The organism is Galactobacillus timonensis (assembly GCF_900240265.1).
GTDB classification, from domain to species: Bacteria; Bacillota_I; Bacilli_A; order Erysipelotrichales; family Erysipelotrichaceae; genus Bulleidia; species Bulleidia timonensis.
Map to the genome: position 1 here is coordinate 1 of NZ_LT964739.1, position 55,945 is coordinate 55,945.

The 55,945-nt window shown below is 51.3% G+C and carries 62 protein-coding genes and 9 tRNA genes; 12 read left to right on the forward strand and 59 right to left on the reverse strand.

Annotated features, from left to right (window positions below; all coding sequences use genetic code 11):
• The 10 genes from C1714_RS00005 to C1714_RS00040 form a co-directional block, all read right to left on the reverse strand.
• Positions 1-422, reverse strand: a 422-nt coding sequence (locus C1714_RS00005; protein ID WP_167849863.1) for an AAA family ATPase, incomplete at its 3' end; no start/stop codon positions are given.
• Positions 419-571, reverse strand: a complete 153-nt coding sequence (locus tag C1714_RS13900) for a hypothetical protein (protein WP_167849864.1) — start codon at positions 569-571, stop codon at positions 419-421. The genes C1714_RS13900 and C1714_RS00005, both read right to left, overlap by 4 nt.
• Positions 555-842 carry a hypothetical protein gene (locus tag C1714_RS00010; RefSeq protein ID WP_135567848.1) on the reverse strand — a complete coding sequence of 96 codons (288 nt, stop codon included), beginning with the start codon at positions 840-842 and terminating at the stop codon, positions 555-557. The genes C1714_RS13900 and C1714_RS00010 overlap by 17 nt, the downstream gene beginning before the upstream one ends.
• A complete protein-coding gene (locus C1714_RS00015; protein ID WP_102341271.1) occupies positions 823-1,032 on the reverse strand; it encodes a hypothetical protein in 210 nt (69 codons plus the stop codon). The genes C1714_RS00010 and C1714_RS00015 overlap by 20 nt, the downstream gene beginning before the upstream one ends.
• Positions 1,029-1,319, reverse strand: a complete 291-nt coding sequence (locus C1714_RS00020; RefSeq protein ID WP_102341272.1) for a hypothetical protein — start codon at positions 1,317-1,319, stop codon at positions 1,029-1,031. Before C1714_RS00020 ends, C1714_RS00015 begins: the two co-directional genes overlap by 4 nt.
• Positions 1,316-1,546 carry a hypothetical protein gene (locus tag C1714_RS00025; protein WP_102341273.1) on the reverse strand — a complete coding sequence of 77 codons (231 nt, stop codon included), beginning with the start codon at positions 1,544-1,546 and terminating at the stop codon, positions 1,316-1,318. Before C1714_RS00025 ends, C1714_RS00020 begins: the two co-directional genes overlap by 4 nt.
• Positions 1,547-1,558: 12 nt before the next feature.
• Positions 1,559-1,714 carry a hypothetical protein gene (locus C1714_RS13905; protein WP_167849865.1) on the reverse strand — a complete coding sequence of 52 codons (156 nt, stop codon included), beginning with the start codon at positions 1,712-1,714 and terminating at the stop codon, positions 1,559-1,561.
• Entirely contained in the window at positions 1,711-1,953 is a 243-nt protein-coding gene (locus C1714_RS00030) for a hypothetical protein (RefSeq protein ID WP_102341274.1), read from the reverse strand. The genes C1714_RS13905 and C1714_RS00030 overlap by 4 nt, the downstream gene beginning before the upstream one ends.
• Entirely contained in the window at positions 1,950-2,717 is a 768-nt protein-coding gene (locus tag C1714_RS00035; protein ID WP_102341275.1) for a phage antirepressor, read from the reverse strand. Before C1714_RS00035 ends, C1714_RS00030 begins: the two co-directional genes overlap by 4 nt.
• Positions 2,718-2,838: 121 nt before the next feature.
• On the reverse strand, positions 2,839-3,051 hold the full coding sequence (locus C1714_RS00040; RefSeq protein ID WP_102341276.1) for a helix-turn-helix domain-containing protein: 213 nt from the start codon (positions 3,049-3,051) through the stop codon (positions 2,839-2,841).
• Positions 3,052-3,192: 141 nt separating this feature from the next.
• Between C1714_RS00040 and C1714_RS00045 the strand changes: the two genes are divergently transcribed.
• The 3 genes from C1714_RS00045 to C1714_RS00055 all read left to right on the forward strand — a co-directional run bounded on the left by C1714_RS00045 (position 3,193) and on the right by C1714_RS00055 (position 4,859).
• On the forward strand, positions 3,193-3,408 hold the full coding sequence (locus tag C1714_RS00045; protein ID WP_102341277.1) for a helix-turn-helix domain-containing protein: 216 nt from the start codon (positions 3,193-3,195) through the stop codon (positions 3,406-3,408).
• 63 nt (positions 3,409-3,471) lie between these two features.
• Complete coding sequence (locus tag C1714_RS00050; protein WP_102341278.1) at positions 3,472-3,744, forward strand: hypothetical protein; 273 nt, start codon at positions 3,472-3,474, stop codon at positions 3,742-3,744.
• 74 nt (positions 3,745-3,818) lie between these two features.
• A complete protein-coding gene (locus C1714_RS00055) occupies positions 3,819-4,859 on the forward strand; it encodes a site-specific integrase (RefSeq protein ID WP_102341279.1) in 1,041 nt (346 codons plus the stop codon).
• 63 nt (positions 4,860-4,922) lie between these two features.
• Here the strand turns inward: C1714_RS00055 and C1714_RS00060 are convergent.
• From C1714_RS00060 to C1714_RS00120, 13 genes are all read right to left on the reverse strand, one after another.
• A tRNA-Gly gene (locus C1714_RS00060) sits at positions 4,923-4,996 on the reverse strand.
• Between the two features lies 1 nt (position 4,997).
• Positions 4,998-5,074: transfer RNA gene (locus C1714_RS00065), tRNA-Asp, on the reverse strand.
• 4 nt (positions 5,075-5,078) lie between these two features.
• Positions 5,079-5,169, reverse strand: a tRNA-Ser gene (locus C1714_RS00070).
• A 161-nt stretch (positions 5,170-5,330) separates the two neighbouring features.
• Complete coding sequence (gene deoD, locus C1714_RS00075) at positions 5,331-6,035, reverse strand: purine-nucleoside phosphorylase (RefSeq protein ID WP_102341280.1); 705 nt, start codon at positions 6,033-6,035, stop codon at positions 5,331-5,333.
• A gap of 62 nt (positions 6,036-6,097) precedes the next feature.
• Entirely contained in the window at positions 6,098-7,672 is a 1,575-nt protein-coding gene (locus tag C1714_RS00080; protein WP_102341281.1) for a Mur ligase family protein, read from the reverse strand.
• A 1-nt stretch (position 7,673) separates the two neighbouring features.
• Positions 7,674-8,432 carry an alpha/beta fold hydrolase gene (locus C1714_RS00085; RefSeq protein WP_102341282.1) on the reverse strand — a complete coding sequence of 253 codons (759 nt, stop codon included), beginning with the start codon at positions 8,430-8,432 and terminating at the stop codon, positions 7,674-7,676.
• A gap of 30 nt (positions 8,433-8,462) precedes the next feature.
• Positions 8,463-9,857, reverse strand: coding sequence for a sensor histidine kinase (locus C1714_RS00090; protein ID WP_102341283.1), 1,395 nt, complete (start codon positions 9,855-9,857; stop codon positions 8,463-8,465).
• Position 9,858: 1 nt separating this feature from the next.
• Positions 9,859-10,521, reverse strand: coding sequence for a response regulator transcription factor (locus tag C1714_RS00095; protein WP_102341284.1), 663 nt, complete (start codon positions 10,519-10,521; stop codon positions 9,859-9,861).
• Positions 10,522-10,586: 65 nt separating this feature from the next.
• A complete protein-coding gene (gene glmM, locus C1714_RS00100) occupies positions 10,587-11,936 on the reverse strand; it encodes a phosphoglucosamine mutase (protein WP_102341285.1) in 1,350 nt (449 codons plus the stop codon).
• Positions 11,929-13,350 (reverse strand): CdaR family protein, encoded by a 1,422-nt coding sequence (locus tag C1714_RS00105; protein WP_102341286.1) that lies wholly within the window; start codon positions 13,348-13,350, stop codon positions 11,929-11,931. Before C1714_RS00105 ends, glmM begins: the two co-directional genes overlap by 8 nt.
• Positions 13,347-14,999 (reverse strand): diadenylate cyclase CdaA, encoded by a 1,653-nt coding sequence (gene cdaA, locus C1714_RS00110; protein WP_245304964.1) that lies wholly within the window; start codon positions 14,997-14,999, stop codon positions 13,347-13,349. The genes C1714_RS00105 and cdaA overlap by 4 nt, the downstream gene beginning before the upstream one ends.
• 116 nt (positions 15,000-15,115) lie before the next feature.
• Positions 15,116-15,189, reverse strand: a tRNA-Thr gene (locus tag C1714_RS00115).
• Positions 15,190-15,226: 37 nt separating this feature from the next.
• Positions 15,227-15,793: a Maf family protein gene (locus C1714_RS00120; protein ID WP_102341287.1), complete on the reverse strand. Its 567-nt coding sequence runs from the start codon at positions 15,791-15,793 to the stop codon at positions 15,227-15,229.
• Positions 15,794-15,878: 85 nt separating this feature from the next.
• On the opposite strand from C1714_RS00120, the gene C1714_RS00125 reads away from it, so the two are divergent.
• Entirely contained in the window at positions 15,879-16,790 is a 912-nt protein-coding gene (locus C1714_RS00125; protein WP_102341288.1) for a nucleotidyltransferase family protein, read from the forward strand.
• Between the two features lie 157 nt (positions 16,791-16,947).
• On the forward strand, positions 16,948-17,853 hold the full coding sequence (locus C1714_RS00130) for a sensor domain-containing diguanylate cyclase (RefSeq protein WP_167849866.1): 906 nt from the start codon (positions 16,948-16,950) through the stop codon (positions 17,851-17,853).
• Between the two features lie 39 nt (positions 17,854-17,892).
• Here C1714_RS00130 and C1714_RS00135 read toward each other — a convergent pair whose 3' ends face one another.
• The 5 genes from C1714_RS00135 to C1714_RS00155 form a co-directional block, all read right to left on the reverse strand.
• A complete protein-coding gene (locus C1714_RS00135; RefSeq protein WP_102341290.1) occupies positions 17,893-18,138 on the reverse strand; it encodes a hypothetical protein in 246 nt (81 codons plus the stop codon).
• Between the two features lie 185 nt (positions 18,139-18,323).
• A complete protein-coding gene (locus C1714_RS00140; protein WP_102341291.1) occupies positions 18,324-19,592 on the reverse strand; it encodes an alpha-amylase family glycosyl hydrolase in 1,269 nt (422 codons plus the stop codon).
• The gene (locus tag C1714_RS00145; protein WP_102341292.1) at positions 19,589-20,380 is read right to left on the reverse strand and encodes a type III pantothenate kinase; all 792 of its coding nucleotides are present in this window, start codon (positions 20,378-20,380) and stop codon (positions 19,589-19,591) included. The genes C1714_RS00140 and C1714_RS00145 overlap by 4 nt, the downstream gene beginning before the upstream one ends.
• 3 nt (positions 20,381-20,383) lie before the next feature.
• The gene (gene coaBC / locus C1714_RS00150; RefSeq protein ID WP_102341293.1) at positions 20,384-21,577 is read right to left on the reverse strand and encodes a bifunctional phosphopantothenoylcysteine decarboxylase/phosphopantothenate--cysteine ligase CoaBC; all 1,194 of its coding nucleotides are present in this window, start codon (positions 21,575-21,577) and stop codon (positions 20,384-20,386) included.
• Positions 21,570-22,193: an ECF transporter S component gene (locus C1714_RS00155; protein ID WP_102341294.1), complete on the reverse strand. Its 624-nt coding sequence runs from the start codon at positions 22,191-22,193 to the stop codon at positions 21,570-21,572. The genes coaBC and C1714_RS00155 overlap by 8 nt, the downstream gene beginning before the upstream one ends.
• Before the next feature lie 138 nt (positions 22,194-22,331).
• Here C1714_RS00155 and yfcE point away from each other — a divergent pair, with 138 nt between their 5' ends.
• Positions 22,332-22,883 (forward strand): phosphodiesterase, encoded by a 552-nt coding sequence (gene yfcE / locus C1714_RS00160; protein WP_102341295.1) that lies wholly within the window; start codon positions 22,332-22,334, stop codon positions 22,881-22,883.
• A gap of 79 nt (positions 22,884-22,962) precedes the next feature.
• Here the strand turns inward: yfcE and C1714_RS13910 are convergent, their stop codons facing one another.
• From C1714_RS13910 to C1714_RS00205, 8 genes are all read right to left on the reverse strand, one after another.
• The gene (locus tag C1714_RS13910; RefSeq protein ID WP_167849867.1) at positions 22,963-23,745 is read right to left on the reverse strand and encodes a hypothetical protein; all 783 of its coding nucleotides are present in this window, start codon (positions 23,743-23,745) and stop codon (positions 22,963-22,965) included.
• A 131-nt stretch (positions 23,746-23,876) separates the two neighbouring features.
• A complete protein-coding gene (locus C1714_RS00175) occupies positions 23,877-24,830 on the reverse strand; it encodes an L-lactate dehydrogenase (RefSeq protein WP_102341298.1) in 954 nt (317 codons plus the stop codon).
• 183 nt (positions 24,831-25,013) lie between these two features.
• Positions 25,014-26,231, reverse strand: coding sequence for an ABC transporter ATP-binding protein (locus C1714_RS00180; protein ID WP_102341299.1), 1,218 nt, complete (start codon positions 26,229-26,231; stop codon positions 25,014-25,016).
• Positions 26,232-26,246: 15 nt separating this feature from the next.
• Positions 26,247-27,749 carry a 4-alpha-glucanotransferase gene (gene malQ / locus C1714_RS00185; RefSeq protein WP_102341300.1) on the reverse strand — a complete coding sequence of 501 codons (1,503 nt, stop codon included), beginning with the start codon at positions 27,747-27,749 and terminating at the stop codon, positions 26,247-26,249.
• A gap of 13 nt (positions 27,750-27,762) precedes the next feature.
• The gene (locus tag C1714_RS00190; protein WP_102341301.1) at positions 27,763-28,779 is read right to left on the reverse strand and encodes a LacI family DNA-binding transcriptional regulator; all 1,017 of its coding nucleotides are present in this window, start codon (positions 28,777-28,779) and stop codon (positions 27,763-27,765) included.
• Between the two features lie 21 nt (positions 28,780-28,800).
• Positions 28,801-29,634: a carbohydrate ABC transporter permease gene (locus C1714_RS00195; RefSeq protein WP_102341302.1), complete on the reverse strand. Its 834-nt coding sequence runs from the start codon at positions 29,632-29,634 to the stop codon at positions 28,801-28,803.
• A gap of 1 nt (position 29,635) precedes the next feature.
• A complete protein-coding gene (locus C1714_RS00200) occupies positions 29,636-30,478 on the reverse strand; it encodes a carbohydrate ABC transporter permease (RefSeq protein ID WP_102341303.1) in 843 nt (280 codons plus the stop codon).
• A gap of 84 nt (positions 30,479-30,562) precedes the next feature.
• Positions 30,563-31,885 (reverse strand): ABC transporter substrate-binding protein, encoded by a 1,323-nt coding sequence (locus C1714_RS00205; protein WP_102341304.1) that lies wholly within the window; start codon positions 31,883-31,885, stop codon positions 30,563-30,565.
• A gap of 292 nt (positions 31,886-32,177) precedes the next feature.
• On the opposite strand from C1714_RS00205, the gene C1714_RS00210 reads away from it, so the two are divergent.
• From C1714_RS00210 to C1714_RS00220, 3 genes are all read left to right on the forward strand, one after another.
• Positions 32,178-33,209 (forward strand): IS1/IS1595 family N-terminal zinc-binding domain-containing protein, encoded by a 1,032-nt coding sequence (locus C1714_RS00210; RefSeq protein WP_102341305.1) that lies wholly within the window; start codon positions 32,178-32,180, stop codon positions 33,207-33,209.
• Positions 33,210-33,583: 374 nt separating this feature from the next.
• Positions 33,584-34,126, forward strand: a complete 543-nt coding sequence (locus C1714_RS00215; protein ID WP_102341306.1) for a hypothetical protein — start codon at positions 33,584-33,586, stop codon at positions 34,124-34,126.
• 218 nt (positions 34,127-34,344) lie between these two features.
• Positions 34,345-35,736, forward strand: a complete 1,392-nt coding sequence (locus C1714_RS00220; RefSeq protein WP_102341307.1) for an ISL3 family transposase — start codon at positions 34,345-34,347, stop codon at positions 35,734-35,736.
• Positions 35,737-35,902: 166 nt separating this feature from the next.
• Here the strand turns inward: C1714_RS00220 and glf are convergent, their stop codons facing one another.
• From glf to alr, 11 genes are all read right to left on the reverse strand, one after another.
• Complete coding sequence (glf, locus tag C1714_RS00225; protein ID WP_102341308.1) at positions 35,903-37,018, reverse strand: UDP-galactopyranose mutase; 1,116 nt, start codon at positions 37,016-37,018, stop codon at positions 35,903-35,905.
• A gap of 36 nt (positions 37,019-37,054) precedes the next feature.
• The gene (locus C1714_RS00230) at positions 37,055-37,825 is read right to left on the reverse strand and encodes an SDR family NAD(P)-dependent oxidoreductase (protein WP_102341309.1); all 771 of its coding nucleotides are present in this window, start codon (positions 37,823-37,825) and stop codon (positions 37,055-37,057) included.
• A 99-nt stretch (positions 37,826-37,924) separates the two neighbouring features.
• The gene (locus tag C1714_RS00235; RefSeq protein WP_102341310.1) at positions 37,925-38,599 is read right to left on the reverse strand and encodes a DUF4956 domain-containing protein; all 675 of its coding nucleotides are present in this window, start codon (positions 38,597-38,599) and stop codon (positions 37,925-37,927) included.
• Positions 38,581-39,336: a polyphosphate polymerase domain-containing protein gene (locus C1714_RS00240; protein WP_167849868.1), complete on the reverse strand. Its 756-nt coding sequence runs from the start codon at positions 39,334-39,336 to the stop codon at positions 38,581-38,583. Before C1714_RS00240 ends, C1714_RS00235 begins: the two co-directional genes overlap by 19 nt.
• A 129-nt stretch (positions 39,337-39,465) precedes the next feature.
• Entirely contained in the window at positions 39,466-40,422 is a 957-nt protein-coding gene (locus tag C1714_RS00245; protein WP_167849869.1) for a ketopantoate reductase family protein, read from the reverse strand.
• Between the two features lie 119 nt (positions 40,423-40,541).
• Complete coding sequence (locus tag C1714_RS00250; protein WP_102341313.1) at positions 40,542-40,892, reverse strand: heavy-metal-associated domain-containing protein; 351 nt, start codon at positions 40,890-40,892, stop codon at positions 40,542-40,544.
• On the reverse strand, positions 40,892-43,051 hold the full coding sequence (feoB, locus tag C1714_RS00255) for a ferrous iron transport protein B (RefSeq protein WP_102341314.1): 2,160 nt from the start codon (positions 43,049-43,051) through the stop codon (positions 40,892-40,894). Before feoB ends, C1714_RS00250 begins: the two co-directional genes overlap by 1 nt.
• On the reverse strand, positions 43,048-43,290 hold the full coding sequence (locus tag C1714_RS00260) for a FeoA family protein (protein WP_102341315.1): 243 nt from the start codon (positions 43,288-43,290) through the stop codon (positions 43,048-43,050). Before C1714_RS00260 ends, feoB begins: the two co-directional genes overlap by 4 nt.
• A gap of 48 nt (positions 43,291-43,338) precedes the next feature.
• Positions 43,339-43,554: a FeoA family protein gene (locus C1714_RS00265; RefSeq protein ID WP_102341316.1), complete on the reverse strand. Its 216-nt coding sequence runs from the start codon at positions 43,552-43,554 to the stop codon at positions 43,339-43,341.
• A gap of 4 nt (positions 43,555-43,558) precedes the next feature.
• Positions 43,559-43,810, reverse strand: a complete 252-nt coding sequence (locus C1714_RS00270) for a metal-dependent transcriptional regulator (protein WP_135567851.1) — start codon at positions 43,808-43,810, stop codon at positions 43,559-43,561.
• Between the two features lie 207 nt (positions 43,811-44,017).
• The gene (gene alr, locus C1714_RS00275) at positions 44,018-45,130 is read right to left on the reverse strand and encodes an alanine racemase (protein ID WP_102341318.1); all 1,113 of its coding nucleotides are present in this window, start codon (positions 45,128-45,130) and stop codon (positions 44,018-44,020) included.
• Positions 45,131-46,171: 1,041 nt separating this feature from the next.
• Between alr and C1714_RS00285 the strand changes: the two genes are divergently transcribed.
• The 3 genes from C1714_RS00285 to C1714_RS00295 are packed head-to-tail and all read left to right on the forward strand — an operon-like array spanning position 46,172 to position 48,391.
• Positions 46,172-46,645, forward strand: a complete 474-nt coding sequence (locus tag C1714_RS00285; RefSeq protein WP_135567852.1) for a DUF6431 domain-containing protein — start codon at positions 46,172-46,174, stop codon at positions 46,643-46,645.
• Positions 46,646-46,679: 34 nt separating this feature from the next.
• Positions 46,680-48,095, forward strand: a complete 1,416-nt coding sequence (locus tag C1714_RS00290; RefSeq protein ID WP_167849870.1) for an ISL3 family transposase — start codon at positions 46,680-46,682, stop codon at positions 48,093-48,095.
• The gene (locus C1714_RS00295) at positions 48,092-48,391 is read left to right on the forward strand and encodes a hypothetical protein (protein WP_102341322.1); all 300 of its coding nucleotides are present in this window, start codon (positions 48,092-48,094) and stop codon (positions 48,389-48,391) included. Before C1714_RS00290 ends, C1714_RS00295 begins: the two co-directional genes overlap by 4 nt.
• Before the next feature lie 235 nt (positions 48,392-48,626).
• Here the strand turns inward: C1714_RS00295 and C1714_RS00300 are convergent.
• From C1714_RS00300 to C1714_RS00355, 12 genes are all read right to left on the reverse strand, one after another.
• Positions 48,627-48,700: transfer RNA gene (locus C1714_RS00300), tRNA-Gly, on the reverse strand.
• Between the two features lie 2 nt (positions 48,701-48,702).
• Positions 48,703-48,778: transfer RNA gene (locus C1714_RS00305), tRNA-Lys, on the reverse strand.
• A 76-nt stretch (positions 48,779-48,854) separates the two neighbouring features.
• Positions 48,855-48,939: transfer RNA gene (locus tag C1714_RS00310), tRNA-Tyr, on the reverse strand.
• Positions 48,940-48,950: 11 nt separating this feature from the next.
• Positions 48,951-49,026: transfer RNA gene (locus C1714_RS00315), tRNA-Thr, on the reverse strand.
• Between the two features lies 1 nt (position 49,027).
• Positions 49,028-49,103 (reverse strand) — tRNA-Val (locus C1714_RS00320).
• Positions 49,104-49,196: 93 nt separating this feature from the next.
• A complete protein-coding gene (locus C1714_RS00325) occupies positions 49,197-50,021 on the reverse strand; it encodes a metallophosphoesterase (RefSeq protein WP_102341323.1) in 825 nt (274 codons plus the stop codon).
• A gap of 36 nt (positions 50,022-50,057) precedes the next feature.
• Positions 50,058-51,077, reverse strand: coding sequence for an ROK family glucokinase (locus C1714_RS00330; RefSeq protein ID WP_245304965.1), 1,020 nt, complete (start codon positions 51,075-51,077; stop codon positions 50,058-50,060).
• 30 nt (positions 51,078-51,107) lie between these two features.
• Complete coding sequence (gene hydF / locus C1714_RS00335) at positions 51,108-52,337, reverse strand: [FeFe] hydrogenase H-cluster maturation GTPase HydF (RefSeq protein WP_102341325.1); 1,230 nt, start codon at positions 52,335-52,337, stop codon at positions 51,108-51,110.
• Between the two features lies 1 nt (position 52,338).
• The gene (locus tag C1714_RS00340) at positions 52,339-53,160 is read right to left on the reverse strand and encodes an ABC transporter ATP-binding protein (protein WP_102341326.1); all 822 of its coding nucleotides are present in this window, start codon (positions 53,158-53,160) and stop codon (positions 52,339-52,341) included.
• On the reverse strand, positions 53,157-54,209 hold the full coding sequence (locus tag C1714_RS00345) for a FecCD family ABC transporter permease (RefSeq protein WP_102341327.1): 1,053 nt from the start codon (positions 54,207-54,209) through the stop codon (positions 53,157-53,159). Before C1714_RS00345 ends, C1714_RS00340 begins: the two co-directional genes overlap by 4 nt.
• 19 nt (positions 54,210-54,228) lie before the next feature.
• A complete protein-coding gene (locus C1714_RS00350; protein WP_102341328.1) occupies positions 54,229-55,557 on the reverse strand; it encodes an MATE family efflux transporter in 1,329 nt (442 codons plus the stop codon).
• 121 nt (positions 55,558-55,678) lie between these two features.
• The coding region (locus C1714_RS00355; RefSeq protein ID WP_425349033.1) for a hypothetical protein at positions 55,679-55,945 on the reverse strand (267 nt) is incomplete at its 5' end.

The following is a 55,945-nucleotide window of genomic DNA, read 5'->3' on the forward strand; positions in this document are numbered from 1 at the left end:
ACTCCGATGATCTGCAGCAGAGTGTTTGCCTTTTCCTTCGCACTCGAATTGATAAACTTCGGGAGATCCAGCGCAAATGAGGAAATGAATGTGTCTAACAATTTCTGACCTGCTTTTCTTCCAGTAGTATCAGTCACTTTCAATGCGCTGTTTTTGCCAGAACGTTCTACCAGGATCCCGTTTGAAAGCTGGATCTGAATATGAGGATCCACCATTGATCCTTCACGCTTAGGCTGAGATGGCTTGTACTTATCTCCGCCAAGTGCCCACGTAATAGCATCAAGAATCGATGTTTTCCCCTGATTGTTTTTGCCGCCGATCACGGTCAATCCGGTCTCCGTCGGCTCGATCTTTACAGCCTTGACGCGCTTCACATTTTCAAGCTCGAGGCTTGTAATCTTAACTGTGTTTTCCTGATTCATTTTGTTTCCTCCCACTCTCTTAATTCTTTGAATTCTTCATATTCGTCACAATCCCGATAATCAGGTACGGGATCATCGTCTTCATCCGGGTAGAAAGCCGGTTCATATTTGGCGTACCATTCTTCCGCCAGTTCATCGATGTTGATCATTTCTTGCCATCCATTTCTCTTTCTCAACGATCGGATCTCTGGGCGTGCGGGCGATGTAGTAGTATCCGCGTTTTCCAACAGAATGACCGAATGACAACTGTTCTCGCGGGTAATGCTTCTTTTCGATCAAGACCGGCTCATCGATGATCGTGGCAAGCACGCCCTCGATCTTATCGATTCCAAACTCTCTGATCAGCTCCGGAGGAAGCAGGCTGTTGCCATACTGCCGCAGGTTCTGCACCGCCCAGCCGTTAATTTTGCTCAGATCCATGTACATCGGCTTTCTCCAGCCCTTTGAGTATCGCCAAGGCTTTCTCAAGGCCGGCGATGCGCTGATTAATGTGGTCACAAACGGATTTATCAATGGAACTGGGGACAATCATCTTTGCCCACTCGAGACACCCCATTGCAAGGCTGATCTCAATCCTTGCGTCCATGATTTTCATTTCCATTTCCGTCATTTTTCCGTCTCCTTGCGCATGATCATGTGTTGCCTTGTGAGTTCATTGCGACATTCCGCAGCCAATGTGTAGGCTTCGCTTGTGTCACGGCTGCATAACTGGATGCCTTTGTAGCAGTCCTCAATCCGTCTGCTGTTGCGCTCAGCTTTTGCTTTGGCATCGCAGGCCATTTTGTCGATGGCGTCCATTGCTGTCGTGAGCGTCTGGATCTGTCGGATTGTTACGTAAAGCAGGATTCCGAGGATGAAATCAATAACAGCCAGAGAGATGATTACCCCGTGGTTCATGATCTTCTCCGGTTCAGATCAGGGAATTCCCGGATCTCTTTGTCGAAGGTTTCCTGCCATTCCGGATCAAAGGCTTGGCGGTATGCGTCATGGATAAGATGCTCACCAATGCCGGTCGTAAGCAGCTCAATAAGGATCGCTGACAGCTCATCTCTGATTTCTTCACCTTTTCCGGTGATCTGACATTTTGCAGGTCGACTTTTATCTGTGAAATTGCAATAGATCATTCGCTTTTCTCCTCAAATCCCGCTGCAAATCATGATCGTCACCAGCGCAATGGTGATCCCGATCCCGAAGCCGATCATTGCCGATTCGATCCAAGTGTTAATCCAGTCCGGGTACTCTTCTGTGTATCCGGTCCAGTCGGATACTAAATCATCAATAATTCTGTTCATTGTTCTTCCTCCGCTTGTTTTTTGATGAGATTGAGTGACAGCCCTGTCACTTTGCTGACCGACGTGAGCCGCACCTTAGTCGGTTCAACACGGTATTTCAGCTCTTCTGTGTCGATTCCATCCGCCAGATCGTAGATCCGCCGCGCCTTGTATTGACTGACGCCAAGCAGACGCTGGATGTCGGTTTTAGTCAGGTAAAGCTGATTAGCGATCTGCTGGCGGGTTTTGCGAGGGATCATACAGCGCTCCCGCAGAACTTATTGACGAAGAAAACCTGTCCTTTTCCTGTCACCTTTGGTGTTTTGGTAATACGAACAGATCCGTCAGGATTCTGGAAGGTGGATTCTTTGATTTCAAACAATCCCATTTCCATTGAGCGCTGCGTTGGCATGTTCCACGATGCGCCTTTCTGTTTGATCAGCCATCCGTTGTCGCGCAGCCACTCAAACAATCGTTTCTGTCCGATGTCATGGCCGTTCTGCTTGATAATCTTCGCCAGATCGCCGATCAGGATGGAACTCTTGGATGCGGATACGGCTTCGGCGAACAATGCCTTGGGTTTCATTTCCTCGTTCTGCGCTTCGAGTGCCTTCCGCTTCTCCTGTTCCTCCTTCAACGCCTGTAACAAACGGATTCCGTTGTCAGGATTAGCGATGATGCTTTCGATTGTTTCAGGCGTTGCGTAGGCGCCGTGCTTGCGGATGGTGGGAATCACCTCATCGAAGATCCAGCTCTCAAACTTTTCCGCTGCGGGTAACTTGCTGGAAGCGATCAGGCGATACATATCCCCTTCTGAAATGATGCGAACTTCCTGTATTCCGCCCTCAGTCGGAAGGGGGTAGCGTTTTGCGATACCCTTGCAGTGCTTTGCCATTGCATCGTTTGCATTTGTGTACCCAAGTGCAATCGCCACGTCTCTCCCTACGAAGTAAGGCTCGCCGTTGATCTCTGTGGTCCTGATGGTTCCAAATTCCTGATTGTTGAAAATTTGTAATTCTTGCATTCTTTCCTCTTTTCTGAGGCTTATAATGCTTATGGTTCGTGGGGAACCCGCGGTGCTGCCTCTTAGCATCGCTTTTTTGTTGTTACTTGTGACCGTTCCGGTTACTTTTTGACTAAAAAAATTAAGCCTTAATGTTTTCTGCTGGAATCCCTGTTCGATTAGACAGCTTTTGTAAATCCTTGGCTGTCATTTTCACCCTTCCGCTAGACACCGAAAGCAAATGGCTTTGGTCAATTCCAGCTTCTTTTGCCAATTCAGCGATTGACATGTCTAGCATTGCGGCTAACGCCTTGACGTTTAGCTCAATATCGAGTTTCTTCTTTTTCTCGCTCATTTATTCTCCTTTCTCTGTGACCGTTCCGGTTACATGTCCTATAGTAGTGACCATTTTGGTCACTGTCAACATTAAAAATGTAGTTTTTTTTATTTGAATGTAATACACTGCACTTAGAAAGTAACCAGTGAGGAAACGGATATGAACGATGATTTTGATGTCAGATTAGGAATGCTGCTAAGAGAAGAACGAGAAAAGAAAGGCATTACGCTTCAAGAAATAGCAGATAAGATCGGTGTCACAAAAACGACCGTTTCAAGATGGGAGCTTGGGGCAAGATCAATGTACGCTTCTTCTCTAAAAGATTATTGCAGGGCGTGTGGAATAGATATCAATGAAATTATTAGCCACGTGTAATTTTAGGAATGGATGAATAGTTTTGTATCAACGCTAACAGCGAATAAATAGGAGGAAAATAATATGTTTGGAAACAAAGAATCGAAGCAGGAAAAGCAGGATGCTAAATTGCAGGAGTTGATGGATAAGTACGGACTAGGCGATGTATCCCCTGAGTATGCGGATGCTGTCAAAAAGATTGCCGCAGAACTGGTCGGAACCGGAATGATGGAAACAGGCATGCGGTTATCGATGACGGCAAAGGCTGAGGATGCGCTCCCTGTTTACTATCTGCGTGCCATTATGGAGCAGAATTTTCTCATCATCCGTCAATTGGATGCGCTCTTGAAAAAATGATTATCCATGCCTTTATCTAATTGCGACCTAATTGCGACTTTATTGCGACCAATTGCGACTAAACGGAGGCACACATGATCGGAAAAGATGAAGCACGCGGCACCTGGTACGTGCAGGTCAAAGTGAAAGATCCGGTTTCCGGGAAATGGAAAGCGATACGAAAACGCGGGTTTAAGTTAAAACGTGAAGCACAGACTTGGGAGGCTGAACAGAAAGCATCCCAGAGCTCGAAAGACAGCACTGTCAGCTTCTCCGCAATGGCTGATGAATATTTATCCAGCATGGATACATCTGCGCCTACAGCCGCCCAGAAACGTGCTAAATTCAGGCTTTATTTCTCTGATTATATGGATCGCTCCATTTCCTCCATCTCTAAGAGTGAGATGATGCGGTGGCGGCAATGGCTTAGCGGTAAGGAATTATCAACGCAAACGAAGAATCTGGTTCTCCAGTACGTCAAAGCTGTGTTCCGTTATGCTGCGAAGATCTATGGCATCCAAGATCCGGGAATTTATCTGAAAGCATTTAAGAAAACAGATGCAGAAGTTAATCAGGAAATGCAGACATGGACACCAGAAGAATTCGAAAAATTCTCTGCTTCTGTGCGCTTTCCTGTATATCGGATTTTCTTTGAATTTCTATACTGGACCGGATGCAGACGCGGCGAAGCACTTGCGATCACGAAAGACCGCATCACTCCCGACGGACATGTAACGATCAGGGAATCAATCAAACATTTCTCAGATGGAGCAAAAAGTACAAAGAACAGGAAGATCCGCACCATCCAGCTGGACCCGCAGCTGATCAAAGACATCCGGCCACTAATGGAAGCAGATGGAATTTATCTTTTTTATGGAGACCGAACACTTCCGATCACAAACATCCAGCGAGAATTTACTCTGGCAATTAAAGCATCTGGTGTGAAGCCGATCCGGCTCCATGATCTAAGGCATTCTCATGTTTCCAATCTTATCGCTGCCGGTGTTCCTGTCCCTGCTGTAGCGCAGCGAATAGGTGATACCATCCAGCAGGTTGAGAAAACCTATGCTCACATGATGCCTGATTCCGAACAATTCATGAACGATCAAATTGCGAGACTGCATAAAAAACAATAAAAATGGTGCCATTTTGGTGCCACGAAAAAGAAAAACCGCACTGTTATGCGGTTTTTTAGACTATGGAGCAGATGAGCGGAATTGAACCGCCGTGTCCACCTTGGCAAGGTGGCGTTCTACCATTGAACTACATCTGCATGGCGGTCGCTATGGGACTCGAACCCACGACCTCCTCCGTGACAGGGAGGCGTTCTAACCAGCTGAACTAAGCGACCAATCTGGCGAGGAAAGAGGGATTTGAACCCTCGCGCCGGTTTCCCGACCTATGCCCTTAGCAGGGGCACCTCTTCGGCCTCTTGAGTATTTCCTCATCTGCCAAGCGCACTCTTTCGTCTCTCACAGTGCTTTGATAATATACCATGCACTTTTGAGATGTGCAACAGAATTTCGAACGAATTTTCGCGAGCCGCGGAAAGTTTTTCCCCGGCCCGCAAATACTCCGTTTGTAATACGTTATTTACCTGCTTCTTTTTACTCTGCTGCTTCGAGCGCAATCTTCATCATGTTGGTGAAGGACTTCTGGCGCTCCTCCGCCGTCGTCTCCTGGTGCGTCACCAGACTGTCCGAAATCGTAAGAAGACATGCCGCATGATTGCCAAGCATGTTTGCATTGTGGAACAGCGCAAAGCTCTCCATCTCCACGGCAAGGCAATGATTTTCTTTCACCCCGGCCATATAGTCATCATTGAGATGATAGAACACATCGCCCGAATGAATGTTTCCCTCATGAAGCTCAATGCCAAGCTTCTTCGCAGCCTCTTCAATACGTCCGTTCAGTTCCTTCGACGGGTACATGATATTGCCTTCCGTCCCGTCCATTGCCTTCGCATACGTCGACTCCGAATAGGCACCGGTCGAAAGAACGACATCAAACAGCTTCAGATCATCTACATATGCACCGGCAGATCCGACACGGATGATATTGTCCACATCATAGAACTTGAACAGCTCATAGGAATAAATGCCGATCGAGCCCATTCCCATGCCCGAAGCCATCACCGAAACACGCTTCCCGTTGTAAATTCCCGTATAACCGTAGATGTTTCGTACCGATGTCACAAGCTTTGCGTCCGTGAGAAAGGTCTCAGCGATGAACTGTGCCCGCAGCGGATCGCCCGGCATCAGTACCGTTCTGGCAAAATCGCCCTTCGCTGCAGAATTATGCGGTGTAGCCATGATTTATATTCCTCCGTTTTTCCATTTCGATTATATCAGCGGATACTGTATACCGCCTGTTATTACTGATTGAACGCATCCGGCAGATCATTCTCCAGAAGGATCGTATCCTGAGGCTTCGCATCATGCCAGAGAATCTGGAATGCCTCCTTCTCCGTATCCACCGTCCTCACATGAGCCAGATCAAAACCGCTCAGCTTCAGACCCTCGTTGATCGGCTCCGTCTGCTTTCTGCCAACCAGGATCACTTCATCCACCCTGCCCTTCATTTCTGCACCGAAGGCACGGTTCAGCTCCTCCTGGTGCGAGCTGAGTTCGATCATTCCCGGCGTCACGATCCACCGCTTTCCCGGCATCATCGACAGCACCGAAAGGGCCATAGCAGCACCGGTCGGATTGGCATTGAAGGCGTCATCAATGAAGTGCAGACCATTGATCGCCTTCTGCTCCAGACGATGCTCCACCTGCTTCATTTCACGCACGCCGCGCTGAATCTTCGCCCACGAAACTCCCAGATACCTGGCCGCCGCTGTTGCAAAGAGAATATTAAGAATATTCAGCTCCCCGAGCAGCTTCGTCTCCATATGGGCACGCTCATCCCCGTGCACAATATCAAACGAAGATCCCGAAGAAGAAAACGAAATGTTCTCCGCCCGATAATCGGCGTCAGGCCAGCGAACCGCACAGGTCACTACCTTCACCGGATTATTGATCTTATAGTTGCGAATGAATTCATTATCGTAGTTCAGGATGCCAAGCCCATCCTTCGGCAGCAGCTCAATCATCTGCATTTTTTCGTGAATGATGTTTTCCTGCGTCTTGAAGGTCTGCAGATGCTGGGGACCGATTGATGTCACAACACCGATCGAAGGCTCTACATACCGCATCAGTTCCGTAATATCGCCAACGTGGTCCGCACCCATCTCGCACACAAACACCTCATGGATCGGCTTGAGATATTCGCGAATCGTACGCGTAATGCCCATCGGCGTATTATAGCTGGCAGGCGTCATCAGCGAATTGAACTGCTGCGAAAGCACCGTCTGCATCACATTCTTCGTACTTGTCTTGCCATAGGATCCGGTAATGCCGATCTTGACCAGCCCCGTATAGCTGTCAAGAATCTCCTTCGTCTTCTTCACATACCAGCGCTTGATCGCATTTTCGACCGGTTCCGTAATCCACCCCATCGGATAGATCAGAATCCAGGGCCCAAAGTAGCACATCCCCAGCATCAGCCAGAGATTCAGCCGCCGATACGCCCACAGAAGCACCAGCTGAATTGCCGCATACAGAATCGCCAGCACCAGAATCTGCCGCTTCACACGATTCGTAACAACCAGCGGCTTGATGTATACCTGCTTCTTTTCCCGAAGCAGCTCCCACACTGAAAGCACACCGGCAAGCACCGTGCAGAGAATCAGGATCATTCCCGTATCCAGATGCACACACGCAAAGGCAACCGCCAGAATCACCGCCGTAGGAATCGCAGCCCGTCGCGCACCGCCTTCAATATTCACTTCAATCCACTGACTGTAGCGAGCCAGCTCATAGCGGTTCTGCTGGAACATATGCAGCGCATGGCGAAACGGAACCAACGCCCCCAGAACAACCATCAAAAAGTAAAGAAACTTCATATTAGCCCTCAAGCTCCGGTTTCAGAAAGATATCCAGCACCCGGTTGAACCGGTCCGGCTGATGCCAGTACGCAAAATGATCATCGCCCTCAAATACCGCAAGACCCGCATCCGGCATCTCGGCCTCCATGATCTCGCCCGCCTCAATCGGCACAGCCTCATCATATTCACCCCAGACCAGAAGCACAGGACATTTCACTTGCGGCAGCAGCGGCCGCACATCATCATTGACCACCAGCACAAACGTTTCCCGCATCACACCTTCTGCATTGCGGTAATCCGCCGATCCCGAATGATCCTTGATCTTTTCCAGCAGCTTTTCCTGCCCCAGCCCCTTCAGCATCTTTGAGCCGAACTTCAGCAGCGACGTTTTTGCCGAATTCTGCTTCTCAAGCCGGATCCCGGCAGCCCCCGTCAGGCACATCCGACGCACTTCCGGATGAATGGCCGCATAGCGGATCGCCACCCGGCAGCCAAAGCTGTGACCGATCAGAATCGGATTCTTGATCCCGTTCTGCTTTACGAAGTCCTCAACAAACTCCACATAATCCGGAACACCCCAGGGGACCGGCGGCTGATCACTTTCACCAAAGCCCGGAAAATCAAAGGTCCACACCCGGAACTGCTCCTTCAGATGTTCCTCGATCCGGCTCATCATCAACATATTCTGACCCCAGCCGTGCAGAAGAATCACATCTTTGCCTTCCCCTGAACAGCGCCATGCCGTCTTTACCTGTTTGAATGTGCCAAACTGTGTCATAAGTGTCCCCTATTCTAACAGAAATACAGCTCAATTCCCCTGCGCCTGTTTCTTTTTTTCACGTTCGATCGCCCTCAGCTCCTTCTTGTCGAGATCTTTCCAGATGCGGAAGGCAACGCCATCCGTCCGATTCTCCGCACTCACATGGTAGCCATAGGTCGTACAGACACGGTACACGATGCTCAGGCCAAGACCGAACTGCCCATCCGTACCCTTTTCATAGGGATGAAACAGCTTCTTCATCCGGTCCTCATCGAGCAGCTGCCCATCATCAAACACAACCAGCTGCCCCGGCTTCAGCTCGATTTTGATCAGCGCCTTTGCATAGCGCAGCGCATTGTCCATCAGATTCTCTACCACGATGCGCCACGGCTCCTCTTCGCCATGGAAGCATACCGTCTTGTCCACATCCGTCTCAATCCGTATCTCCGGCCGCACAACCTTCAACGAAAGAATCGCCTTGTCAATGACCTGCGACATGTTCAGATGATCTCCCGGCTCACATGAATCCAGCAGATAGTCCATCTTGTTCAGCGCAATCAAAGAACGCACCTTCTTGTCCAGCCGGTCCGCATGCTCGATGATCACATCCACCGACTGCTCCAGAGTGCCATAGGGATAAATGCCATCCTTGATCGACTCCCCATAGGAGCGGATCGTCGCAATCGGCGTCTTCAGATCATGAGAAATGTTCTGAATCATCTCCTGCTTCTCTTTGTTCTGACGCGCCAGTTCGGCCTGCATATCACGCAGCGCATTGGCCACGTCGCCGATCTCATCCCGCCGGTCAATGTTGAGCTCCGCCGGCTCATCGTTCTTGATCCGGTTGATGTAGGTCTTGATCTGGTACAGCGGCACAATGATCGATGCCACCCAGATCGTCAAAATCATCAGCAGCACCGCCGCCACCATGATGTTCAGATTCACAACGTTATTGACCAGCTGCGAACGGAACTGCCCCTCATAGGAATTCGGCACCAGCGACACAAGATAGCGCCCATCGTTCAACTGCGTAATGCAGTAGTAGATATCAACATCACTGAAGCGCCCGCTGGAAACGGAATACAGATCATCCTCCGTATCCTTGACGCCATCCAGAATATTTTCCCGAACCCCGTCGAGAAACCCTCCATCCTGCAGATCACTGTTCAAAAAGGAATCCGTCACAGGATCGTAGATCAACTGCTGAATGCTCGAAGACTGATTGCCCGGCAGCGAAGATGAAGGATACTGATTCAGATAATAGGAAACCGTATACTGCGAATTATGCAGCATACGATACATTTCATTTCCCGCAAACGAATTGATCTGCGGCGAAAGAATCGAAAAAACAAAGAGCGCAAAAAACGAAATGACCAGAAACACAATGGTCACAAGCTGCTGCGTCAGCGTCAGTTCACGCAGCCACAGACGAATCCGCTTCATATCAGTCCAGCCGGTAACCGAAGCCGTAGATCGTATGAATGTTCAGATCCGGCATCTTGCGCCTCAGACGCCGCAGCGTATCATCCACGACACGGTCCGATCCGTAATAGCTTGTCTCCCAGACTCTCTCCAGAATCTGTTCCCTGCTGAAGGCAGAGCCTTTGTTCTTGACAAACAGCATCAGCAGATCAAATTCCTTCGTCGTCAGATCAATGTTCACACCCTTGGGATCCACCACAAAGCGCTTGCTTTCATCGACCTGATAACCGTCCACGTTAATGATGGTTTCTGCATCCTTATAGGTACGGCGGATGATGTTGTTCACGCGAAGCACAAGCTCCTTGGGCGAAAACGGCTTCGTAATATAGTCATCGCTGCCCTTTTCCAGGCCGATGATGCGGTCAAACTCCTTGTCACGCGCCGACATGAAGATCACCGGAAGCGAAGGATACAGCTGACGGATCTCTTCAATCAGATCGAAGCCGCTCTTATCCCCCAGCATGATATCGAGGATCCACAGCGAAACATCACTGTCACCCGTATGCTGCTGCGCCTCATCAAACGTCAGATAGGACCGCACCTCATAGCCTTCTTTTTCCAGATACCGCTTGACCAGCTCATTGAGATCCTTTTCATCCTCAACAATGCAGATGACACGTTTCATACGGTCCCTCCTTCCCTCATTTCACCAAATCGCAAAAAGGCAGAACTGCGTCTGCCTTTCCAGTTTTAACGCGTCGTACCGTACTTGCGGCGCACAATGTCCGCCACAAAATCAACCTGTTCCTGACAGATGGCATCGGTCTGCGCCTCAGCCATGACACGTACCAGCGGCTCCGTCCCCGAAGCGCGAACCAGCACGCGGCCATTGCCCTTGAGCGTCGTATCGACCTTTTCCACTGCCGCAAGCACCTCCGGATCCTTCATCGCTGCCTCTTTGTCCGTTACCGGAACATTGACCAGCACCTGCGGATAAATCACCAGACCTTCGCACAGCTCATCGATCGTCTTCCCGGTTTCACGCATGATCTTCGTAATCATCAGCGCCGTCACCAGACCATCGCCCGTCGTCTCCACTTGGGAGAAAATGATGTGACCGCTCTGCTCGCCGCCGATCACAAAGCCGCCCTTGCACATGCAGTCATACACATACTTGTCGCCAACCTGGGTTTTCTGAACCTCAATGCCATTGGCTTCCATCGCCTTCCACAGGCCGAGGTTCGCCATCACCGTCGTAACGATGGTATTGTTGTTCAGCATCCCGTGATCCTTGAGATAGCGGCCGGCAATGTAAAGCACATAGTCACCATCCACAAGTTCACCATCCGGACGCACAAGAATCTGGCGATCCGCATCTCCATCGAAGGTCAGACCAAGATCGAACCTGCCCTGATTTGCCTTCATGAATTCCTGGAAATCCGCCGGATGCGTCGAACCGCAGCGGTTATTGATATTGATGCCGTTGGGCTCATGGTTATGAACCGTCACATCCGCCCCGAGATCCTTGAACACACGCTCTGCCGTAAAGGAAGAGGAACCGTTGGCACAATCCATCGCCACCCGGAAGCCCTTCAGATCCATCGCAAACATCTTCTCGACGGCCGCAATGTAATGCTCCACACCTTCGGGATAGGAGAATATCTTCCCGATCTCATCGTTTATTTTATAGGTCATCTGATAACGGCCATCGATGCAGTCCTCGATATGATCCTCGATCTCTGCCGGAATCTTAATACCCTCCTTGGAGAATACCTTGATGCCATTATCGAAGTACGGATTGTGCGAAGCCGAAATCATCGCCCCACAGGCAAAGTCCTCATGAACTGTCAGCCAGCAGATCATCGGCGTCGGACCATATCCCGTCAGATAGGCGTCACAGCCCTCGCTGGCGATACCGGCGGCTAGTGCCGCTTCCAGCATGTCGGACGAAAGACGCGTGTCCTTGCCGATCACAATCTTCTTCTTTCCTTCGCGGGAAAAATACTCACCCAGACTGCGCCCCACAAGGAATGCACGGTCCGCCGTCAGGCCTTCATTTGCACGGCCCCGGATTCCATCCGTTCCAAAATACTTACCCATTGTTTACATCCGCTCCTTCTTCACTGCCTGTATTGTCATTCGTCTCGCCCAGCACATTGAGCGTATACGTTGACTCCGTCAGAGAGTACCTTACCAGGCCGCCTTCCGGCTGCTCGATTTCCAGCGGAAAGTCCTGGACTCCCGGCACCGCATTCTGCATATCCACATACACATCAATGTCACTTGCCGTAATGGAATCAATGTTTTCCTGCGTACCGAAGACAACCACCGATGTCGTCGTCTTATCAACCGCAGACGCCTTGTAGTTGTTTACATTGTTGCGGTAGTTGATATTGACGCCGTCAATCGTCTTACTGACACCTTCGCCAAGCGTCACATTCATCGTAATCTGATTGATGCTCGAAGAGGTAACGCCGCTGGGCAGCGTAATCGGCCTCATGATCGTCGTATCCTTGGTGATCGATGAAGCATTCAGCGAAACAACAACCTTGTCAATCTGTCCCAGAACCGCTTCCGAACCATAGATGGTCACCGACTGCTGATCCGTCGTAATGGAAGCGATGGCCATGCCGTCCGGAACCTCACCTGTAACTTCCACTTCAATCGGAACCGTCTTATTCGGCGACGTGACCGGAACCGTAACCGATACAGTACCCGGCACAATGTCCGCCGTCACCGGCTGACCGTTGACATCATAGGCCACAAGCTTCGCCTCCTGCGTAAAGTCAGCAGTCTGGCCCGACACATCAATCAGTGCCTTGATGAACGCAATGGAATCGAGCGTATCCTTGGCCGCCCGGACATTGACCTTGGTGTACTCAAACTGCGGCGTACCCAGAGAATAGATGCTGTCCATCTTGTCCCGGTTGATGAAGTCATAGGACACATCAAACTGCCGCGTCGTCTTCTTCTTCAGCGTCAGAATGACATTGGAAGGATCGATCTTGACGGAAACGGAGCTGCCGAACCCCTGGGCCTCCAGCTTCACTTCATGCGTCCCCTCGGTCAAACCTTCCAGATCTGCCACCACAACACCGCCGCTGGCGGCTGCCGCCGTAACGGAAGACGCATCACCCGTAATGGTGATGTCCGCCGTCGCCGGAAGACCATCCAGCTCAAAGATGTCGCTGTTGTAGTTTGCCGTAACAGTGACCGCATTCAGACTGCGTGCCTGCTGCAGCGTCGTTGTATGCAGAGACGAATTGGTATTGTAATTGACGATCAGATAAAGAACGATCGCCAGAATCAAAGACACCAGACGCGTATAGCGCGGATTGAACAGCGTCTTGTCCAACAGGGTTGAAAACCACCGGAAAATGCGGATCAGGCCATTGGAAACAGTCTGATATGTACGATCCATGCGCTTGGATTGTGAGGCTATCCTGTTGGCAAGTTCCGTCTTGTTCGCATCGCCACGGTTATCCGTGCGCTGCTTCTTCTCGGGCTCACTCATTTTTCGTCTCCTTTCGTTTTGTCAGAATCATCGGAGACGGAGGAAAGGCCATCGATCATCGTCATCGTCTTATCAAGATCTTCCTTGAAACCGACAAGCTTCGAAAGATCCACGCCATCCGTATCAAAGCCATCCTGCGCCTTTTTTGCAGGCTTGGTTTCCTCAGGCTTCTTTTCTTCTTCGCGTACCGTCTTGCGGCCGGTCAGCCGATCCAGCGCCTCCTGGCGCGCACGGCGTACATCCTCCGCCGTCATCGGCCTCACGGGAGCCACCGTTTCTTCAGCTGCGGCAGCCTGTTCCTGACGCGCTGTTTCTTCCGCTTCCGCTTTGGCCTTCGCTTCTGCCTCAGCCTTTGCTTTAGCCTCGGCCTCTGCCTTTGCCCTGGCTTCGGCAGCCGCCTTGCGGGCACGTTCTTCTTCCGCCACCTTTGCTTCGGCCTCGACACGCTGTTTCGCCTCTTCCTTCAGGCGCTGCTGGCGTTCTTCTTCTTCCTTGCGTTCCTGTTCAAAGCGGCGCACCTGAGCATTATCCGGGTAGCTCGGCTTTGGACGCTTCTTCTTATGCGGCAGCTTGATTTCCGAAGCTTCCTGCTCAAGCTCCTCGATCTTTTCTGTTTCCTGCCCCTCAGGCACAACAACCTCTTCCGCCTGAATCCGGCCGGAAGGTGCCGTTTCTTCATCCTGATGACGAACAGCAAGCTTCTTCAGAAGGCCGGTATTGCCGGACGTCTTCTGTTCATCACTGCCATCCTTCCTGGCAGCCGGCTTGACCGTCTTGACAGGCTTTTCATCCTCAATGATGACATCACGGGGACGGGCATCTTCCTGTGCCGCCTTCCGTGTCGAACGGTTCGAAGTAACTTCTGTCTCCGTTCCGCAGATGACACGCAGCAGATGATTGCGCAGCTGCGTCTTGTTTACGGTTGTAAGAACACCGCCTTCCGCAATGGACACGGCACCGGTTTCTTCCGAGACGACGATCGTCACAGCATCCGTAATCTCCGAGATACCGATCGCCGCCCGGTGGCGGGCACCATAGCGGTTCGGCAGATCAAGATTCGTCGGCGGGAAGTAGGCACTTGCACAGGCGATCTTGTCACCCTGGATGATGACGGCGCCATCATGGAGAGGTGTTGATGTCACAAAGATCGATGTCAGCAGCTCAGCCGAAACATCCGAGTTCAGCGGCGTACCGGTCGCAATGAAATCATCCAGCGAATGACTCTGCTCAATGCAGATGAGGGCACCCGTCTGATCCTGCGACAGCAGCATCGTCGCCGTCACGATCTGATCCACAAGATTTTCCTTCTCATCGCCGGTCAGCGTACTGATGCGGGAGAGTACGTTGGACTTGCCAAGACCTTCAAGCAGGCCGCGGATCTCCTCCTGGAAAATGATGATGACAGCCAGGAAGCCCCAGTTGACAAAGATATCGGCAAAATGCTCCAGCGTACGCATGCCGAGAAAGCGGGCAGCCCAGTCAACCACAAGGACGATGAGAATGCCCTTGAAGATCTGAACCGTCTTGCGCGATTTGCGGATCAGCTGAATTGCATAATATAAAAGGAACCACATGGCCAGAATATCCAGGAACATCACCGTGATGGCCCTTACATTTTCCATGGTCAGCGTAAAGTTATAGTTGGACAAGGCTGATTCTCCCTTCGTCGAATCATTATACCATTACACACCCACCACAATGCCAGCCCTACGGCAAGAGCGGATCAAAAAAAAAGACCGCATATGCGGTCAACACTTTCAGATCATGGTGCCGGATGGCAGAGTTGAACTGCCGGCTGACCCTTACCAAGGGCCTGTATTACCGTTATACTAATCCGGCGACAGCGAATACATCATACCCAATACAACCGCAGGATTCAATATAATTCTCGATTTTTCAGCTCCTCATACACCAGATGAACCGGCAGACCGACGATGCTGTAATAATCTCCTTCAATGCCTGTAATGTAGCACGATGCCTTCCCCTGGATGGCATAGGAACCCGCTTTTCCAAACGGTTCCCCGCAGGTAACATAGGCGTCGATCTCTTCCTCACTCATCGGACCGAAGGTGACATAGGCCGTTGATACGGTACTGTAACGGCGCCGGTTTGACAGCAGACACAGCCCCGTAATCACTTCGTGACGGTGATCACTGAGCATGCCAAGCATGCGGCGCGCATCATGAGCATCTTTCGGCTTTCCAAGCACTTCGCCCTGACAGTATACAACGGTATCGGAGCCAAGGATCATGGCATCGGGATGACGTCTCAAAACCGCATCCGCCTTGCGGAACGCAAGCCGCTGGATTTCCTCCTCCACCGGAAGACTGAGATCAATCGTCTCATCGATATCAGCGGGATCAATCGTAAAGGAGATTCCGGTTTTCTGCAGCAGTTCCTGACGGCGTGGCGAACTGCTGGCAAGGATCAAGGGTTTCGCCATGCCCCTATTCTAACAAGATTGAATCCATGTAAGCGTGTATAATTGTTGCAGAAGTGAATTTAAAGAAGAAAGAGGATAAGAACATATGAGCATAAAACCAACTCTGGTCATTCTTGCAGCAGGCATGGGCAGCCGTTACGGCGGCATGAAGCAGATCGACGGCGTCGGCAGCCATGGCGAACCGATCATCGAATTTTCCATCTATGATGCTTACAAGGCCGGCTTCCGCAAGGTTGTTCTGATCATCAAACGCGAACATGAGGAGCTGTTCCGCAAAGCACTGACGGACCGCGTCACCAACGGCGGAATGGAAGTGGACTTCGCCTACCAGGACATGAACAATATTCCGGAAGGCTTCAGCGTACCGGAAGGCCGCGTCAAGCCCTGGGGTACAACGCACGCCCTTCTTGCATGCAAAGGCATTGTCAATGAGCCCTTTGCCATCATCAACGCCGATGACTTCTACGGCCGCAATGCCTATGAAGTCATCTACAGGTATCTGACCACGGAAGTAGCCGATGATAATTACGCAATGGTCGGCTTCAAGTGCCTCAACACACTGACGGCCAACGGCACCGTGACCCGCGGCCTCTGCCAGCAGAAGGACGGCTGCCTGAGTGCCATTCAGGAGATTCAGAAGATCGCTCTGAAGGACGGTCACGCCATCTATGAAGACAATGGCGAATGGAAGCCGATCGCAGACGACGCTCTGGTATCGATGAACTTCTGGGGCTTTACACCGAAGATCTTCGATGAGATGGAGCCGCTGTTCAAGGACTTCCTTGCCGCTAACATTGAGAAGAATCCGCTCAAGTGCGAACATGTCATTCCGACCGGCATCGGAACCCTCGTCTCGGAAGGAAAGATCAAGGTTCATATGCTCAGCTCCAGTGACAAGTGGTTCGGCGTCACCTACAAGGAAGATAAGCCCGAAGTCGTTGCCCGCATTCAGGCGCTCAAGGACAACGGCACCTATCCGGATGTTCTCTGGAAGTAACCGGAACATTTTTCATCAACCAGAAAAGCTGAAAAGCAGGCTGAAGGAAACTACAGCCTGCTTTCTTCATCCCCAAAACGAAAAAAACGTCATGCAGAAAACGTATCATTTTCCTCAGAAGCGCTTTACTAGAGGTATAAAGGCGAAACCTCTGAAGTTGAGCTCAGAACTGAAGCAGATCCTGGACAATTCCATAACCGGAGTCTACATCGCCGACCGCGAACGTCGAATCGTATACTGGAACGAATCGGCCAAACGCATCAGCGGCAGAAGCAGAGAGGAAATGGTCGGCAAATACTGTTTCGAAAGCGGGCTGGATCATATCGATCTCGAGGGACATCAGCTGTGCACCTCCCTATGCCCCTATCTCAAAACCTATCAGGATGGGCAGGAACGCTCCGAGAAAGTGTTCCTGCGCCACAAGAACGGCAGGCGTGTCCTGATCGAAACAAGATTCATCCCGGTCTTTGCTGAGAACCATCAGTTGGAATTTGTGATGGAAGAGTTCTGTGAAGTTGGTTCGCAGCACATCGATGATCAGATGGTCCGCCAGCTCAGCAACGTTGCCCATCATGATCAGCTGACCGGCATTGCCAACCGCCGTTTTCTTGACGATGCCCTTGCCTATCGCATCATCCTGCGGAAGAAGATGAACAAGCAGTTTGGCGTCCTCTTCATGGATGTGGACAACTTCAGTAAATTCAACAATACGTACGGCCACGAGGCCGGCGATCTTGTACTGAAGAAACTGACGCACATCCTCACCAGCATCAACCGGAAGAATGACATCTTCGGACGCTGGGGCGGCGAAGAATTCCTGGGGATCTATCCGATTCAGGATCCTTCCAACATCCGGACGATCGCAGAAAAATGTCTGAACGCCATCCGCAGTATGGATGTTGAATTTGAAGGCCTCCATCTCTCGGTGACCGCTTCCATCGGCATCACATGCATCCGGGAAAACGACACACCGGAATCCGTCACGCAGCGCGCCGACGCCCTGATGTACAAGTCCAAGCAGAACGGAAAAGACCGTTACACGTCTGATGAACCGGCAGCCTGAAAATGGGCCACCCTTTTTGGACAGCCCTGCCGATCACTGTTACTTGTTTTCAATCACCGATGGCTTCGCAGCTTCATAGGCGACTTCCACAGCTCCGATGAGATTGCCGTGTACATCCTTCAGCGACATCGTCGCACCGCTCAGCGCAAGATCCGTAATCTTTCCATCACCGTCGATGGTGACTTCTGCAGTAATGGTTCCTCCAAAGCCCTCATCCGTTCCTTTCAGAACCCTGGGTGCAGCCGAAGATACACCGCTGCATGCGGCAAGCGAAAAAGCGCCCAAAACGCCATCAGCATTCTAATCTTCTTCATCTATTCTCCACCCAGTGAATGAATGCGGTTAGGATGTTCGTCATTGTATTCATGATGTTTGACGTACTGCCGAAAGAATTGTCAGATTTTCCCAAAGGACACAACGAAAAAGAACTTCTGCCGATCATGAAGGAGAAGTTCTTTATCTGTTCCTGCTTATTGAAGGTTCCAGGAATCCGGACTGATCTTCAGTAATGCCGGAAGCGCATCCGCAGCCACATCACCGTCTGTGATCGTCACCGGCTTACCGGTGAGCACATTCAGATATTCATCATTCTTCAGATGCGTATGCAGAAGACCGCCTCTTCCGCGCACATTGTAAAGACCCGCGAAGGTTTCCGTCTCCCCGTACAGAGCCGTTTCAAACATCGCATCATTTTCTATGAAAAAGCCGCAGCGGATCTGCCCCATCATTTTCCGGCGCATCCGGTTGTAGGCCGCAATCGTTTCCTCCAGCTTCTGATCCCGCTTCGACCAGTCGATCGGATCCTTCTCGAACAGCGACGGCTGATGAATCGCATACGCCTCCTGTCCGTTATAGACAAAGGCATCCCCCGGCATGAAGAACGACCACGCCAGCCAGTTTCTGAACTTTGTTTCGTTCTCGTTCAGCAGCGAATAGATCCGCTTACGATCATGATTCTCCAGATACCAGATCTCACGCGTCGAAGAAGGAAGCGAAGCCAGCAGCTGGTTAACCGCCTTTTCATACGGAACCAGATTCGAATGCGTCACGGCATCTTCCATTTCTTCCCTGACCGTGTAGGGATAAAGATCATCGAATGCCTGTGCCAGCTCGCCATCACTCAGCGCATCAATGCCTTTGGAGCGCATCCAGAGCACAAACGGACTTTCAACACTCTCCGCAAGCATCACAAACTGCGGATTCAGCATCTTCGCCCGAGAGCGCAGATCCTTCCAGAAAGACAGCGGAACCAGCGACGCCACATCACAGCGGAACCCGTCCACGCCGTCTTCCACCCAGTGCAGAAGACTGTCCAGAAGCGTCTCTCTCAGCTCTTCGCTTTCAAAGTTAAAGTCGCGCACATCGCTCCAGTCTGCCACCGCATTTTCCTTCGCATACCAGGACGGATGTTTCTTCACCCACGGATGATCGGCAGCGCTGTGATGAAGAACAATGTCCATCATCACCTTCAGTCCCCGCGCATGCGCCGCATGTACAAGATCCAGGAAATCATCCATCGTCCCAAGATCCGGATCAACCGCATCATAATCCGCGATCGCATACGGGGAGCCATAGGTCCCCTTCCGTCCCTTTTCTCCGATCGGATGCACGGGCAGAAGATAGACATAATCGAAGCCCATAGCTTTGATCCGGTTAAGATCATATTCCACCCGCTTCAAGGTGCCTTCCGCGCTGCAATTACGCACAAATACCTGATAAAAGCTCAGCGGCTCCCTCATGCCTTGACCTTCTTCCTCTTATCCTTGTTGAAATCGTAGATGATGGCCATGCCGATGCCTGCCACATTGGGATCATAGGCATCAATCTCATCCGTCGCCGCCGAAATTACGCGGCCGATCCCGCCGGTTGCCACGACATAGGCATCCGGATCCTTCAGCTCCTTCTTCATCTGCTTCAGGATGTACTCGACGGCACCGATATACCCGTAGACAACACCCGCCTGCATGCCGGTGACCGTATTGTGTCCCAGCACACTGGCCGGCTTCTGGATCTCGATATCCGGCAGCTTTGCCGTCTGCGTTGTCAGCGCATTGGCACAGATTCCGACCCCCGGGGCAATGACGGTATAGGAAAAGACGCCGTCCCTGGAAACATAGTCAAATGTCGTCGCCGTACCGAAGTCCACCACGATGCACGACCGATGATAGGTATAATACGCCGCTGCCGCATCCACGATCCGGTCCGCTCCGACTTCCTTGGCATTTTCCGTACGTATTTCGATGCCGCTGCGGATGCCAGGACCCACAATCAAAGGTTCATAGCCGAAGAACTTCAGAACCGCCGAATTCAGTGAATACATGATCTTGGGAACAACGGACGAAATGATCACATCATCCACCGATGCCCTGGAAAGATCATACAGATCCAGAAAAGAGCGGAACTGCGTAATGTACTCATCGCTGGTACGCGGCGTCCGCGTCGTCAGACGGAAGACCGCCTTTGTCTCGATCCCCTCCATCATCTGCATCTTGATATGTGTATTGCCTACATCGATCGTCAATAACATTGCTTACTTTCCTCCAAGACAATGATCCAGAATTCTGCGCGCCGTCTCAGCCTTGCTCAGAAGGCCGAGATCCACAACACCATCGCGCGAAAGAATCCGCACATGATTGGTTCCCGTCCCAAAGCCGGCACCTGCTTCACGAAGATCATTGGCAACGATATAGTCACAGTTCTTCGCCGTCAGCTTCGCCTCACTGCTGGCGATCACATCCTTTGTCTCCATCGAAAAGCCGATCAGCGTCTGGCCGGGCCGCTTATGTTCCCCAACGGTCTTGAGGATATCGACTGTCCGCTTCAGCTCGAGACACATCCCCTCACTATCCTTCTTATGGATCTTGTCCACCGCAGTTTCCGCAGGCGTAAAGTCAGCTACCGCCGCCGCAAAAATAAGTGCGTCCATCTCCCCCGCCTTCGCAAGCACCGCTTGCGCCATATCCTGCGCCGTGATTACCGGCACTGTGCATATCGCGCGCAGGGTCTTCTGGTGCACCGGACCGCTGACAAGTATTACATCCGCACCGGCATTGCGGGCTGCTCTGGCAAGCTGGTAGCCCATCGTACCGGTACTGTGATTGGTGATGTAGCGAACCGGATCGATCGCTTCCTGCGTCGGACCGGCAGTGATCAGTATCTTCTTCCCCGCCAGCGTCTTCGGCGTCAGCAGTTCTTCGACATAATCCTGAATCTCCTCCGGTTCCGGCAGTCTGCCGCTGCCCGAGTCTCCGCATGCAAGCAGTCCCGATCCGCTCTCCATAACATGATATCCGTAGTCTTTCAGCAGCTGAATGTTGTGCCGCGTAATCGGATTTTCGAGCATGCCGGTGTTCATTGCCGGAACGATGAGCTTCACGGCCCTGGAGGCCAGAAACGTCGTTGTCAACATGTCATCGGCGATGCCGTTAGCCACCTTGGCGATGAGATTGGCCGTTGCCGGGGCAATCACGAAGACATCCGCCATTTTGGCAAGCGCCACATGCTCCACATTCGGCTCAAAATCCGTTGAAAACATATCGGTAATGACCCGCTGATGCGACAGCGTCTGAAAGGTTAACGGCGATACAAACTGCTGCGCCTCCTTCGTCATCAAAACATGCACCTCAACGCCGGCCTGGCTCAGGTGCGAAACAAGTGTACAGATCTTGTAAGCCGCAATCCCGCCGCCAACACCGATCACAACGCATGGCTTTCCATTATTCATTCCGCAATCCCATCCTTTCCATTACCGGCCGTAATGCCCGGTTCACCGCCGGCACCACCGCCATCGCAAGAATGATTTCAATAATGCCGTTCGATGCCAGCACCGTAAGAATCACGGCACCGACCGCAATTCCCGCCGCACCGGCATAGGCATCTCCGAAAAACAGCCAGATCAGCCCCATCACCAGCAGTGTGTGCAGTAGTGTATTGACGCCGGCCGAAATCGAAGCTGCACCGGCAGATTTCATCTTCTTCCTTAACTGCCTGTACAGAGCGCCCGAGAACCACCCCAGAAAAATACGTGGTCCCAGCGCAATCACAATGGACGCAAAGTTACCCGAAACGCCGCCGACCGTAATAAACGGCGAAAAGCAGAAGCTCGTAATGGTCGGTGTCATCGTCGCCCGGATCATCGACGTCATGCCGAAGACAAAGCCAACCATCGCACCGAAGCCCGGCCCCATCAAAACTCCGCCGAGAATCACCGGAATATGAAGCGTCGTAATACTGATGGCACCGATCGGAATGTAACCCAGCGGCGTAACCGCCAGTACAATTTCAATCGCCACGAAAAAGGCCGCAAGCGTCAGCCGCAGTACCCGCTGTTTGTTTCTCATTTTCCACCTCCTGCCGCTCCCGCTGAGGGGATGCAGCGAATATCAATAACGAAACACAGCTTTCCGATTGGATCCATTTTCTGAGCGGATAATGGTCCTGCCATTATTATAATGAAATACGGAAAAGGCGGTAACCATATGAAATATCTTGTCGCAAGCGACATTCACGGATCCACCACCGGCGCAAGGCTGGTTCTTGACGCATACGAACGTTCCGGCGCCGATGCCATTCTCCTGCTTGGCGATATTCTCTACCACGGTCCACGCAATCCTGTACCTCAAGACTATGCCCCAAAGGAAGTCATTGCCATGCTCAATCCAAAGTCGGACCGCATCCTTGCCATCAAGGGCAACTGCGATGGCGAAGTGGACCAGATGGTACTCGATTTCCCGGTCCTAGGCACCTACAACTCTTTTATGATCGGAAAGCGGCGCATTTTCATTTCCCACGGTCATACCTACAGTCCGTCCAATCTACCGAAACTGAAGCGGGGCGATATCTTCCTCAGCGGTCACACCCACATCCCGACCGCAGAAGTAAATGAAGACGGCATCTATCTTCTCAATCCCGGATCCACCGGCATTCCCAAAGGCGGCAGTGACCGCTGCTATGGCATCCTTACGGAGTCCGGGTTCACCGTTCTCAACCACCAGCATCAGGAAGTAATGAAGATCGATTTTACGCACTAAAAAACCGCCAGGGGCCTTGCCTCTGACGGTTCTTTTTTCCTTTTGCTCTGCACAACACAACGATAGTCAAATGACCAGATTACTCAGCCGGAGTGCCGAAGGCAATGCCTGTAGCACCCGTCTTGGCGTCTTCAGCGATCAGCTGAATCGGAGCTGTCTCATAGGACAGGTTGTCAAACGATCCCGTGTAACCGGAAGCCGTTGTGAACTCAATCGTGAAGTGGCCAACTTTACCATCCGAAATCAGATCAGCCGGAACTTCATCCAGCGTAATCGTCTGATGTCCGCCATCTTCCTTCGCCTCAGCGATCAGGTTGTCACCCTTATCGGAAGAACCTGTCGGATACAGATACAGATCAGTAACTTCCTCGCCGGTTACGTTGTAGATATCGTAAACAGCCGGTGTAGCCTGGAACGCAATCTGCGTAGCGCCCGTACGTGCATCCTCAGCGATCAGAGAGATCGGAGCCGTCTCAATGGACAGCGTCTCAAATGTTCCCGTCATGCCGGAAGCCGTTGTGAATTCAAGGGTCAGCTTCGTATCAGCGCTGCCATCATCATAGGTAGCTACCATTGCATGTGCATCGGAGAAGCCCTTTTCACCTGCAAGGTTGTCACCCTTATCGGAAGAACCTGTCGGATACAGATACAGATCTGTTACAGACTCACCCGTCGCATTGTAAATCGTATAAACGCCAGTCGTGGAAGCAGCTTCTGTTGTTTCAGCAGCAGCTGTCGAAGCAGCCGCAGCAGCCGTCGAAGCAGCAGCTGCAGTAGATGCTGCAGCAGAGCTTGAGTTGCCGCAAGCCGCGAGGCTCAGTGCAAGAACAGATGCACCAATTGCCGCAAATGCCTTCTTCATTTTTCTCTTATCCTTTTCCTTTTTCTGTGTTGAGCAGCCTTAATAATTTAACATATTACCAGGTGTCTTTCAACTGTCTGCGATAGACATTTCACAAAGTGACTCAGACAGTCTCAAAACGAACTTTTCCATCAAAAAGTAATACCTTCCATATTATTCTTCAACAGCTTTGCGCTTTCCAGAAGCTCCGTACGCTCCTCTTCGCTCAACGCCACAGGTACCAGGCCCTCGATTCCCTTACTTCCAACAATCGCCGGAACCGAAAGCGCACAATCATCAATTCCATACGTCCCGTGCAGAACCGTCGACACCGGCAGAATGCTCTTTTCATCCTTCACAATTGCCGAGCAGATCCGGCTCACGCTGACCGCAATGCCATAACACGTCGCGCCTTTACGCTGAATGATTTCATAAGCACTGCGGCGCACATCATTGGCAATCTTTTCTTCAATCGCATTCATGTCCATTTCGCCCATGCCCCGCAGCGCAAAGAAATCTGCCAGCGGAACACCGGACACATTCGCATGCGACCATGCCGCAATCTCACTGTCACCATGCTCTCCGATGATGCTCGCATGAACAGAGCGGCTGTCCACATCCAGCACATTGCCGATCGCATTACGAAGACGTGCCGAATCGAGTACCGTTCCCGAGCCGAAGACACGGCCCTCCGGCATTCCGGATGCCTTCGACGCATAGTATGTAAGAATATCCACCGGATTTGCGACCACCAGCAGAATGCCCTGCGGCTTCACCCGGCGAATCTCCGCCATAATCGAAGAATGAATCGAAATGTTTTTATGGATCAGATCCAGACGGGTCTCACCCGGCTTCTGCGCCGCACCAGCCGTCAGCACAATGACAGCCGCATCTGCAATATCATCATAGGTACCGGCATAGATACGCTGCGGCGAAATCAGCGACGTACCATGGGAAATATCCATTGCCTCACCTTCCGCCTTCGCCTGATTTACATCCAGCAGGACAAGTTCGGAGAAAAGCTTTGACTCCATCAGAGAAAATGCCGAAGCAGCTCCAACCGCCCCACAGCCGATAATTGCCGCCTTACGAAGATTAACACTCATGAATGATTCCCTCCTTCTCTCTAAAGCAGAGTATAGAAAAAAGAGCTCCGAATAACAAATGAAATGCTCAAAGAATCACAAATCCGCAAACGAATCCTCCAAAAGTACAAGGCAAGATCAAAGTCCCCCGTCGCACCATAAACAAAAAGGAGCCCCGCAGGACTCCCCATAACGCGAACCTGATCAGTCCGGACGACGCATCGTCTCTGGATCATATTCCAGGTTGATGCCCGTCTTCTTGTCAAACACATGCACCATCGATCCCGGGAATGTAAACTCGATCGGCGAACCGATTGTGAAGCTGCTTCCCTTCAGATCCAGCGTCGGCACAATGATGATGCCGTCCTTCCCCATCGCATTCACATGCAGATGCTCCGAGGCTCCCATCAGCTCCGCAACATCTACCGTGCCTTTGACCATCTTTCCTTCCGTCTTTGTTAACGTAATATGTTCCGGACGAACACCGATCGTCACTTCCTGTCCCTCAACGCTGCGCTCCTTCAGATGCGCACACTTCTCAGCCGAAAGATCAATCACGGCATCCTCAACCTGCACCGCATAGCTGCCGTCCGCCTTTTTGATCAATGTTCCATCATAAAAGTTCATCTGCGGAACACCAATGAACCCTGCCACAAACAGATTCACCGGATTGTCATACACCGTCTGCGGCGTACCGATCTGCTGAATGACACCATCCTTCATGATCACGATCCGATCCCCCAGCGTCATCGCCTCCGTCTGATCATGCGTAACATAGATGAATGTCGTATGAATCTTCTGACGCAGCTTGATGATCTCGGCACGCATCTGGTTGCGGAGCTTCGCATCCAGGTTCGACAGCGGCTCATCCATCAGAAGAACCTTCGGATTACGGACAATTGCACGCCCGATCGCAACACGCTGACGCTGGCCGCCGGACAGTGCCTTCGGCTTACGGTCCAGATATTCCGTGATGCCAAGGATCTCGGCCGCATCATTGACGCGGGCATCAATCTCTTCCTTCGGCATCTTGCGGATCTTCAGCGGAAATTCCATGTTCTCACGAACCGTCATATGCGGATACAGAGCATAGCTCTGGAATACCATCGCAATATCACGATCCTTCGGTGCCACATCGTTGACACGCTTGCCGTCAATCAGAAGGTCGCCGTGTGTGATCTCTTCCAGACCTGCGACCATGCGCAGCGTCGTCGACTTGCCGCAGCCGGACGGTCCGACAAGGACGATGAATTCCTGATCCTTGATCTTGAGATTGAAGTCATCGACCGCAAGGACACCTTCCTCGGTACGCTTCAGATTCGCATTCTTTTTCTTTTCTTCCGGCTTCTTACCGAAACGGTGCTTTGCAGGTTCCTGGTCACGATAGACCTTGCGGATATGTTTCAGTTCAACATCCGACATAATTTGTTTTCTCCTTTAAATTTCGGCTTCCGTTCCCGGAAGACGGTCATAAATCATTGTGAAGTGATAAAGCTTCTTTGCAAGGGCATTGGTCCAGCTTCCTTTTACGGTCCGCCATACCCAGTTATTGCCCGTGGTCGATGGAACATTGAAACGTGCCTCATCGCCCAGCCCCAGCAGATCCTGATACTGCATCACGACCAGGTCGCCGACCGATTCATACGCTCCCCGCAGAAATCCCCAGTGATATCCCTCGGACTTTGAGAGGTTGAGATACTCGATGGCGCGTTTCGTATACTCCTTCGGCGAATTCTTCATCCAGCCGTTGACGGTCTCGTTATCATGGGTCCCCGTATAGACGACACAGTTGTGCGTATATTTATGGGGCAGATAATCGGATCCGGTATCCCTTGGATCGAAGGCAAATTCAAGCACCTTCATCCCCGGATATCCCGTTTCCTTCACCATCTGAATCACTTCCGGCGTCAGGAAGCCAAGATCCTCCGCGATGATGTCGAGATGTCCCAGCTTCTGTTCCATGGTCTTGAAGAACGCGATGCCGGGCCCCTTCTTCCATCTGCCGTTGCGGGCAGTCGTTTCACCATACGGAATGGCGTAATAGGACTCAAAACCCCGGAAATGGTCAATGCGCAGCACGTCAATCATCGTAAACTGATAGGCGATGCGCTGTGCCCACCACTGGTAGCCATCCTTCTTCATCCGGTTCCAGTTATAGAGTGGATTGCCCCACAGCTGCCCGTCTGCCGAAAAGCCATCAGGCGGACATCCGGCAACTTCCGTCGGTTTCCCGCTGCGATCCAGCTGGAACAGATCCGGATGACCCCAGAGATCACTGGAATCCGGCGACACATAGATCGGCACATCTCCGATCAGCTTGATCCCATGATGATGCGCATAATCGCGCAGATCATTCCACTGCTTACGGAACAGGTACTGAATCAGCTTCCAGAACTCAATCTGATCCGCCAGACGTTCTGTTTCTCTGGCGACAGCCTTTGGATTATGGCGGCGAAGCGAAGGTTCCCATCCCATGAAGGAAACGCCCTGATGCGCTTCTTTTTCCGCCATGAACAGTGCATAGTCATCCAGCCAGAACGCATTCTGCCGGCAGAAGTCTTCATAATCATCCGGCAGATGTTTCCTGAGACGGTCCGCGGCCAGATGGAGCACGGCGAAGCGGTGATTGTAGATTGTGCCGTAGTCGACACGCTGCGGATCACTTCCCCAGTCAATGTTCCGATATTCCTCAGCCTTCAGCAGGCCGTCCTTCTTCAACAGATCCAGGTCAATGAAATACGGATTTCCGGCAAAGGCCGAGAACGACTGGTATGGCGAGTCGCCATAGCCCGTCGGCCCCGTTGGCAGAATCTGCCAGTAGGACTGTCCGGCCTTCTCGAGAAAATCAATGAAGCGGCAGGCTTCCTTCCCCAGTGTCCCAATTCCATAGGGCGATGGCAGTGCACTGATCGGCATCAGTATTCCTGCTCTACGATTCATGTGAAACTCCCCTCTAACGTTTTACGAAGACACTTTCGCCTTCGACCAGTTCAAACGGCACGATTTCATGGATCGCCTGCCGATCATACTGCAGACGGACCAGAAGGTCCTCCACACCTTTGCGGGCAAGTGCATCCACATCCTGACGAATGGAAGTGAGCCGCGGCACCGTATATCTGCCCTGTGCGATACCATCGTAGCCAATGACGCTGACGTCCTGGGGACAGTTGAGCCCCATGTCTTCAATGGCACGCATCGCCCCGATGGCGATCGAATCGCCAAGAGCGAAAACAGCCGTGATCTGCGGGCTTCGCTTCAATAACCGCGTCGCCGCCTGGTAGCCGCCCTCCATGGAGAAGCGGCTTGGTTCATACTGCGCCGCCTCATCAAAGGTGACGCCTTTATCATTGAATGCCTTGCGGCAGCCCAGCAGCCGGCGATAGCCGACCTGGCTTCCGCTGCTTTCCGGTGAACCACCGATAATACCGATGTTCCTATGGCCGCAGGCAATCAGATACCGCACCGCGCAGGCACTGGCTTCCAGATCATCCGTCGTATAGCTGGACAGCTGATCAAAGGAAAGGTCAGCGGCACTGTTGGTCAGCAGGACGCTGGGCGTATCCACGGCACTGAATCCGCTGCGGAAATACTCCAGGTTGCCGCCGAGAAAGATGAATGCCTTCGGGTGCGATGACATATGAAGCTGTGCAGCTGTCTGCACCTCGTTGGCACTTTCATCGACAAACACCACCGAAGCTTCTTCATGTGCGGAACGCAGAATGTTCTGGGTCTTTTCAAGCAGAGATTCAAAGAAGATGTTGGCATAGCCGCGGATGATGATCGCGATCGGTGCATCGGTCTGCTGCTTGAGCATCTTGGCATTCGAGTTCGGCTGAAAGTTCTCCTGCGCAATGATTTCTTCAATGCGCTGGCGAGCAGCCTCGGAAACATCCGGATGATGATTGATGACACGGCTGACCGTACCGATGCTGTAACCCGAAAGCCGGGCAATATCCTTAATCGTAGTCATGTACGGTCCTTCTGTTCAGGCTCAGCCCTTGACGGCGCCAGCCGCAACACCCTTAATAATATATTTCTGGCAGCTCAGATAGAAAATGATGACCGGAATGACGGCGAGAATCAGTGCCGCCATGATGGCACCCATATCGACGGATCCGTAGGATCCCTTCATGTACTGAATGATAATCGAAATCGTCTTGTATTTCTTGATGTCCAGTACCAGGTATGGCAGCAGGAAGTCGTTCCAGATCCACATCGTCTCAAGAATGCCGACGGAAATGTAAGTCGGCTTCATGATCGGAAGAACGATCTTGAAGAATGTCTGCAGCGGCGTGCAGCCGTCAATCATGGCAGCCTCTTCAATCTCGATCGGAATGGAACGGACAAATCCCGTAAACATGAACACCGCAAGACCGGCGCCGAATCCCAGGTAGATGACGATGATGCCCCATGGCGTCGTCAGACCGAGACGGTTGGCAACCAGTGACAGCGTGAACATGACCATCTGAAACGGTACAACCATCGAGAAGATGCACAGCGTATAGATGAGCTTCGTCCACTTGTTCTGAACGCGGGTAATGAACCAGCCCGTCATCGAGCAGCAGATCAGAATTGCCGCAACCGAGAAGACGGTAATGAATACGGTCCAGCCGACAGCACTCAGGAGGCCGTACTTGTTGATGGCCTGACCGTAGTTTTCCCAGCTGATGAAGGTATCAGAATTCGGCAGCTGGAACGGCTGCAGGTTGATGGCCGTCTTTACTTTGAATGAATTCCACAGGACACAGAGAATCGGGAAGATCCAGAATGCGGCAAGGAACGTCAGGAACGCGGTCCCATACCATTTTCCCTTATTTTCATTCATATTACTGCTGGACCTCCTTTTCCTTGGTCATCTTCTGCTGCAGAGCCGCAATCACAACAACAAGAATGAAGAAGACAACCGCCTTGGCCTGTCCAACACCCTCGAAACCGACACGTCCATAGAATGTGTTGTAGATGTTGAGAGCCAGCATTTCGGTCTGCTTCATCGGTGCGCCGCCCGTCAGGGCAAGGTTCTGATCGAAGAGCTTGAAGCCGTTGGTTATCGTAAGGAATGTGCAGATGGTGATGCTCGGCATCATCATCGGAATCGTTACCTTGAACAGGCGCTGGGAGCTGGAAGCTCCGTCAATTTCGGCCGCTTCCATGACATCTTCCGGAATCGACTGCAGACCAGCGATATAGATGATCATCATATATCCGATCTGCTGCCAGCAGACGAGAATGACCAGGCCCCAGAAGCCGAGCTTCGCATTGAGGTTGAGTGCCGTATTGAAGTGCACCAGAATCCCCGAGAAGATCAGCTGCCAGATGTAGCCAAGCACGATGCCGCCAATCAGGTTCGGCATAAAGAAGATGGTACGGAAGACGTTGGTTCCTTTACGCGACTTGGTCAGAGCCATTGCCAGTGCAAAGGCAATGACATTGATCAGCACCAGTGTCACCAGAGCGAAGGCGGCAGTGAACCAGAACGAGTGATCAAAGGTTGTATCTTTAAATGCGGTGATGTAGTTCTGCAGGCCGACCCATTTTGCATCCTTGACAGTTGTAAATTTTGTGAACGAAAGATAGATGCCGAGAATGAACGGGACGATGAAGCCGATGGTGAAGGCGATCATCGTCGGAAGAGTGAAAATCGGCCAGTATTTCTTGATGTTTTTCTGCATAGTTCCCCTTCCTTGGTTAGAAAACAGGCACGGCGCCGACTGATCTGCCGGCAGCCATGCCTGTAGTTGATTCAGTGCTGAGGATCAGCCGTTGGAGGCAGCGAGCTGCTTTTCAGTTGCCCAGTTGTCTACAAATGCGGAACGAACCTGTTCCCAGTTAGCATCCGTCTGATCAGCCGCATAGACCGTCAGAGCCTGGCCAAGCGTGTTCTTCCATTCTTCGGAAGGCATCGTGGTGAAGTTCCAGGAAACCGGTGTCCCGGTGTTGGCATTTGCGAGATTGAACAGAACGTTCGTGGATTCAGGGTTGGACTTGAACGGAATGTTGAAGCCCATCTTGTCGCCCGATGTCATTGCATTAACACCAGCATCCGACGTTACGCACCAGTACATGAAGTCAAGTGTTGCCTGAATGTCTTCCGGCGAAGCCTGGCTGTTAACGCACCAGTAGTTCTCAGTACCCATGCAGAGACCTTCATTCGCATCATCGACACCGAAGTAGATCGGCAGATAAGCGAGGTTGTCATCGCCGATTGCCTTTACAGCATCATATTCCCAGGTACCGTTCTGGAAGAAGACTGCTTCCTGGTTAACGAATTCGGATTCAGCCTGATCACCGGTAGCGGTGGACAGCTGCGAAGGATCGATCGTGGAGTTGTTGATGTAAAGATCCCAGATAGCACGATAGTTGTCGAGATAGGTTCCCTTCAGCTCATCGAGATTGTCGACGCCGGCGTCCTTGTATTCATAGTAGATCGGCAGGTTTGCCAGATGCGTCTTGAACCGCCAGTCAGAGGAGCTGTCCATACCTGCAGAAGTGAAGGCGGAGAAGCCAAGCTCATCCTTGCGGGCGGTAATGTCTTCAGCAACCTTCTTCAGATCGTCGAAGCTCTTGATGTCATCAGCCGTGTAGCCGGCCTTTTCAAGCAGAGCCTTGTTGGTAATCAGACCATACGCCTCAGTAACGTAAGCGATGCCGGCAACCTTGTCGCCATCCTTAAGTTCGTAAGCACTATTGGACAGCTCGCCTTCCAGCTTGGAGCCGGACAGATCGTAGCAGTAATCCTTCCAAGAAGCCAGACCGACCGGACCATTCACCTGGAACATTGTCGGAGCTTCGCTCTTGGCCATTTCAGACTTCAGAGTGGACTCATATTCACCGGACGCTGCCGTCAGAACCGTTACAGGAACACCTGTCTCCTTCGTATATTCCTTTGCCAAATCCTGCCAGTACTCATCTGCTTCAGGCTTGAAGTTCAGATAGTACACACGACCGGTTCCGGACGCTGCTGCAGCCGTACCGGCGGCTGCGGAAGTAGAAGCTGCTGCCGAACCGGAAGCGGAAGAACCGCATCCTGCGAGCATCGCAGCCGACATTGCAAATGCCAAAATCTTTTTGCTGTTCATATTTCCTCCCAATGATTTCCGTGAATGTTCCCGGTGTTTCCCTCCGGATGGAAACGTTACCGAAAACGTTTACACAAACAATATATGAAACCGCTTACTGTTTTTCAAGTACTTTTTTCGAAAAAAATCCTCATTTGCACCAAGGTGGTGGAAGAACGGGTTGCAGTTCTGATCCAGGGCTATAATGATCGTGTCCTGGAAAGGGGACAGATCAGGAAGTCTCCAGGAGTTGATTAGCGCTGACTTGGCGGTTTCGTTAGTCAACTCCTGGAAACTTCAAACCGCCAAACAAATGAATAATCTCAAGAAGAACCGTCACTTCTGGGGACGGTCTTTGAGAAAGCTTGAATGGGACAAGTACCATGACATTTCAGATTCTCAAAAGCTCATTTCCCATACCATTCACGAATGGTATGATGCCAAACACCCAGAGTTTTCGGCAGATGAAATCAAATTTCTGAATAACAGAAATATTGAATCCTGCCCGCATTGCGGCAGCACGAATTTCATCAAGTATGGTTTTTATAAGAATGGCATGCGCTGTTACCTCTGCCATGATTGCGGGCATAAGTTTTCACCTATTACCAACACAATATTTGATGATCGGAAGATTCCAATCTCCGAATGGATTGAATATCTTCTGTATCTGTTTGAATTTCATTCTATTAATTCATCTGCCAGGGATAATCGAAACACCGAAAGCACAGGCAGATACTGGCTGAAAAAGGTATTTTTTGTTCTGAATGGAATTCAGGATAACATTGTGCTCAAAGGGAAAATATACCTTGATGAAATGTTCTTCCCTGTCATAAAGAGAAGAACGATTACGAAAGACGGAAAGAAACTTCGCGGCATATCAAAGAATAAGATTTGTGTTGTCGCAGCACACGACGGGCACGGGACAAACCTCATCATAGTTGAACATGTCTCCAAGCCCTCCCGCAAAAGCACATGGGCGGCGCTCGGAAATCATATACAGCCAGGCTCTGAACTGATTCATGATGGTGACAATTCTCATTCTGTTCTGATCGAGAAACTGGGTCTGTCAGAAGAGATCCATCTCACAAAAGAAACGAAGGGATTGCCTGACGAAAAGAATCCGTTAGACAAGATCAACAACCTTCATGCTCTGGTAAAGCAATACATGCGCATGCATGGAGGATACAACAGAGAAGATCTACAAGACTGGATGAATCTGATCTGGTTCATCCTTTCCAAGCCGGACAACAGGTATGAAAAGATCGACTTATTTCTCAACATGGCGCTAAACGCACCAGGAAAAGTGCGATATCGGGACCGGATGGCTAAAAATGTCAATAAATAAGCCTATGAATACCACCCTGGTGCAAATGAGGATTTTTTCGAAAATTTCGAATATTCCTGTCAGAGATATTTTTCTGCGGAACAGGCACATGAAAAGGCGGAGCATTCCGCTCCGCCTCAGAAAATCGGATATTTAAAAATTTGAGGGGATGGTGACCTGCATTTCAAGGTGATGGGGTTGCCATCTTTTATGTATGTCTGTGAAAGTTTAAGACTCTGGGGTTTGCTTTTTGTACAGGTATTGTTCGAATTGGATGAAAAAGACTATCCTTCAGGTAAAGGAGGAATGTTGAGCTCCTGGCAATAATAAAAGCTGGCATCCCCAAACCCTTCGCAGTCCAGCACATGCCAGCGACTCCATTATAGACCTGTCTGATGATCATGATTCATTGTCATTTGCACAAGCTCGTGGAGTTTGTTAAGAATCGCCTGATTCATTCCTCAAACGATTCTTCCACACAGGAAATCATTACAAGAGCTGTTCAGGTCTTTTATGATCAGTCGGTTTCCGAACTGATTGTGAATAATGGCTATCTGTATTACGCAAAGTACAGCAGAAGATTTACCATTCTTGATCATACTGTGCCACTGATCATTAAGCGTGTTTACCGGAAAGGCTCGTCTGCAGATGCAGTTCTGCTGTCTTTCATGATCCCCTACAGCAGCCGCACCGCGGACGATTTTACCGCTGTTCTTACTTCATGCGGGGATCGTTCCTTTACCGTTGAAGAAAGCGGTAATTCCTTTGACTATGACGCTGTACGGCTGATCCGCTGGAAGTTCAACCGGTACTGGCAGAGTATTCTCAATACCAGGCGCATTTACCTCAATACGGATATAACCACGAATTGTATTACCCTGCTTGGCAGGCAGTTCCTGCAGAACAGAAAGCTGCGCTGCCAGCTCGTTTTCACATGACCTCTTTTTCTCACAGCAGGAATATCAAAGAAGCCTCTGCGTTCCTATTCTGAGGGCAGAAGGGATGAAAGCCGATCAATACCGAACGAAGGAACGTTTCACCTCATCATTTTGAAGAAAAGCCCTTCGTTCATCATTTTGATTCGGCTTTCCGGAAAGGAATTCATGCATGGTATACGGTATTCAATCGATTCCCTGCAGAATCAGAGGTCATCGGTATGTCTCTTAACACGAATAAAGAGGACATCATGGAGCTCTTCGGCCTGGAAGACAGTGATGTGGAGGACTTCCAGTATCAGAACTTGAATGGAAATGCACAGATCTCAGTCCGGCTCGTTCCGCACTATGAGCCCTGCCCGGAATGCGGCTGTAAAACTCCAAGGATCAAAGATTATTACTGGAAGAAGATTACGCACAGTGTTCTTTCTGATCGTAAATGTACGCTGCTTTACCGGGCCAGACGATATGTCTGTCCGGTATGTCATCGAACCTATGCAGAGAAGAATCCATTCTCCTTTGGCAGTATGAGTATCTCCGCATTCACGGTTCAGAGAGTGCTCACGGATCTGAAGAACTATAACGAGACATTCTCTTCCGTTGCGCGCAGGTATCATCTCTCTCCTGCCACAGCTGCCTATCTGTTTGATGATCACGTCAGTCTTCCCAGGAAACCTCTGCCGGAGATGATCAGCTTTGATGAAGTCTATGCCTTCCGCAACTACAGCGAGAAATTCGTCTGTGTTCTTATGGATTTCCAGAGACAGACGCCCATTGATTTCCTGAACTCCAGACGGGAAGATCGGCTGCTCAGCTACTTTATGAAGATCCCGCTGGAAGAGCGGAAGAAAGTCAAAGCCTGTTCCTTCGATATGTACGATACCTATCGAACGGTCATGAAGAAGTGTTTCCCGAACAGTATCGGTATCGTGGACAGATTCCATCTCTGCCAGGAACTGGGACGCCAGACCGACAGTGTTCGAATCCGTGCCATGAAAGGAACCACAAAAGGTTCCGATGAATACTATCTTCTCAAGAAGTTCAACTGGATTCTCTACAGGCATTCCGACAGCAGCACAAAAGATGGTAAGAAGCTGTTCGATCCAAACGGACAGAGAAGATATAACAATCATTTCAAATTTCCGATTAACTACTATGATCTCCGCGAGAAGCTCCTGAAAATAAGCCCTGAGCTGATGGAGTCATGGAATCTGAAAGAAAAAGTATACGACTACTATGAGACCGCCACGCCCAACGATAGGGAGCAGAAACTGAACGAACTGATTACGGAGTTCAGGAAGTCTCAGGTACCGGAAATGCGTCACTTCGCCAGCACACTGACCAAATGGCGGACCGAAATCATCAATTCTCTTACTACCTACGGCTACATCTACAAGGTCGATTCCAAGACCGGCAAACCCAATGCCTATCATAAGCGGATGACCAATGCGATCATTGAAAACCGAAACTCAATCTGTAAGTGCATCAAGAAGAATGCGAACGGCTATCACAACTGGGACAGATTCCGCAACCGCCTCATGTACGTTCTGGACAAGGATGCGACCTACTCATTGAACCCGATACACTCGAATGTCACAAAAACGGCGAAATAAAAACTTGGCCTCACAGCTGTTCAAACCAGTTGTAAGGTCATGTCTTACTTCAGATGACTCGGGCGCTGAGTTCATGATTATGGGGCGCCAGTTACCCCAGAGATTTATCGCTCCGGTTTGACTCTAACCCCACACATTTCAAAAGCGCCAGAAAATCATTGCAGGATCAGTCCAGCTCTTCCTTTGCCTTCTTCAGCGCTTCGGCAATGACCGCATCCATATCGTAGTACCTATAAGCCCCAAGGCGGCCACCGAAGATGACGTTTGCCTTCTGATCCGCCAGCGCCCTGTATTTTGCGTAAAGTTCGCCGTTGCGTGCATCGTTGAGCGGATAGTACGGCTCAATCCCGGGTTTCCATTCCGAACTGTACTCTCGGCTGATGACAGTCTTGGGAAGACCGTTTCCTTCGTCATCTTTTCCGAACTGAAACCACTTATGCTCGATGATCCGGGTAAACGGTGTCTCGGCATCGGTGTAGTTGATGACCGCATTGCCCTGATAATTTGAGATATCAAGCACTTCTGTCTCAAAGCGCACCGACCTGTACTGCAGCGGACCGAGCGAGAACCCGAAGTAGGCATCAATCGGTCCCGTGTACACAATCCGCGGCGCGATGCTGTCCCAGTAGGATTGATCCGATAAATAGTCGGTATTTGTACGCACTTCAATTCCTTCCAGCAGACGTTCCACAAGCTTCGTGTAGCCGCCGGTCGGAATGCCCTGATATAGCGCATTGAAGTAGTTGTTGTCAAAGGTAAAGCGCACGGGCAGCCTCCGGATGATGAAGGCCGGCAGCTGATTGCAGGGCCTTCCCCACTGCTTTTCCGTGTAGCCTTTGATCAGCTTCTCATAGATGTCGCTGCCAACGAGGCTGATGGCCTGCTCCTCAAGGTTCTTCGGCTCCGTGATGCCGGCGGCCTGACGCTGTTCACGGATCTTCTGTTCCGCTTCCTGCGGCGTCACGACACCCCACATCCTGTTGAATGTGTACATGTTGAACGGGAGCGAATACAGCTCGCCATGGTAATTGGCAACGGGCGAATTGGTATAGCGATTGAAGACGGCAAACTGATTGACATAGTCCCATACCTGACGGTTATTGGTATGGAAGATATGAGCCCCGTACCTGTGAACATGGATTCCTTCCACATCCTCTGTATAAACGTTGCCGGCAATGTGGTCCCGTTTTTCAATGACGAGAACCTTCTTCCCACGCTTTTTTGCCTCATGGGCAAATACGGCACCGTAAAGGCCGGAACCGACAATGAGATAATCGTACATACAGCTTCCTCCACCTGAAATTATAGCAATCCTCCATTAGAGGCGGCTCACCAGCTCCATGAACGGGACAATAATCCAGTCCGGAACGATCCAGGCCAAGAAGCGCTGCAACGTCGTAATGATTCCCGGCGTCGCCACCCAGAAGTTGCAATTATTCGCCCACAGGGACAGACGCACAACCGAAGAAGAATGCGATGCCAGAAAGGGATGTACATAGTGCGTGCTGGTTTCTTCTTTTTTGGCCAGCGGAATGAAACCTGTGTCCTTGACCCAGTAGGGACAGGCGCAGGTCACACGGATGCCGGAGAAAAGAAGGTCATGATGCAGCGCCTTGGTGTAGCTTTCGACAAACGCCTTGGTTGCGCCATAAATTCCGAAATTCGGCATCGGCTGAAAGCCGGCAATCGATCCGATTTCGATGATGCCGCTTCCTTTGGTGCAGTACGGCAGTGCCAGCGCAGTCACATCGGCCAGCGCACGTACATTGAGCTCGATCATCGCATCGACCTGATGGCGATCCATGGACGCAATCTGTCCGATTATTCCCCGCCCCGCGGAACATACAAGCCAGTGGATTTCCGGCTTCTGTTGTTTCAGAAGATTCTCCAGTGTCTCAAAGGCGGCGGGATCACAAAGATCCAGCGGCACAATGCGGCACGGCACAGAGATTTCAGAAGCCAGCTGCTCCAGCTGCTCGCGCCGGCGGGCAATGATCCAGAATTCATCAACATCATTCTTTGCGGCCAGCTGATGAACAAATTCGCGTCCAAGGCCGCTGGACGCTCCCGTTACAAGTGCTATTTTCATTCTTCAAGAATAACGCGAAAGCCTACCGGATTTCCACCCGTGAAAAAGCCGGGACTCTCGGATCATAAGTTGTTCGAAAGCTCCGGCTTCATCTTTTTTCTACAGCCGGGTTGTTACAGGCGCCTGAATAGTGGAGCGGATCGTCAGGTTGCCATTGCGCATCCGCAGCTCATTGATCAGCGCCTGTTCCTGGGATGACTGCTTGAGATCGATGCGGTACTGCAGCTCATTGAGCATGCCCATATGCGTCGTACGCACTTCCATCAGCTGCGAACTGGAGGTGTACTTTTCAAACAGATCATCGAAGGCATTTGCATAATTGAGATCTTCCGGAACCTGAATCATCAGATAGCGCTGACCGGACGGCGTCGAGAATAACGGGAGCTTTGAAAAGAGAACAGCGGCCGCAATGCAGAGAATTACCATTGCCAGTGCAAAGGTAATGTAGCCCATGCCGCAGGCAAGTCCCGCTCCCATCGCCAGAAAGATGACGCCGATATCGCTTGCCTTTCCCGGCTGCGAACGGAAGCGGACCAGGGAGAAGCTGCCGGCCACTGCAACGCCAACGCCCAGGTTGCCGTTGACCATCATGATCACCATCATCACGATTGCCGGCAGCAGCGTCAGTGTCAGCGCGAAGGAACGCGACATGTCCGCCAGCATATGATAGGCAAGTGCAATCACAAAACCGCACAGCAGCGCTCCGAAAAAGCAGAGGGCAATCTGTTCAAAAGTAATGTAGGATGCAGAATTGCTCAGAATGGACGTAAACATACAGAAGCCTCCCCAGCCGGAGCACTTTCATTCTCCAGCACATAATTTCGATACAGGTTCTTTACATATGAGATATAAATCGATCCATATTTGGAAAATGAATCCGGATACACGTGCAGCGACGTAAGAATCGAACTCAGCCAGCACGGATACGGTCCCGCCAGCTTGACTTCCAGCAGCACCTCGGGCGCACTGACCAGCGGCGTTTCCGTCCCGTCCAAAACAAGATTCACATTCTTCATCCGGCTGCGGATCCGTGTATCAAGCGTAATGCGCAGATCATTGTCTGCCGCAAATGCCATGCGGTGATAGGCAATGAATACCTTCGGCTCAACGATATAGGTTTCCAGCACCTGCCGCAGTTCACCTGCAATCTGTCCATCCCGGGGAAGATCATCCGGTATCAATGCACAGCTGAACTGCTCATTGTAGGTTAATGCAACCCGCCTTTTTTCACCCCAGTCGCCAAGACGCTGTTTTGTCTCAAGGAACACGGGCGCTCCAACGGCAGGATTGCCATAGGAGCGAAGGCGGAGCTTCAGCCGGTACAGCGGATGATTCAGACAGTGATTGATCAGATAGAAGTCCGGCGTATCGTAGTAAATCGTATTCAGATCATATTCCGGATAAATATCCGGTGTCAGATGGTCACGGGCAGCGATCAGGAACTGCTCCGCCTGCGCACTGCTCAGACGGAATTTCTCCTCAACCCGCAGGAATGTTTCACTTTGGATCAAGAGACGGCACCTCCTTTCACTGTATGCACATATGCTATGCCATGACTTTGGTATCCTCCTGATGTGAATGTGAACTCAAAATGAAAAAAAGACCCGCTTTGTTAAGAGCGGGCCCGGTATCCAAAACGGTTACTGCTGATAATCGAAGCGGCCGGCATTCTTTTCTTCGAGCGCCTTGATGATGTGATAGGTACACTCTGCCACCGGCACCTCGATTCCCTTTTCCTTCGCCTTCTGCATCAATACACCGCAGAACATATCCACTTCCGTCGGCCGCTTTGCGTCCAGATCCTGCAGCGTCGAATACCGGGTGGCGGGTGTATAGCGGAACCGCTCTCTTTGAAGCGGAGCAATCTCCATGCCATAGGCGGCCGCCACCCTGCGTCCTTCCTCTTCCAGTTTCAATGAATACCAAAGCGCATGCCTACTGTCATGGTACACACCAAGACCTGCGCCGATGACTGCCTGGGGAAGATTGAAGGCAATATTGCGGATGAACTTCGCCCACTGCCGCTTCTGAATATCCGGCACAAGTGTCGTATGAAGACGGGTCGTTGCAAAGAAGCGTTCCAGCGAGGCACAGATTTCCGTCTTTTCTGCCGTATTGTGATCCCCGTACAGCAGTCCGTCCTCTCCTTCCGGCTGAAAGATCTGAATATCGCTGCCGGTGCGATGGGAGGCTATGGTCATGTAGGCATTGACAATCGGTTCCCATCCGATCCTCTCTGCAATCAGTTCCTCCGAATCGATCCCGTTCAAAAGACTCATGACAATCGTCCTGTTGTTTCCGGACACGTTTTTTTTGGAATCGTTTCCTGCGATCCGTACAATGTCATCCATTGCCTCTTCCAGCCCCGTATACTTCACTGCCACCAGCAGAAGATCCGCATCGGCCGCTTCCTGAGAACTTTGTACGTGGAGATCATAGTGGCGGCCGTTGACCGTGATGCCCCGGCTTTTCAGGCGTTTAGCCCGTTCGCCTTCCGCCACCACGACGAGATTGTCCCCGAGAACATCGGCCGTTCCCCAGACAATATATCCACCAATCGCTCCTGCTCCGATCAATGCCACCTTGCGGATTTCCATACCGTTTCCTCCTGCTTGATTGATATGGAGCATATGATACACGAAGCCGGGGACAAAATACAGAAAAGACCCCGGGCTGTTCGGCCTGAGGTCCTGTTCGCTATTACCTTGTTTGACTTTCAGCGCGCTTCGACTGTCTTAATCGTATAACCGAGAGGGTCGATGACGCTGTGCAGATCCTGTGCACTGACCGGATGCTTGGCAAGGATGATGACCTTCCCCGTCTGATAGGAGGAGGAAACCCTGGAAACATCGAGCTTGCGGATCGCATCGTTGATATGTGCCTCGCACATGCCGCAATGCATGCCGTCAATCTGAACGTCTGTTTCTACCAGTCCGCCGGTATTTTTAACCGGCCTGTTTCCTTTGCGGAAAAAACCCTTGACGATGAATACCGCAACGACCATCAGGGCAATCAGAACCAGCAGAACAAATGCATCGGCGCCGGACAGTGAAACATTGCTGCGCATTAATCAGCCTCCACAGCAGCTGCCGCCTTGGCCTTCTTGTACGGATCCGGACGGAACAGCAGATAAGCAATGATGACAGCCACAATGAATGCCGCAACCGTAGCACCGCTGAAGGCAACCTCACCCGTGATCAGGCCGCCGATCTGATAGAACATCAGCGACAGGCAGTAAGCATTGATATTCTGGAACGCGATCGCAAACCAGAAGTACTTCTTGTTGCCGATTTCCTTGGCCATCGTCGAAATCGCAGCCAGGCACGGAGAATCAAAGAGGTTGAAGATCAGGAACGATATCGCAACCATGTTGGTCGGAAAGAACGCACTGAATGCCTGATGCATACCGCCGGCATACTCTTCAATATCACCAACACCGGCAAGGACGCCCATCGTCGATACGATGCCTTCCTTGGCAACAAAGCCGGAGATCGAAGAGGCAACCGCCTGCCATGTATTGAAGCCCAGCGGCGTAAAGAGCACAGCAATGGCACGGCCGATATAAGCCAGGAACGAAGCCTCTGTATCAACAAGACCGAAGACGCCGTCCTGAATGCCGAAGCTTGCCAGGAACCACATGACTGCGCAGCAGAGGAACAGGATTGTCCCGGCCTTCTTGAGGAATGCCCATACACGCTCCCAGACATGCAGTAGAACGCCCTTCAGGCTTGGAATATGGTAAGCCGGCAGCTCCATGACAAACGGAGCAGGATCACCGGAGAAGTACTTCGTCTTCTTCAGGATAATGCACGAACATACAATGACAACGATGCCGAGCACATAGTAGCCGAATGCATAGCGCCAGTCATCATTCATGATGTAGCCGGCGATCAGGGCAATGACCGGAAGCTTCGCTCCGCACGGCATATTGGTAGTGGTAATCATCGTCATCCGGCGGTCCTTCTCGTTTTCAATCGTACGGGTCGCCATGATACCCGGAACACCGCATCCGCTTGAAATCATGAACGGAATGAACGACTTGCCTGATAGACCGAAGCGGCGGAACAGACGGTCCATGATGAACGCGACACGAGCCATATATCCGCAGTCCTCAAGGATCGAAAGGAAGAAGAAGACGATTGCCATCTGCGGCGCAAATCCGATCGGCGCCGCCAGACCACCGATAATACCATCAACGACAAGCGACACCAGCCAGTCGGAAGTGCCGATACTTTCGAGCCATGCCTGAACGCCTGGCTGAATCCACTCGCCGAAGAGAACATCGTTTGTCCAGTCGGTTACATAGGTGCCGAGCGTCGATACCGCGATCCAGTAAACGAACGCCATGATACCGAGGAAGATGAAGATGGCAAATACACGGTGCGTCATGACCTTATCGATCTTATCGGAGATCGTCAGGCCGTCCTTCAACTTCTTCTTGACGACCGCTTTGCCAACCAGCTTCTGAATGTATTCATAGCGCTGATTTGTGATGATGGACTCACTTGTATCATCCATCTCCTTTTCACAGTCAGTGATATGGCCTTCAATGTGTTTTCTGACATCCTCCGGCAGATTCAGTTTTGCCAGAACCTTCTCATCGCGCTCGAATACCTTGATGGCATACCAGCGGAGATTATGCTTCGGAACATAGGATTCGATGCTTTCCTCAATATGGGCGATCGCATGTTCCACACTGCCCGTAAAAACATGGGGCAGTTCAACATCGGCGTGCTTCTTTGCAAGATTGATGCAGGCTTCCGCCGCATCCATCGTCGCTTCACCCTTGAGAGCACTCATCTCGACAACCGGGCAGCCAAGGCCTTCACTCAGCTTCTTGAGATCAATTTTGTCCCCGTTCTTCTTGACGAGGTCCATCATGTTTACGGCAACCAGCACCGGAAGACCGACTTCCAGCAGCTGTGTCGTCAGATAGAGGTTGCGCTCAATGTTCGTACCGTCAACGATGTTCAGAATGACATCCGGCTTCTCTTCTACCAGATAGGTACGGGAAACGACTTCCTCGAGCGTATACGGAGAAAGGGAGTAAATACCCGGCAGATCTTCGATAATGACATTCTTGTGGTTCAGAAGGTGTCCTTCCTTCTTTTCAACCGTGACGCCCGGCCAGTTGCCGACGTACTGGTTGGATCCCGTCAGGTTGTTGAACAGCGTCGTTTTGCCACAGTTCGGATTGCCTGCCAGAGCAATTTTCAACTCACTCATGCTGCTTCTCCCTTCACCGGTTCAACCTCAACCATTTCTGCCTCTGATTTACGGATCGTCAGCTCATAGCCGCGCACCGTAAGCTCAATCGGATCGCCCAGCGGAGCAACCTTGCGCACATAGATCTGCGTGTTCTTTGTGATACCCATATCCATGATGCGTCTGCGCAATGCACCTTCACCGTTGATCTTTAAGACGCGGCAGGTATCACCTACTTTAACTTCCTTCAATGTAAGCATGTACTGCTTCCCCTTTCCTTTTCTTCCATATTTACAAGCGATGGCTGCTCACTCCACCATCACCTTGGAAGCCATCTGACTTGTAATCGCCAGGCGCGTGTCTTTGACGATCACAATGACGTCTCCATAACGCTGCAGGATCACCTGAACCTTCGTTCCCGGTACGAATCCGAGATCTTCCAGGTGGCGCTTCATTTCATCGGTTCCATGAACCTGATTGACGGTTACCGTCGAATCTGCATCTGCGAATGTCAGTGGAATCATTTCTCTATGCCTCCTCGATCTGCCGGGCCGCTTCTTTTCCGGCGGCGGTCAGATACACAATGCCGTAGCGTTCCATTTCAACAAAACCCGCTGCCGCAAGGCGCCGGACCATGACACAGACACTGGAGCGCCTCACCTGAAGCAGTCTGGCAAGGGCTACGCAGCGGATGCCCCGTCCATTTGCGTCCAGGGAAACAATTGCGCGGAGGTATTTCTTTTCACCTGCCGTCATTTTTTCAATATCAGTGTTAGTCACGTCTTACCACATGCGTTAGTTTAAGATAACTAACAGTGATCGTCAAGGAAAATTGTACAAATCTCATGGAAGATCGTAATAATTTCACAATAGTGATAACAGGCATTATGAAGCGGTCTAACATTGTTTTGTGCCACCGTCTGTTTCCGCATGCAGGCATAAAAAAAGTGTCCCTTTTTGTATTAAAAGGACACTTGCATTGATTGCTTATTCACCCGCATTGATACTTTTGGTGAGACGTTCGTTGGCTTCACCGATCACCCTGCCGTGCTCTACATAGGTACGGGTTACACGGCCCGAGATCAGGCAGATGATTTCATAGGGGATCGTATTCAGATCCTTTGCCATATCCTCGAGAGGGATATGTTCCCCAAACAGCTCCACCTTCGTTCCAGTGAGCATCCGGTGCGGCAGGCGGATCATCATCTGATCCATGCACACGCGGCCGACGATTTCGCACAGTTCGCCATCCACATACACATGGCGCCCCTGGTTGGCACGTACGAAGCCATCCGCATAGCCGACGGGAACGGTTGCGATCCATTCCCCTTCCTTTGCCGTATAGGTTGCGCCATAACCGACCCTGTCTCCCTCATGAACCTGCTTGGCCATGATAATCGTAGAGTAAAAGGACAGCGGACGCTTCAGATCATTCTTATATGTCGAAATGCCGTACAGCGAGATGCCGACCCGGCAGGCATTGGACACCGGATCCCTGAAATTGATCGTCGCATCCGAGTTGTCACAATGAATCCAGTCAAAGCCATAGTTCAGGCCCTTCACCGTATCCGCAAAGATCTGATACTGACGGTCTGTAAATTCCGGGTCAAAGTCCGAGCATGAGAAATGCGTAAAGATGCCGGTCACCTTCGCACCTGCATCGAGCAGCGTCTTCAGCGCAGCCCTGCTTTCCTCAAAGGAGCGGTAACCGATCCGCGTCATACCTGTATCAATCGCAAGATGCACCTTGAGACCGGCGCATCCCGCCGCAGCAAGATCCGCAGCGAATTCAGGCGAATAGGCGGCGACCGTAATGTTTTCCTTTTCCATCAAGGCCGCATCCCTAGGATCCGTCGCACCAAGGATCAGAATCTCCGCGCCGCAGCCCTGGTTTCTGAGCATCATTGCCTCATCCAGTGAAGAAACGGCAATCATCGAAGCCCCTGCACGCAATACGGCGTTGGCCACTTCAATATCTCCGCAGCCATAGGCATCAGCCTTCAGTACGGCAATGAAACGTTTGCCGCAGATGGCATGAATGGTGCGGACATTGTCCTCAATCGCATCGAGATTTACTTCCAGCCAAGTTTTTCTATACATCGGATCACCTCCGGATACTGGTTGACCCCTTACAGAAGTCACGATTCTAATATTACCCTATTCCAGCGCAGCACGAATCAGGGCATAAAAAAATCCGCATTTTTCACGGGCGCCTTTCATGACCAATTCATGCCGCTTAAATACGCAGTTATTGTAACAACGACGCAAATGATTTACTATGCCTTTTCATAAAAACGATGCCGCAGTATCTCCCGTTCACGCATATCAAGCAGGCCGGAAAACGCCCGGATTTCCTTGCGCAGCCAGCCAGAGTCATACCTTTCAAAGGCGAATCATGCAGTCATTTTTTGAGAGTCGCGCATTTCCATGTCAACCGGTTCGGATTGCAGAGCTTCACTCCTTAGCATCAAGCCTATTGAATCCCCTATAAAAATGATATATATATCATATACAGAGATGGAGGACATGGCCTGTGACGCCTAGTCTAGCCATCCTTTTTATTTCCTTCCCTTTGACCTGATTACTACTTCCAGGCCATTCATTCGACGAATAACAATGTCCAAATCATTTTTACTCAACATGTTGCCCTTAACCGCATTGACGCCGGAAAGATATCCGGTCTCATTCATCATAGCTATGTACTCAATCCATCGTTCCCCGGACACACCTCAGGCTGTTAATTGTCAAACCCGGATAGATCTGCACGCTTTGAATCCATCTGCTCTTCCAGGGATGAAAGAATTCGGAATATCGCTTTTAAGTTAACTGTCATTCTTCCAATTTGGTAATCGCCTTTTTTGGACTATCTAAAAATAGATGGGGTTTGGGGGTGCCTCTAAGAAATCCTGGGATTGATGATCCGGGAGGAGTTAAAGAGCTGTAAACCCTCATGGGGAGGCACAACGGCCTTCTCCTTTTCGTATTTACCGATTATCATGCGGTTAGAGACATCAATAGAAAGGAAAAGGTTCAGAGACAAAGCTTCCCAGCACTCTCTGAACCCGTAACCAAAACCATGGTTAGTGTACCACATTCACAATACAAAATTGTTAAACATCCTAATCATCCGAATGATTTTTGATGAAATGCAGCGAACCTGTTTTGGATCCTGAAACAGGCCTGCCAATGAGATTCTGCGGAACAGCCAGAAGGTGCGTTAAAACACCAAAAGGTTCTTACTGGATCTGGATTCCTGTCGCCGTCTCTTCCAACGGAAGACATCACCGTGTTCTCCCTGATTTCCTTGTCCCTTACAAGCACTACTCGGTGCAGACCATCGAATCGGCTCTGGACAATGATCTGGATCTTGATCGTTATTCGCTTCCTTCCGATTCTTCCGTTTACCGTTGGAACAAATGGCTCGATAAGCTCATTGTGCAGCTCCGGATTTTCCTGAAGCTGGTTGATCCGCCTGATTCGCTGCTTCAACAGCTTCGTGTTCTATTCCGGCGTGATGTCCGCCGGGCTCCGGAATATGATTCTTCCAGTGGCTGGGTGGCCGGAATCAATCTCTGCCTGAATGGGCCAAATGACTTTGACTTGGGCCTTTCCTGATCTTCCCCTATGCTGGGCTCAAAGGAGAAGATCTATGTCCGAACAATCTGATAAACAGGCCATTCTTGAATTCTTTAACCTCGATACAGGCAGTGTGGAGAATGTCATCTTCCATAATGACAATGGCAGTGCGTCTGTCCATGTTTTACTGCGGCCGGATCATCCGCCTTGTCCCGATTGCGGCTGTACCCTGCCAAGGGTTAAGGACTACATTGACAAGAAGATAAGCCACGGCGTCTTTACTGATCGTGAGTGCACCATCTTCTATCATGCCCGCAGGTACATCTGTCCTGTCTGTCATCGAACGTACTATGAGAACAATCCATTCTGTTTCAGGAAGCAGCACATCTCCGCCCTCACGGTTGAAAACATTCTGAACGATTTGAAGATTCAGACCGAGACCTTCGCTTCCGTCGCTAAGCGGTATCACATCTCTCCCACAACCGCTGCCTCCGTCTTCGATGCCCACGTAAAGGAGGCGCGAAGACCTCTGCCCACATTGATGTGCTGGGATGAGAACTACGCATTTTATCATCCGGGAGAGAACTCAAAATATGTGTTCGTTATTCTCGACTTTGAGTCACAGGAGCCGGTGGATATCCTGCCAAGCAGAAGAAAAGATTATCTGCTCAGCTACTTTCTCAAAATCCCAGTGGAAGAGCGAAAGCGCGTCAAAATGATTGCCACGGACATGTATAGTGAATACCGCGCCATCATACGTCAGCTGTTCCCTAAGGCCTATCATTCCGTTGACCATTATCATGTCAGCCAGGAGCTCTCCAGAAAGGCTGACAGCGTCCGGATCAGAGTAATGAAGCAGACTCCAAAATATATTGAAGGCACAAAAACACAAACCAACGAGTATTATCTGCTGAAGACATTCAACTGGATGATATTCAAGCGGCTGGACGCCAGAGACAAAGATGGTAAAAAGCTGTTCGATCCCGGCCATCCAAGGAAAATGAACCGCAAGCTGAACCGGTTCCTCAATTATTACGAAATTAAAGCCATGATCGAAGCCGTTCATCCCGATTTGAAAAAGGCATGGGACCTCAAGGATGACGTTGTGGACTTCTATGACAACTGCACTTACGATACTGCTCCCCAGGAGCTGAACAAACTGATTCAGTCCTTCGCAGCCAGTGGTATTCCGGAAATGAAAGAGTTCTCCCGCACCCTGATCAGCTGGAGAGAGGAGATTATCAACTCCTTCATTGTCGTAAAGCAGCGTCATACAGTCGATAAGGACACAGGCCAGGTGGTAGTGTCCGACATAAAACTGAATAACGGATTGATGGAGAACCGGAACTCAATCATCAAGACGATCAAGAAAGCAGCCAACGGATATACCAACTGGGACAGGTTCCGCAGCCGCTGCCTATATGTGCTCAGAAAGAGCTCCAAGCCAATGTTGAATCCTGTCATTCCGCCAAAGAAGGTTAAGCAATGACTTCAACCAGCTTTCAGCCCCTGAGTCCCGAGCAGACATGGATCACTGCAGAAGGAGCCTGTTTGTATGGCAAAGAAGCAGAACAATATCTGCAGGCCAGCATTCGTTCCATGAACCGAATATGCCGCTCAGCACAGCGATTAATGCGCGGCATTGAATGCGAGCTGAAGCAGTGTGACCAAACGAGCAGTATGACTCTGTATGCCATGAACACAGACGAGATGCTTGCCCGCATCGCCATCTATTGCGAGATGTTTTTGGATGAATACGAAGAACTTCAGGAGACGCAGCCGTAACAGGCGGTCTCCTTTTCCTTTCCATTCAAAAACCGCCTGTTTTACCAGACGGTTTCGTGGTGGGATAAACCTTCATGGGGTACCCTGACACCCCAAGTTTTTTTACTTCGTTTTCGAGGCATCCCCAGATAAATTTAGATCGCCCTTTTTTGAAGATATATCAAACGATAAATGATGCCAGAATGATTCCGCAGAAAAGAAAAAAAACCGCATTGCAGTGCGGCTTATTTACGAATGGAGCGAGTGAACGGAATCGGACCGTCGTATGCAGCTTGGAAGGCTGCCGTTCTACCATTGAACTACACTCGCATTGGTGACTCGGAAGGGAATCGAACCCTCGACCCACTGATTAAAAGTCAGTTGCTCTACCACCTGAGCTACCGAGTCATAGTCTGCTCAAGGGCTTCAGGCCAAACCTTATTCCCAACATCCCGACCAACGATCGGATCATCAGCTAATAAAATGGTGGAGACGGGTGGTTTCGAACCACCGAACCCAGAGGGAGCAGATTTACAGTCTGCCGCGTTTAGCCACTTCGCTACGTCTCCATTGGTATATATGGTGCCGACAATAGGAATCGAACCTACAACCTACTGATTACAAATCAGTTGCTCTGCCAATTGAGCTATGTCGGCATGGTGGAGGTTAACGGGCTCGAACCGCTGACCCTCTGCTTGTAAGGCAGATGCTCTCCCAGCTGAGCTAAACCTCCATATCACACCCTTCACTCAACGAGTGCTTCAATACTATAGCATCCCCCGCACAGTACGGTCAACCGAAATTTCAGCCGATTTTCAGCAGATTTTCAGCCCTGTTTTTCAACCTCACGGCCGATCAGATCGATTACCACGATTTCCGGATTGTTGTAAAGACGCGGAATGTAATGGTAATGACGCGAAAGACCGCGGCTGATCACCAGAAGACTGTGATCCAGCGTATGCACACCGGAAATATACTTCGGCAAAAGACCCTGCTGCGGAGCCGCGATGCCGATATCGGTCCCAGGAATCCGCCACTGTCCCCCATGGGCATGGCCCGAAACAACCATCTGACAGTCGATGTGATTGTAGAGATCAATGAAATGCGGCCGGTGTGACAGAAGAATCCGGTAATTATCCGTCGTATAAATGCGGTTGATATCGTCCGCGCTGTAGTCACTTTCATGCTTGCGGCACGGGATGCCGACGATTTCCAGCGACGTATCGCCCTTGGTAAAGACCGCGTTGCGGTAGGAAAGCACCTGGACTCCTGCTTCACGGAACTTCTTCAGAAGATCCTCCAGATCCGGGCGGTACTCCTCATGGTTTCCAGTCGAATAATAAACAGGGAAATCGCGCAGAGCCTTCATGAGCACCAGTGTATTGTCCTGGTGCATGTGCTCTTCGGCCATGTCGCCGGGCATCAGAATGAGATCCGGCTTCTCAGCCAGAACCTTCACCATCAGATCCTCCATGTTCATACCGTAGTCCGCATTGTGAAGATCCGAAAGAATCATCATCCGCACCGGCGTATGAATCTTACTGGAGCAGACGGTATACCGCGTCACATCAATGTCCCGCGGAAGTCCCGGGATGATCGCAGCCGCCGCTGCAGCTGCCGCAATCGCAATGCCTGTCTTCTTGTCTGCCATCTGCTCCACCTGTTCTTTCTATTGATACGTTAACAATCAGTTTCCAAGTTCACTGCCCAGTACAAGGCGCGCCGAGCCGTAAATGCCCGCGTCGTTGCCAAGCTGTGCCAGTACTACCTTTGCCTTCTGGGTATCCGCAAGAAGCGGAGTTAGCGGATTCATATAGGACTGAATCAGATCGCACAGCCACTGGCCCGTCTTCGATACGCCGCCGCCAATGACGATGACTTCCGGATCCGTCGTCATGCAGATGATCGAAAGGCCCCAGCCAAGATAACGGCAGCAGGTATTCATCGCCTTCAGTGCCAGGCTGTCGCCCGCCTTTGCACAGTCACATACATCCTTTGCCGTTAATGCATCGCCAAACTGACGCATTGCGGAAGGATCATCACTTGCCTTAAGGACATTCTTTGCTTCGCGGACAATGCCGGTTGCCGAAGCCGTCTGTTCCAGGCAGCCGCGTCCGCCGCAGTTGCAGGTATCCGGATCATCTTCACGGATATGAATATGCCCGAATTCGCCGCCGGCACCATGGGCCCCGGTAACAATCTTGCTGTCGACGACGACACCGCCGCCGACGCCCGTACCCAGCGTCACAAGCATCAGATTCTTATGGCCCTTGCCGCCGCCCTGCCACATTTCGCCAAGTGCCGCGACATTGGCATCGTTGCCGACATAGCAGTTAATGCCGCCGCCAAGAAGCTTCGAAAGCTCCTGGGCAGGATACAGATCCATCCAGCCAAGGTTCACGCAGACCGACACATAGCCGTCCGGCTGTACAGGACCCGGCACATCAAGGCCGACCCCAGCCACATCATTCCAGCTGTAGTCTTCATCGGCGAGCTTCTTTTTCAGGGAAGCGGCCACATCTTCCAGAATATGTCCACCCGCATCCTCGTGACGCGTCGGGATTTCCCACTTCTCGACCAGCCGTCCTTCAACGGTGAAAAGTCCCATCTTAACGGTTGTGCCGCCGATATCGATGCCGATGCAGTACCTCATTCCCATATGATTATCCTCCCAGTGATCAAATGAATTGATTGGTCTCTCTTTCATTCATTTTACAGCATAGCCCGAAAGAAGGAATCATCGAATGACAGGATCTGTATCCAGCGGATACACCACATGATCCAGAATTCCGTTCATATAGGCAATCGCGATGCCGTAGTTCGTCATCGGAACACCGGCCTGCTTCGCCCGCGCAATACGCGAAAGAATATGGGCACGGTTGAACATACAGCCGCCGCACTGAATGATGAGATCATAGGAAGAAAGATCCTGGGGAAAATCCGCTCCCGAGCATATATCGACCCGGATCCCCTCCCCTCTCCGTTTCCTTATCAGGCGGGGAATCTGGATGCGTCCGATATCCTCCTGCATCGGTACATGGGAACAGATTTCGGCAATCAGCACATGCCCGTCCGCAGGCAGATCATCAATTGCCTTCGCGCTTTCCACGTAGTAGGAAATATCGCCCTTATACGCCGCAAATAATACGGAGAACGAAGTCAGCCGCGTCCCTGCCGGCAGATGATCATAGACATAGCGGTAGGCTTGCGAATCGGTAATGATCAGGGCCGGCGGATTCTTCAAAGAGGCAATTGAAGAATCAAGTTCCTCCAACGCACAGCTGACAATGATGCAGTGCTTCTCCAGCAGGCTGCGGATCGTCTGGGCTTCCGGCTGAATGAGACGGCCTTTGGGTGCCTGAGGATCCTGGGGCATCACCAGCATAACAACATCCCCGGCCTGCACAAGACTGCCGGTAATGGAACGCGGCGCATTCAGATCCCCGGCCGCCCTGACCAGAGCCTCCCGCAGACTGCTGATACCGTTTTTTGTCAGCGAGCTGACCGTTACGCACGGGATACCGAGCGAAGATACGAAGCTGCACTTTTTCGCAAGTTGCTGGGAAGAAACAAGATCAGCCTTACTGATGACGCCGATGACTGAAGTTCCTTTGGCAAGCAGACGCTCGCACCATTGCGATTCAAGGGAATAATCATCATCCTGCCCGGAAAACAGAACGATGGCGATATCGCATTCCTCCGCAGCTTTGATGCTTGCCTGTACACGCTGTTTCCCCAGTACGCCGGAGTCATCGATGCCGGCCGTATCAAGAAGCGTGACGGCGCCGATGCCATGGATTTCCATCGCCTTATGCACCGCATCGGTGGTGGTGCCGGGTGTATCTGAAACAATTGATACCTGCTGATGAACGAAGGCATTGATCAAAGATGATTTGCCGCTGTTCATCTTTCCGAAAAAACCGATATGCAGACGTTCGCCTGCGGGTGATGATACTGTTCCATTCATATTATTCTTTCCTCGATCCTGATTGATCCGGCTTCTTCTCTGCCAGTGACACCGGAACCATGGATACGTATTCCTTTCCGTCGATTGTTTCCTTGTGCAGGTGGACACGGACGCCGAATGCCTCCTGCATCGTCTCTTCATTCAGCACCTCTTCCGTCCTGCCGAAGATCGGCCGCGTGTGGGTCAACAGAAGCGTGTCATCGGCAATCGCAAAGGCGTGATCCGCGGAGTGTGTATTCAGAAGAATCGTCAGTCCCTTCTGATGACTCAATGTATCGAGCAGATTCATGATGCGCAGCTGATTGGCAAGATCGAGTCCCGTCTCCGGCTCATCAAGAACCAGGATCTTCGGCTCCGCCGCCAGGGCTCGGGCAATCAGTACAAGCTGCCGCTCGCCGCCGCTGATCTCATCACAGGAACGCTCACGAAGATCTTTCACTCCGGCAGCGGCCATGGCTTTTTCGGCAATGGCCCGATCATGATCCGTCGGCATCTCAAAGAAGTGAAGATACGGTCCCCGTCCCAGCAGTACCATTTCTTCAACGGAATAGCTGAAGGTCAACGTACGTGCCTGCGGAACATAGGCACACAGGCGCCAGAAAGCGGAGCCATGCATCGAGAGACGTGAGACGCCATCGATCAGCACACTGCCGCTGTCCGGCTTCAAAAGGCCAAGGACACATTTGAGCAGCGTCGTCTTGCCGGCACCATTGGGGCCAAGTACAGCCATGATCCTGCCATCATCAACCCGAAACGATACATTCTCAAGCACGGGGTGGGAATGATCGTAGGAAAAACAGATGTCTCTTCCTTCAACATTCATGCGTGAATTCCTCCCGTGCGCCGCAGAAGAATAATGAATACCGGCGCCCCGATCAGGGCCGTAAGGATCGACACTGGAATCTCAGCCGCACTGATACAGCGGGCAAAAGTATCCGTCACCAGCATGAACAGGCCGCCGATCACGATACATGCCGGTTGGCAGCGCATCGTATCATTGCCCACGAGCATACGGCATATATGAGGAACCAGCAGGCCGACCCAGCCGATGACGCCGCAGACAGATACAACCGCCGCCGTGATGGCAGAAGCCGAAAAGATCACAAGAAACCGTACGAGCGGAAGATTGAGGCCAAGACTTTCCGCCTCTTCCCTGGAAAGGGAAAGAACGTTGAGTCTGAAACGCAGCGCCGTCAATAATACGATGCCCAGCAGAATCAAAGGGGCCGCCGTCAACAGCGACTGCCGCGTAACACCGGAGAAGCTCCCCATGAGCCAGAACGTAATCTGGGGCAGCTGATCCAGTGGATCCGCAGTGAACTTTGTAATGGATACCAGAGCCTGAAACAGAGCGGAAATCACAAGCCCTGCGAGAATGACATAAACCATCGATCCGCTGCGATAGCGATCACTGCGGCCCGTGATCAGAAACACGAGGCCGACAGCAGCGGCTCCCATCCAAAGAGAGAGCTGCTGAACACCTGCCGAGTGAAAGCCGAGCAGAATGGCAAGACAGGCGCCGAACGAGGCACCGTCTGCTGTCCCGAGTGTGTCTGGCGTTGCAAGAGGATTCGAGAAGAGACACTGAAAGGCCAGGCCGCTGACCGCAAGGCCGGATCCGGCAAGAATGCTCAGAAGAATGCGGGGCAGACGTACATTGAAAATGATGGTGTGGATGCTGGAGACGGCTGTCCCCTGTCCGATCAGTTCCTTCAGCACCGTAGAAAAAGGAATGGGATAGCGTCCCATCCCCAGCGCCGCCACCGCCGCCACCAGGAGCAGAACGATACCTGCAAGCATCACGGTGCGAAACCGCCGGCTGTCCTTTTTCAGATTGTCCGTATTGGCATTCGAAGACGAAGTCCGCTTCATTCCCCTATTATAAACGGAATCAGAAGAAGCGCCCATCCTCAAACAGCCGTGTCTCACGCCGCAGGTAAATGTAAATCAAAAGAGCCGAGAGCCATTCACTCAGGCCAAGTGCGCAATAGACCCCCTCCGCGCCAAAGCAGCGCGAGAGTACAAACAGCGTAACCAAAGGCATGATCAAGGAGCGCAGCAGTGCTGAAGCTGCGCAGGCGCGCTGCTGCAGGATCCCCTGCAGCAAGTATGCGGCGAGGATATTGAATCCCAGCATAACGAACGTGGGCATATACCGCCGCATGATGTAGGGGCCAAGGACCGCATTGGCATCACTGCCCATAAAGAGATAAAGAATCTGTCTGGGGAGAATCTCGCCGAACGCGAAGATGCAGATGCCGATTACCATTGCCGTGCGCAATCCCAAACGGAAGAAGGAGCGTACCCTCTCCGTTTTCCCGGCGCCATGGTTGACGGACGCTCCCAGCTGCACGGTCTGTCCGACGCCGGCAAATACAGCCTGAGCAAGAAGGGCGATCGTATTGAGGACACCATAGACGCCAAGTGCCTCCGTGCCGCCGTAGATAAGCATGGTCTGGTTCATGACGATGTTCATTCCAATCGTTCCAAGGTCAATCAGCAGTGAACTGATGCCGGTGCGGAACACGGAATGAAAGTAGCGGAAGGGATGCGAAACCTTCACAAACCGCAGTGTATTTTTCTTTGACACAAAATGACTGAGCATGATGACATCCTGCACTGCCGTCCCAATTACAGTAGCTGTCGCTGCGCCGGCAACGCCCATGTTCATCGGAAAAACAAGGAACCAGTCCAGAAAGATATTGATCATGCCGCCCGTCAATACGGCGCGGAACGCACGTTTCGGATCCCGATCAAGACGCAGGAATGCCGCAAAGAAATCCGGTCCGACAATGATTGGCAGAAAGCCGATTACGATTCTGCCATAGGCATAGGCGGTCGAAAAAATCTCCTCGTTTGCGCCAAGTGCGACGAGAATATCCTTCAGCTTCCACAGGCACAGCAGCCAGGATGCCACAGTGACTAAGGCGCAGCCGATGGCTGCGATGGTGAAGTACTGCAGCCCTTCTTCCTTCTTTCCTCTGCCAAGGGCGTTGCCCATATGGACACTTCCGCCCAGGGCAAACAGCGATGCCAGAACATACATCAATGTATACAGGGGATTGATAACCGCAATCGCAGCTGTACCGACAGCACCGGCATACTGGCCGACCGCGATCGTATCAACGAACGAGTAAATCGACATCGCAAGCGCCGCTCCCAGGGTCGGAACCAGATAGGAGCGGTAGATCGAATGCACATTGTCCTTCAGAAAATCCATGAAACCTCCAAAGTGTCCCCACTATAGCAGGCATATGAAAATTTTTCAAACCGGCAGATGTGCACGTATGTTTGACACTCCCACAGCTAAAGCACGTGGGATTCTTGAGAAGTCTGATTGCTTACGCAATCCTTATTCTCAAAGGGCTTGCCAACAGCCCTCTACACAGTCCCTCAGCACTGAGGTTCTGTTTACCTTTCCTTGCGATGTTGCACGCTCCGTTGATGTCTGCGTTAACGAGCGTGTTTTCTTTGGTACTGTACAATCCCCGTTTGATGCGTTTGCCTGAGAATGTACCGGCATACGGATGTTTTGTGTCGTACACCGGAATCGCGTCACCGTCTAAGAACGATGCCTTTGACGTGTACGATTCTTCCGTTTCGATGTA

Bases quoted from the DNA above. Each gene is read 5' to 3' on its own strand.
- C1714_RS00140 (WP_102341291.1), bottom strand. From the start codon at position 19,592: ATGAGGGAGCCGCTGAGCTTTTATCAGGTATTTGTGCGTAATTGCAGC.
- C1714_RS00290 (WP_167849870.1), top strand. From the start codon at position 46,680: ATGTCCGAACAATCTGATAAACAGGCCATTCTTGAATTCTTTAACCTC.
- C1714_RS00035 (WP_102341275.1), bottom strand. From the start codon at position 2,717: ATGCAAGAATTACAAATTTTCAACAATCAGGAATTTGGAACCATCAGG.
- coaBC (WP_102341293.1), bottom strand. From the start codon at position 21,577: ATGAATAATGGAAAGCCATGCGTTGTGATCGGTGTTGGCGGCGGGATT.
- C1714_RS13900 (WP_167849864.1), bottom strand. From the start codon at position 571: ATGATCAACATCGATGAACTGGCGGAAGAATGGTACGCCAAATATGAA.
- C1714_RS13910 (WP_167849867.1), bottom strand. From the start codon at position 23,745: ATGAAGAAGGCATTTGCGGCAATTGGTGCATCTGTTCTTGCACTGAGC.
- C1714_RS00210 (WP_102341305.1), top strand. From the start codon at position 32,178: ATGAATAATCTCAAGAAGAACCGTCACTTCTGGGGACGGTCTTTGAGA.
- C1714_RS00175 (WP_102341298.1), bottom strand. From the start codon at position 24,830: ATGAGTGTTAATCTTCGTAAGGCGGCAATTATCGGCTGTGGGGCGGTT.
- C1714_RS00200 (WP_102341303.1), bottom strand. From the start codon at position 30,478: ATGCAGAAAAACATCAAGAAATACTGGCCGATTTTCACTCTTCCGACG.
- C1714_RS00095 (WP_102341284.1), bottom strand. From the start codon at position 10,521: ATGAAACGTGTCATCTGCATTGTTGAGGATGAAAAGGATCTCAATGAG.
- yfcE (WP_102341295.1), top strand. From the start codon at position 22,332: ATGAAATATCTTGTCGCAAGCGACATTCACGGATCCACCACCGGCGCA.
- C1714_RS00015 (WP_102341271.1), bottom strand. From the start codon at position 1,032: ATGACGGAAATGGAAATGAAAATCATGGACGCAAGGATTGAGATCAGC.
- C1714_RS00025 (WP_102341273.1), bottom strand. From the start codon at position 1,546: ATGATCTATTGCAATTTCACAGATAAAAGTCGACCTGCAAAATGTCAG.
- C1714_RS00245 (WP_167849869.1), bottom strand. From the start codon at position 40,422: ATGGAAATCCGCAAGGTGGCATTGATCGGAGCAGGAGCGATTGGTGGA.
- C1714_RS00330 (WP_245304965.1), bottom strand. From the start codon at position 51,077: ATGAAAGAGAGACCAATCAATTCATTTGATCACTGGGAGGATAATCAT.
- C1714_RS00120 (WP_102341287.1), bottom strand. From the start codon at position 15,793: ATGGCGAAACCCTTGATCCTTGCCAGCAGTTCGCCACGCCGTCAGGAA.
- deoD (WP_102341280.1), bottom strand. From the start codon at position 6,035: ATGGCTACACCGCATAATTCTGCAGCGAAGGGCGATTTTGCCAGAACG.
- C1714_RS00080 (WP_102341281.1), bottom strand. From the start codon at position 7,672: ATGAAGTTTCTTTACTTTTTGATGGTTGTTCTGGGGGCGTTGGTTCCG.
- C1714_RS00105 (WP_102341286.1), bottom strand. From the start codon at position 13,350: ATGAGTGAGCCCGAGAAGAAGCAGCGCACGGATAACCGTGGCGATGCG.
- C1714_RS00345 (WP_102341327.1), bottom strand. From the start codon at position 54,209: ATGAAGCGGACTTCGTCTTCGAATGCCAATACGGACAATCTGAAAAAG.
- C1714_RS00195 (WP_102341302.1), bottom strand. From the start codon at position 29,634: ATGAATGAAAATAAGGGAAAATGGTATGGGACCGCGTTCCTGACGTTC.
- C1714_RS00340 (WP_102341326.1), bottom strand. From the start codon at position 53,160: ATGAATGTTGAAGGAAGAGACATCTGTTTTTCCTACGATCATTCCCAC.
- C1714_RS13905 (WP_167849865.1), bottom strand. From the start codon at position 1,714: ATGAACAGAATTATTGATGATTTAGTATCCGACTGGACCGGATACACA.
- C1714_RS00010 (WP_135567848.1), bottom strand. From the start codon at position 842: ATGGATCTGAGCAAAATTAACGGCTGGGCGGTGCAGAACCTGCGGCAG.
- C1714_RS00190 (WP_102341301.1), bottom strand. From the start codon at position 28,779: ATGACTACGATTAAGGATATTGCCCGGCTTTCGGGTTACAGCATCGGT.
- C1714_RS00235 (WP_102341310.1), bottom strand. From the start codon at position 38,599: ATGTTTACGTCCATTCTGAGCAATTCTGCATCCTACATTACTTTTGAA.
- C1714_RS00020 (WP_102341272.1), bottom strand. From the start codon at position 1,319: ATGAACCACGGGGTAATCATCTCTCTGGCTGTTATTGATTTCATCCTC.
- C1714_RS00090 (WP_102341283.1), bottom strand. From the start codon at position 9,857: ATGAAGCGGATTCGTCTGTGGCTGCGTGAACTGACGCTGACGCAGCAG.
- C1714_RS00205 (WP_102341304.1), bottom strand. From the start codon at position 31,885: ATGAACAGCAAAAAGATTTTGGCATTTGCAATGTCGGCTGCGATGCTC.
- C1714_RS00155 (WP_102341294.1), bottom strand. From the start codon at position 22,193: ATGAGAAACAAACAGCGGGTACTGCGGCTGACGCTTGCGGCCTTTTTC.
- glf (WP_102341308.1), bottom strand. From the start codon at position 37,018: ATGTACGATTATCTCATTGTCGGTTCCGGCCTTTACGGTGCCGTATTT.
- C1714_RS00265 (WP_102341316.1), bottom strand. From the start codon at position 43,554: ATGATTCCACTGACATTCGCAGATGCAGATTCGACGGTAACCGTCAAT.
- C1714_RS00180 (WP_102341299.1), bottom strand. From the start codon at position 26,231: ATGTCGGATGTTGAACTGAAACATATCCGCAAGGTCTATCGTGACCAG.
- C1714_RS00145 (WP_102341292.1), bottom strand. From the start codon at position 20,380: ATGTTATTGACGATCGATGTAGGCAATACACATATCAAGATGCAGATG.
- C1714_RS00285 (WP_135567852.1), top strand. From the start codon at position 46,172: ATGAAATGCAGCGAACCTGTTTTGGATCCTGAAACAGGCCTGCCAATG.
- C1714_RS00295 (WP_102341322.1), top strand. From the start codon at position 48,092: ATGACTTCAACCAGCTTTCAGCCCCTGAGTCCCGAGCAGACATGGATC.
- malQ (WP_102341300.1), bottom strand. From the start codon at position 27,749: ATGAATCGTAGAGCAGGAATACTGATGCCGATCAGTGCACTGCCATCG.
- C1714_RS00220 (WP_102341307.1), top strand. From the start codon at position 34,345: ATGTCTCTTAACACGAATAAAGAGGACATCATGGAGCTCTTCGGCCTG.
- C1714_RS00215 (WP_102341306.1), top strand. From the start codon at position 33,584: ATGATCATGATTCATTGTCATTTGCACAAGCTCGTGGAGTTTGTTAAG.
- C1714_RS00350 (WP_102341328.1), bottom strand. From the start codon at position 55,557: ATGGATTTTCTGAAGGACAATGTGCATTCGATCTACCGCTCCTATCTG.
- feoB (WP_102341314.1), bottom strand. From the start codon at position 43,051: ATGAGTGAGTTGAAAATTGCTCTGGCAGGCAATCCGAACTGTGGCAAA.
- C1714_RS00045 (WP_102341277.1), top strand. From the start codon at position 3,193: ATGAACGATGATTTTGATGTCAGATTAGGAATGCTGCTAAGAGAAGAA.
- hydF (WP_102341325.1), bottom strand. From the start codon at position 52,337: ATGAATGGAACAGTATCATCACCCGCAGGCGAACGTCTGCATATCGGT.
- alr (WP_102341318.1), bottom strand. From the start codon at position 45,130: ATGTATAGAAAAACTTGGCTGGAAGTAAATCTCGATGCGATTGAGGAC.
- C1714_RS00260 (WP_102341315.1), bottom strand. From the start codon at position 43,290: ATGCTTACATTGAAGGAAGTTAAAGTAGGTGATACCTGCCGCGTCTTA.
- C1714_RS00050 (WP_102341278.1), top strand. From the start codon at position 3,472: ATGTTTGGAAACAAAGAATCGAAGCAGGAAAAGCAGGATGCTAAATTG.
- C1714_RS00085 (WP_102341282.1), bottom strand. From the start codon at position 8,432: ATGACACAGTTTGGCACATTCAAACAGGTAAAGACGGCATGGCGCTGT.
- glmM (WP_102341285.1), bottom strand. From the start codon at position 11,936: ATGGGTAAGTATTTTGGAACGGATGGAATCCGGGGCCGTGCAAATGAA.
- C1714_RS00325 (WP_102341323.1), bottom strand. From the start codon at position 50,021: ATGGCAGACAAGAAGACAGGCATTGCGATTGCGGCAGCTGCAGCGGCG.
- C1714_RS00040 (WP_102341276.1), bottom strand. From the start codon at position 3,051: ATGAGCGAGAAAAAGAAGAAACTCGATATTGAGCTAAACGTCAAGGCG.
- C1714_RS00030 (WP_102341274.1), bottom strand. From the start codon at position 1,953: ATGATCCCTCGCAAAACCCGCCAGCAGATCGCTAATCAGCTTTACCTG.
- C1714_RS00250 (WP_102341313.1), bottom strand. From the start codon at position 40,892: ATGCGCAGCAATGTTTCACTGTCCGGCGCCGATGCATTTGTTCTGCTG.
- C1714_RS00125 (WP_102341288.1), top strand. From the start codon at position 15,879: ATGAGCATAAAACCAACTCTGGTCATTCTTGCAGCAGGCATGGGCAGC.
- C1714_RS00055 (WP_102341279.1), top strand. From the start codon at position 3,819: ATGATCGGAAAAGATGAAGCACGCGGCACCTGGTACGTGCAGGTCAAA.
- C1714_RS00230 (WP_102341309.1), bottom strand. From the start codon at position 37,825: ATGAAAATAGCACTTGTAACGGGAGCGTCCAGCGGCCTTGGACGCGAA.